The organism is Paenibacillus sp. EB106-05-06-XG162, from assembly GCF_058791655.1.
The window spans coordinates 288358-346028 of the sequence record NZ_JBYTDT010000004.1 but is presented as its reverse complement, the minus strand read 5'-3'; the positions used below and the strand labels follow the sequence as shown (position 1 = coordinate 346028).

At 47.2% G+C, this 57671-nt stretch carries 46 protein-coding genes (2 of these 46 only partly in view); 38 read left to right on the top strand and 8 right to left on the bottom strand.

Going from position 1 to position 57671, the window contains the following annotated elements; translation table 11 throughout:
- The 12 genes from AC3WU2_RS12750 to AC3WU2_RS12695 form a co-directional block, all read left to right on the top strand.
- Positions 1 to 1047 carry the 3' portion of a GntR family transcriptional regulator gene (locus AC3WU2_RS12750; protein WP_492454737.1) on the top strand. It extends 87 nt beyond the left edge of the window, so 1047 of the gene's 1134 nt are visible here — the last part of the coding sequence; its start codon lies beyond the left edge, outside the window; the stop codon is at positions 1045 to 1047.
- Positions 1048 to 1350: 303 nt separating this feature from the next.
- Positions 1351 to 2751: an ABC transporter substrate-binding protein gene (locus AC3WU2_RS12745; protein ID WP_492454570.1), complete on the top strand. Its 1401-nt coding sequence runs from the start codon at positions 1351 to 1353 to the stop codon at positions 2749 to 2751.
- A 124-nt stretch (positions 2752 to 2875) separates the two neighbouring features.
- Positions 2876 to 5824: an extracellular solute-binding protein gene (locus tag AC3WU2_RS12740; protein ID WP_492454568.1), complete on the top strand. Its 2949-nt coding sequence runs from the start codon at positions 2876 to 2878 to the stop codon at positions 5822 to 5824.
- A gap of 124 nt (positions 5825 to 5948) precedes the next feature.
- Positions 5949 to 6821, top strand: a complete 873-nt coding sequence (locus AC3WU2_RS12735) for a carbohydrate ABC transporter permease (protein WP_492454735.1) — start codon at positions 5949 to 5951, stop codon at positions 6819 to 6821.
- 4 nt (positions 6822 to 6825) lie between these two features.
- Positions 6826 to 7698 carry a carbohydrate ABC transporter permease gene (locus tag AC3WU2_RS12730; protein ID WP_018754985.1) on the top strand — a complete coding sequence of 291 codons (873 nt, stop codon included), beginning with the start codon at positions 6826 to 6828 and terminating at the stop codon, positions 7696 to 7698.
- 15 nt (positions 7699 to 7713) lie between these two features.
- Positions 7714 to 9777 (top strand): YIP1 family protein, encoded by a 2064-nt coding sequence (locus AC3WU2_RS12725; protein WP_492454565.1) that lies wholly within the window; start codon positions 7714 to 7716, stop codon positions 9775 to 9777.
- 36 nt (positions 9778 to 9813) lie between these two features.
- On the top strand, positions 9814 to 12420 hold the full coding sequence (locus AC3WU2_RS12720) for a DUF5696 domain-containing protein (RefSeq protein ID WP_492454563.1): 2607 nt from the start codon (positions 9814 to 9816) through the stop codon (positions 12418 to 12420).
- A 1-nt stretch (position 12421) separates the two neighbouring features.
- Complete coding sequence (locus AC3WU2_RS12715; protein ID WP_492454561.1) at positions 12422 to 13315, top strand: carbohydrate ABC transporter permease; 894 nt, start codon at positions 12422 to 12424, stop codon at positions 13313 to 13315.
- A 15-nt stretch (positions 13316 to 13330) separates the two neighbouring features.
- Positions 13331 to 14284, top strand: a complete 954-nt coding sequence (locus AC3WU2_RS12710) for a carbohydrate ABC transporter permease (protein ID WP_018754989.1) — start codon at positions 13331 to 13333, stop codon at positions 14282 to 14284.
- A 70-nt stretch (positions 14285 to 14354) separates the two neighbouring features.
- A complete protein-coding gene (locus AC3WU2_RS12705; protein ID WP_492454559.1) occupies positions 14355 to 17135 on the top strand; it encodes an alpha-mannosidase in 2781 nt (926 codons plus the stop codon).
- A 294-nt stretch (positions 17136 to 17429) separates the two neighbouring features.
- Entirely contained in the window at positions 17430 to 18188 is a 759-nt protein-coding gene (locus AC3WU2_RS12700; RefSeq protein WP_492454557.1) for a DUF4184 family protein, read from the top strand.
- A 19-nt stretch (positions 18189 to 18207) separates the two neighbouring features.
- Positions 18208 to 19221: a phosphotransferase gene (locus tag AC3WU2_RS12695; RefSeq protein WP_492454555.1), complete on the top strand. Its 1014-nt coding sequence runs from the start codon at positions 18208 to 18210 to the stop codon at positions 19219 to 19221.
- A 157-nt stretch (positions 19222 to 19378) separates the two neighbouring features.
- On the opposite strand, the gene AC3WU2_RS12690 is transcribed toward AC3WU2_RS12695, so the two are convergent.
- The gene (locus AC3WU2_RS12690; protein WP_492454553.1) at positions 19379 to 20092 is read right to left on the bottom strand and encodes a Crp/Fnr family transcriptional regulator; all 714 of its coding nucleotides are present in this window, start codon (positions 20090 to 20092) and stop codon (positions 19379 to 19381) included.
- 226 nt (positions 20093 to 20318) lie between these two features.
- Here AC3WU2_RS12690 and AC3WU2_RS12685 point away from each other — a divergent pair, with 226 nt between their 5' ends.
- From AC3WU2_RS12685 to AC3WU2_RS12640, 10 genes are all read left to right on the top strand, one after another.
- Positions 20319 to 22181 (top strand): bifunctional metallophosphatase/5'-nucleotidase, encoded by a 1863-nt coding sequence (locus tag AC3WU2_RS12685; RefSeq protein WP_492454733.1) that lies wholly within the window; start codon positions 20319 to 20321, stop codon positions 22179 to 22181.
- 125 nt (positions 22182 to 22306) lie between these two features.
- Positions 22307 to 23065 (top strand): TrmB family transcriptional regulator, encoded by a 759-nt coding sequence (locus tag AC3WU2_RS12680; protein ID WP_018754995.1) that lies wholly within the window; start codon positions 22307 to 22309, stop codon positions 23063 to 23065.
- A 157-nt stretch (positions 23066 to 23222) separates the two neighbouring features.
- Positions 23223 to 24404: an MFS transporter gene (locus tag AC3WU2_RS12675; RefSeq protein WP_492454550.1), complete on the top strand. Its 1182-nt coding sequence runs from the start codon at positions 23223 to 23225 to the stop codon at positions 24402 to 24404.
- A gap of 161 nt (positions 24405 to 24565) precedes the next feature.
- Positions 24566 to 25570, top strand: coding sequence for a DNA-binding transcriptional repressor DeoR (deoR, locus tag AC3WU2_RS12670; protein ID WP_492454548.1), 1005 nt, complete (start codon positions 24566 to 24568; stop codon positions 25568 to 25570).
- A gap of 40 nt (positions 25571 to 25610) precedes the next feature.
- Positions 25611 to 26321, top strand: coding sequence for a purine-nucleoside phosphorylase (deoD, locus tag AC3WU2_RS12665; protein WP_492454546.1), 711 nt, complete (start codon positions 25611 to 25613; stop codon positions 26319 to 26321).
- A gap of 265 nt (positions 26322 to 26586) precedes the next feature.
- Positions 26587 to 28824 carry a bifunctional 2',3'-cyclic-nucleotide 2'-phosphodiesterase/3'-nucleotidase gene (locus AC3WU2_RS12660; RefSeq protein ID WP_492454544.1) on the top strand — a complete coding sequence of 746 codons (2238 nt, stop codon included), beginning with the start codon at positions 26587 to 26589 and terminating at the stop codon, positions 28822 to 28824.
- Between the two features lie 189 nt (positions 28825 to 29013).
- The gene (locus AC3WU2_RS12655; protein WP_492454542.1) at positions 29014 to 30570 is read left to right on the top strand and encodes an ABC-F family ATP-binding cassette domain-containing protein; all 1557 of its coding nucleotides are present in this window, start codon (positions 29014 to 29016) and stop codon (positions 30568 to 30570) included.
- A 159-nt stretch (positions 30571 to 30729) separates the two neighbouring features.
- The gene (locus tag AC3WU2_RS12650) at positions 30730 to 31536 is read left to right on the top strand and encodes an AraC family transcriptional regulator (RefSeq protein ID WP_492454540.1); all 807 of its coding nucleotides are present in this window, start codon (positions 30730 to 30732) and stop codon (positions 31534 to 31536) included.
- Positions 31537 to 31639: 103 nt separating this feature from the next.
- A complete protein-coding gene (locus AC3WU2_RS12645) occupies positions 31640 to 32464 on the top strand; it encodes a phytanoyl-CoA dioxygenase family protein (RefSeq protein ID WP_492454538.1) in 825 nt (274 codons plus the stop codon).
- Positions 32465 to 33283 (top strand): sugar phosphate isomerase/epimerase family protein, encoded by an 819-nt coding sequence (locus AC3WU2_RS12640; RefSeq protein ID WP_492454536.1) that lies wholly within the window; start codon positions 32465 to 32467, stop codon positions 33281 to 33283.
- Positions 33284 to 33368: 85 nt separating this feature from the next.
- Here the strand turns inward: AC3WU2_RS12640 and AC3WU2_RS12635 are convergent, their stop codons facing one another.
- Entirely contained in the window at positions 33369 to 34142 is a 774-nt protein-coding gene (locus AC3WU2_RS12635; protein WP_018755004.1) for a phytanoyl-CoA dioxygenase family protein, read from the bottom strand.
- Between the two features lie 139 nt (positions 34143 to 34281).
- On the opposite strand from AC3WU2_RS12635, the gene AC3WU2_RS12630 reads away from it, so the two are divergent.
- From AC3WU2_RS12630 to AC3WU2_RS12610, 5 genes are all read left to right on the top strand, one after another.
- Positions 34282 to 35178, top strand: coding sequence for a helix-turn-helix domain-containing protein (locus AC3WU2_RS12630; RefSeq protein WP_492454534.1), 897 nt, complete (start codon positions 34282 to 34284; stop codon positions 35176 to 35178).
- An 8-nt stretch (positions 35179 to 35186) separates the two neighbouring features.
- Positions 35187 to 36617, top strand: a complete 1431-nt coding sequence (locus AC3WU2_RS12625; protein WP_492454532.1) for an AcpB/EbpR/MafR family transcriptional regulator — start codon at positions 35187 to 35189, stop codon at positions 36615 to 36617.
- Between the two features lie 123 nt (positions 36618 to 36740).
- The gene (gene deoD, locus AC3WU2_RS12620; protein WP_492454530.1) at positions 36741 to 37451 is read left to right on the top strand and encodes a purine-nucleoside phosphorylase; all 711 of its coding nucleotides are present in this window, start codon (positions 36741 to 36743) and stop codon (positions 37449 to 37451) included.
- Positions 37452 to 37514: 63 nt separating this feature from the next.
- Complete coding sequence (locus tag AC3WU2_RS12615) at positions 37515 to 38696, top strand: NupC/NupG family nucleoside CNT transporter (RefSeq protein WP_492454528.1); 1182 nt, start codon at positions 37515 to 37517, stop codon at positions 38694 to 38696.
- A 172-nt stretch (positions 38697 to 38868) separates the two neighbouring features.
- On the top strand, positions 38869 to 39714 hold the full coding sequence (locus AC3WU2_RS12610; protein ID WP_492454526.1) for a sugar phosphate isomerase/epimerase family protein: 846 nt from the start codon (positions 38869 to 38871) through the stop codon (positions 39712 to 39714).
- 44 nt (positions 39715 to 39758) lie between these two features.
- Here AC3WU2_RS12610 and AC3WU2_RS12605 read toward each other — a convergent pair whose 3' ends face one another.
- Entirely contained in the window at positions 39759 to 40952 is a 1194-nt protein-coding gene (locus AC3WU2_RS12605; protein WP_492454731.1) for an ROK family protein, read from the bottom strand.
- Positions 40953 to 41215: 263 nt separating this feature from the next.
- Between AC3WU2_RS12605 and AC3WU2_RS12600 the strand changes: the two genes are divergently transcribed.
- From AC3WU2_RS12600 to AC3WU2_RS12550, 11 genes are all read left to right on the top strand, one after another.
- Positions 41216 to 41854, top strand: coding sequence for a chromate transporter (locus AC3WU2_RS12600; protein WP_492454524.1), 639 nt, complete (start codon positions 41216 to 41218; stop codon positions 41852 to 41854).
- 14 nt (positions 41855 to 41868) lie between these two features.
- Positions 41869 to 42402, top strand: coding sequence for a chromate transporter (locus AC3WU2_RS12595; protein ID WP_492454522.1), 534 nt, complete (start codon positions 41869 to 41871; stop codon positions 42400 to 42402).
- Positions 42403 to 42538: 136 nt separating this feature from the next.
- Entirely contained in the window at positions 42539 to 43081 is a 543-nt protein-coding gene (locus AC3WU2_RS12590; RefSeq protein ID WP_492454520.1) for a DUF1697 domain-containing protein, read from the top strand.
- Between the two features lie 29 nt (positions 43082 to 43110).
- Entirely contained in the window at positions 43111 to 43695 is a 585-nt protein-coding gene (locus AC3WU2_RS12585; RefSeq protein ID WP_492454518.1) for a YdeI/OmpD-associated family protein, read from the top strand.
- 148 nt (positions 43696 to 43843) lie between these two features.
- Positions 43844 to 45049 (top strand): GTP-binding protein, encoded by a 1206-nt coding sequence (locus AC3WU2_RS12580; protein ID WP_492454516.1) that lies wholly within the window; start codon positions 43844 to 43846, stop codon positions 45047 to 45049.
- Positions 45050 to 45239: 190 nt separating this feature from the next.
- The gene (locus tag AC3WU2_RS12575) at positions 45240 to 45755 is read left to right on the top strand and encodes an AAA family ATPase (RefSeq protein WP_492454514.1); all 516 of its coding nucleotides are present in this window, start codon (positions 45240 to 45242) and stop codon (positions 45753 to 45755) included.
- 21 nt (positions 45756 to 45776) lie between these two features.
- Positions 45777 to 46157, top strand: coding sequence for a DUF2500 domain-containing protein (locus AC3WU2_RS12570; RefSeq protein ID WP_492454512.1), 381 nt, complete (start codon positions 45777 to 45779; stop codon positions 46155 to 46157).
- 535 nt (positions 46158 to 46692) lie between these two features.
- Positions 46693 to 48624, top strand: coding sequence for a heavy metal translocating P-type ATPase (locus tag AC3WU2_RS12565; protein WP_492454729.1), 1932 nt, complete (start codon positions 46693 to 46695; stop codon positions 48622 to 48624).
- Positions 48625 to 48767: 143 nt separating this feature from the next.
- A complete protein-coding gene (locus tag AC3WU2_RS12560) occupies positions 48768 to 49826 on the top strand; it encodes an ATP synthase beta subunit C-terminal domain-containing protein (RefSeq protein WP_492454510.1) in 1059 nt (352 codons plus the stop codon).
- A 179-nt stretch (positions 49827 to 50005) separates the two neighbouring features.
- Complete coding sequence (locus AC3WU2_RS12555) at positions 50006 to 50911, top strand: SDR family oxidoreductase (RefSeq protein ID WP_492454508.1); 906 nt, start codon at positions 50006 to 50008, stop codon at positions 50909 to 50911.
- Positions 50912 to 50954: 43 nt separating this feature from the next.
- Entirely contained in the window at positions 50955 to 51554 is a 600-nt protein-coding gene (locus AC3WU2_RS12550) for a TetR/AcrR family transcriptional regulator (RefSeq protein ID WP_492454506.1), read from the top strand.
- A gap of 94 nt (positions 51555 to 51648) precedes the next feature.
- Here the strand turns inward: AC3WU2_RS12550 and AC3WU2_RS12545 are convergent, their stop codons facing one another.
- From AC3WU2_RS12545 to AC3WU2_RS12525, 5 genes are all read right to left on the bottom strand, one after another.
- Positions 51649 to 53724 (bottom strand): DUF5054 domain-containing protein, encoded by a 2076-nt coding sequence (locus AC3WU2_RS12545; RefSeq protein WP_492454504.1) that lies wholly within the window; start codon positions 53722 to 53724, stop codon positions 51649 to 51651.
- A gap of 24 nt (positions 53725 to 53748) precedes the next feature.
- Entirely contained in the window at positions 53749 to 54642 is an 894-nt protein-coding gene (locus AC3WU2_RS12540) for a carbohydrate ABC transporter permease (RefSeq protein WP_018755024.1), read from the bottom strand.
- Between the two features lie 19 nt (positions 54643 to 54661).
- A complete protein-coding gene (locus AC3WU2_RS12535; protein ID WP_492454501.1) occupies positions 54662 to 55552 on the bottom strand; it encodes an ABC transporter permease in 891 nt (296 codons plus the stop codon).
- 86 nt (positions 55553 to 55638) lie between these two features.
- The gene (locus AC3WU2_RS12530) at positions 55639 to 57300 is read right to left on the bottom strand and encodes an extracellular solute-binding protein (RefSeq protein WP_492454499.1); all 1662 of its coding nucleotides are present in this window, start codon (positions 57298 to 57300) and stop codon (positions 55639 to 55641) included.
- Between the two features lie 176 nt (positions 57301 to 57476).
- Positions 57477 to 57671 carry the end of a sensor histidine kinase gene (locus AC3WU2_RS12525; protein WP_492454497.1) on the bottom strand. It continues 1458 nt past the right edge of the window, so the window shows 195 of its 1653 coding nt (coding positions 1459-1653); the start codon falls outside the window, past its right edge; it ends in the stop codon at positions 57477 to 57479.

The window sequence follows — 57671 nt, the reverse complement described above, 5'->3', positions numbered from 1 at the left end:
GAGCAGCAGCTTCCTACCGAAGTGGACCTTGCGGAGCAATACGGCGTAAGTCGGATTACGTCCAAACGTGCCTTGATCGAATTAGAGCGTGAAGGGCTCATTTACCGAAAACGCGGCAGCGGGAGCTATGTGAAGCAACCGGATGACACGAATCTATCGGGTGAGATCGGCAGTCCGGTCGCGCATCGGATAATTTCGATGGTCCTGCCCTACATGGCGACGAGTGAGCTCGATTACATCAAGGGAGCGCATGATTATCTGGATTCCAAAGGATATTTTCTTACGATTCACAACAGCAATTGGAAGAAAGATAAAGAACGTGAGATCGTAACCAAAATCCCGAAGAGCGGCCCAAGCGGGATCATTCTCTATCCGATCAGCACGATTAGCAATATCGACGTGGTGCATGCGATCTATTCGAACGATTTTCCGATCGTGACGATTGATCAATATTTCGATAGTCTGCCAATCAGCAGTGTTGTATCAGACAATTTCGAGGGCGGATATCAGACAGCGAAACGGTTAATTGAGCTGGGACACGAACGGATAGCGTTTGTCTCGAGTGTTAGTGTTGAATATCGGAGCTCGGTTAGGGACCGATATTTGGGCTATTGCAGAGCGCTGAAGGATCATCGAATTGAGATTGATACGGAGCTATTGGAAACGGATTTTTATATGGAAATGTATTCGCCGCACGCGAATGAATTCTATAACACACTCATAGATAGACTGCTGGATTTGGATGTGACCGCGATTCAAGCCGAACACGATCATCTTGCGGTGGATCTGGTCCGGAGCTGTCTTGAGAAGGGCATTCAGGTGCCGGAACAGCTTGCTATTGCTGGGTTTGACGATCATGATGTATCTAGGCAAGCAGAGGTGCCCGTGAGCTCCGTTGCCCAGAATTACTATGCGATTGGATATGAGGCTGCACGAATGATTGTTCAGCGAATTGAGCAGCCGGAGCTTGCGCCTCAGCAGGTGAAGATACCTATTCGAAGGGTTGACCGTGAATCGACGGGGCAACATTCGAATGCATCCGTGTAATTGAATGATTTGGGATTAACCACAAGGGTAAGCCTTCTCCAAGGTGCGATTCGTATCAAGGAGAAGGCTTATTTTATGCGTAATTAACGAAATTAAATATACTTAATATTATTTTTTTTAAAAAAAGGTATATCTAATGTATTTACAAAATTTGCACTCCTCCGTATAATACAGATTATGGAACACAGTTGATATAACCAAGTTGTTCCAATACCTTTAACTGGATATGTAAGCGTTTTTATTAAGGGCGCTAATTATCGGTTAGGGAGGAAGTCCAAATTTATCAGATCGTGGGGGATTCAGATGAAAGCGCTTAAATTTGCTTCGTACTTCTTAACGCTCATGTTGATCGTGAGTGTGATCGGTTGCTCCAAGGGTGCCGACGACAAGAAAGAGCCAGCACAACCAGCGGCACAGCAGGAAGACACAACCAAGACCGAGCCAGCGCAAGAAGAACCAGCAGCAGAGAAGAAATTCGATTTGAATGGACAGACCGTGAAGATTGGTGTGTGGTGGGATGATGCTGATCCTCGCACGATGAAAGAAAAAGGCCCTGCAGAAGAAGCACAGATCAAACTGATCGAAGAAGCAGAGAAGAAGTATAACGCGAAGATCGAATTTGTGAAATTCGGCGACTATGGCAAATACGTGGAGAACTTCACGGTGACTTCCCTATCTGGCGAACCGTTCGCGGATATCGTGAGATTGGAATTGTTCTGGGCATTCCCTCAGCTAGTCAACAAAGAATTCATTCAACCGCTTGATGAGTGGATCGATGTGAAGGATGCGAAGTATATCGATTGGATGAGAGCGGGCGGCAGCTACAAAGGCAAGCAATACGGCATCGTCGATTCCGCGCCATCTCCATACGGTATTTTCTACAATAAGACACTTGTTCAGAAGCTTGGTCTAGAAGATCCATATGAGCTTCAACAAAAAGGTGAATGGACTTGGGATAAGTTCCGTGAGTTCGCGAAGAAAGCAACACAAGATACGAATGGCGACGGCAAAACAGATGTATGGGGTCTATCCGGTGCTTATGGCAAGCTCAAAGCTTTCACAGAGCAAGTGGTATATACCAATAAAGGTTCTGTAGACAAGGATGAGAACGGCGAAATCAAGTTCTCTTTGAATGGTCCTAATGCAGTTGAAGCATTGCAATACGTATCAGATCTGTTCAATGTCGACAAATCGATTCAACAACCGATTCCAGACGATGCAAGCAAAGAGTTCATTGCAGGTAAAGGCGTTATGTACTCAGGCTTCAGCTGGGAGCTTGGCGGATTCGTTGAGAACATGAAAGGTCAAGATTTAGGCTATGTGTTCTTCCCGAAAGGTCCGAAAGCAGATAAATATGTATCTTACACACCGTTCGGCAACATGTGGATGGTATCGAAATATTCCAAGAATGCAGAAGCAGCACTTCATATCATCGATGAGATCAGCTTGAACGAAGCGGGAAGAAAGCTGTCTGAAGAATCCTGGCAGACTTCTTATCCGAACAAAGAGTCGATGGATACGCGTAAGCAAATGGCAGGTAGCATTGACTACATTTCCTACTATGCGATTCCAGACGGCGAGAAATTGTTCGAAGGGGTTGTGAAGGAGATTACGGAAGGAAAAGTATCTCCAGCAACAGCAATTGATAAAGCGAAACCACAATTCGAAGCGAACATCAAGAAATTGTTGGATTCAAGCAAATAACATCAAACTTTTTAAAGACCTCTAAATTAAATTCCGCTCTTGATATGATCCCCTAATCCTGTCCCAGCTCGCTGGTTCTACGGTGATTAGGGGAATTGCTTAAGAGGAGGGGGAAAATAAACGTATGCGTCGATCTCGCAAGAAAACAGTATTCATCCTTGTAACTTGTATAGCTATAGCATGCACACCTCTTTGGTGGGTAGGCGGGGAGGCGCAGCAAGTCGCATCTGCGGAAGGCAGTGGTGGCCTGGATAAGGCGCTTTTATCAACCTTAACCGGAACGAGCAAGAAAGGCAGCTATCGAGAATATGCAGCATCGTACAAACAGGCGAATCGCCCAAGTGAAGATATTGTCATTGAAGCGGATTCCTTTCTCCGTTCGCCGAATATGAATGTGACCGTATTTGATCACTATGAAGGAACGACGGGGAAGTCTGTGCTTACCTCGGACTCGGGTTCCATCGAATGGAAGTTCTCCGTCCCACAAGACGGCTTATACAACATTGGGTTGAACTACTTCACGGTTAAAGGCAAAGATTCAGATATTGAGCGGGAGCTGCGAATTGACGGGAAAATTCCTTTTACCGAAGCGAATAGTATCACGTTCCAGCGGATCTGGAAGGATGAGAGTACGACGTTTGAGCGCGACGAACGCGATAATGATCTGCTGCCATCACAAATTGAAGTACCGATGTGGCAAGACATGCTGCTCAAAGATGCGACAGGTTATGTGGAGGAACCGTATCTGTTCTATTTCACGAAAGGGGAACACGCCCTGTCCTTGACTTCGGTGAAGGAACCGCTTGTCATTCGATCGATTAAGCTGACAAATCCGCAAACAACGCCGTCTTATGAGACGATCGCGAGAACATATAAAGAGCATGGTTACAAGCCAGCACAGCAAGAAATGAAAATTCAAGCTGAACATGCATCTTACAAATCTTCGCCTACACTCCTCGCATACAATGATCATTCAAGTCCGGCGGTCGAGCCGTTCCATGTGTCCAAGCTTCGTAATAATGCGATGGGCGGTTGGGGTTGGCGGCTGCCAGGTCAATGGATCGAGTGGGAGATCGATGTTCCCGAGGATGGATTATATCAAATTGCGCTGAAAAATCATCAGAACTACCTGCGCGGCATGGCTGCACTGCGAACCTTGTACATTGATGGACAAGTGCCGTTCGAAGAAGTACGCCATGTCCCATTTCCTTACAACACGGATTGGCAGATGACGGTGCTCGGCAAGGATGCCGAGAATCCGTATGAATTCTACCTGACTAAAGGGAAGCATAGCATTCGGTTTGAAGTTACTTTAGGCGATTTGGCGCCGATCTTGACGGCGGTCGAGTCCAGCATTCTGGAACTGAACGCGATGTACCGCAAGATTATCAGCTTCACGGGTACGGTGCCGGATACATTCCGCGATTACCAGTTGGAGCAGCGGATTCCCGATATGGTCGAAGGCTTCAAGAAACAGAGCGAGCTATTGAATCGCGTTGCGAAGGCGCTAACCGGACCGGATGGCAAGAACGATGACCGAACGGCGATGCTCAATACGCTGGCTTATCAGCTGCAAGATATGGCAGATCGCCCTGAGACGGTTCCGAGCCGTGTTGATCAGTTCAAGACAAATGTCGGTTCATTGGGCGCATGGCTCTTATCTGTCAATGAACAGCCGTTAGCGATTGATTATTTGATGGTCAGTGAACCGAAGGCGAAACTGCCGAACCCGACAGCATCGACATGGTTGTCGCTGAAGTCAAGCACGATGGCGTTTGTCGCTTCGTTCTTCGAGAACTATGACGACTTCTCGGAAGACAAGAGCGATAAGGCGGTTACCGTGTGGATTACCTCGGCGCGAGATCAAGCGCAGACGGTGAAGAAGCTCATCGATGATACGTTTACACCGAAGACAGGAATTCCGATCAACATCAAGCTCGTCTCATCCGATATTCTACTGCCGTCCACGGTGGCTGGCGAAGGCCCAGATGTGGCGCTGCAAGTCGGCAATGAGCTGCCTGTCAACTATGCGACGCGGAATGCGATGCAGGATCTATCCGTCTTCCCGGATTTCGAACAAGTCAAATCCAGGTTCAATCCGAGCGCGATGGTCCCCGTATCGTATAACGGCGGGTATTATGCGCTGCCTGAGACGCAGACCTTTCCGGTTCTATTCTATCGGAAAGATATCTTGGAAGATGAGCTGCACCTGAAGGTACCTCAGTCATGGGATGATGTCTATGAGATGCTGCCCGTGCTCCAGAAGCATAACTTGGAATTCGGACTGCCCCAGAGAGGGCTGAACACGTTCGGAAATGATGCGGGAACGACAGACATTATTACGATCGGACCAAATCCGGCGCTCACCATGTTCCTCTATCAGCATGATGGTGAACTCTATCGAGATAACGGGATGCGCAGTGGACTCGATTCTGAGACAGCGGTACAGCAATTCAAGAAATGGACCGATTTCTACGTGAATTACAAGATTCCAATTCAAGCGGATTTCGCGAACCGATTCCGTACCGGGGAGATGCCGATCGGGGTTATCGACTATACGATGTATAACAAATTATCCGTTTTTGCCCCAGAGATCAAAGGACTATGGGCATTCGCACCCGTCCCGGGCACCAAAACAGCGGATGGCAAACTTCGCCGTGAAACGGGCAGTGGCGGTACCGCGACCGTCATGTTCAAGAAGACGAAGAACAAAGATGCCGCTTGGGAATTCATGAAATGGTGGACGAGTAAAGAAACACAAATCGCCTTCGGACGCCAAATGGAAATTCGTATGGGTGCTTCCGCGCGATACCCAACGGCGAACCAAGAAGCACTGTCTTCATTGCCTTGGCCGACCAAAGATTTCAGTATCCTCAAAGAGCAAATGAGCTGGGTTCGAGGTGTACCCGAGGTTCCAGGCGGTTACTTGACAGGTCGTAACATTGAGAATGCGTTCCGCCGTGTTGTTGTGCAAGGGGACGATGCGCGCGAGTCACTGGAATACTACGTTCGATACATTAATGAAGAAATTACGCTCAAGCGTCAAGAATTCAATCTTCCTACTGAGAAATGAGGGGGTCAACCTGAAGCAGACCGTCATGAATCCGAATCCGATCGGGCCTCCTGAGACAGGAAGTCCTAGCAGAGTGGCAGCTCTCCGAGCATTACCCGCTAGAATCGGTCGTTTATTTCGCGAAATGAAAAAGAATAAGCACGCTTACGCACTCATTGCGCCTTACTTTTTAATTTTCGGTACATTTACCGTGTTTCCGGTATTGATGTCACTCGCGCTTAGCTTTACGAGCTTCAATATGCTGGAGCCACCGAAATGGGTTGGATGGCATAACTATGCGAGATTGTTCGTCCAAGATGATATTTTTCTCATCGCGCTAAAGAATACATTGCTATTCGCCCTAATTACGGGACCGATAAGCTACATGGCTTGTTTCTTGTTCGCTTGGCTGATTAACGAATTGCCGCCGAAGCCGCGAGCACTACTAACGCTGATCTTATACGCTCCGTCGATCTCGGGGAATACGTACTTGATCTGGCAGACGTTGTTCGCGAGTGACTCTTACGGATACGCGAACTCCTTCTTAATGAAGTGGGGCGTCATTATGGAGCCGATTCAATGGCTGCAGGATCCGCGATTTATGCTCGGTATTCTTATTCTCGTTCAGCTCTGGCTAAGTCTTGGTACGTCCTTCCTAGCGTTCATCGCAGGATTACAGAACGTTGACCGCACACTATATGAAGCAGGAGCGATTGACGGTATTCGTAACCGGTGGCAGGAACTTTGGTTCATCACACTGCCAGCGATGCGTCCACAGTTGTTATTCGGTGCGGTCATCCAGATTACACTCGCTTTCTCCGTCGCGGAGATTTCTATCTACATGATTGGATTCCCGAGTGTCGACTATGCTGCGCATACGATTGTTACGCATTTGGTTGACTATGGTTCGATTCGGTTCGAAATGGGTTATGCATCCGCAATCGCAACAGTCTTGTTCACCATGATGCTCTGTACGAATATCCTGACACGGAAGCTGCTGGGAAAAGTGGGTGAATAATCAGATGAATATGAAATTGAAAATGACAAAGCGACTGAATCGTTCGTGGGCTGTCGATATTATGCTCTTCCTGTTGCTCGGCGGCGTGGCATTCTTCATGGCGATTCCGCTCATTTTTACCATTAGTAATGCGTTCAAACCGATCGATGAGATTTTCGTGTTCCCGCCCAAAATGCTCGTGCGTCATCCGACGCTCAAGAACTTTACGGATTTGGTCAATATTTTCTCAGACTCATGGGTGCCGTTCTCACGTTACGTCTTTAATACGTTCTTTATTGCGATCACGGGTACAGTTGGTCACGTTATTATTGCTTCCGCTGCAGCATATCCGCTCGCGAAGATCCGCTTTCCTGGGCGTAACTTCTTGTTCAGTCTCGTCGTGATGTCCCTGATGTTCACGGCTTATGTGACGCAGGTGCCGAACTATATGACGATCTCTTGGCTCCACTTGATCAATACGTATTGGGCGATTCTACTGCCATCCTTCGGGATGACACTTGGGCTGTATCTGATGAAGCAATTCATGGAACAAATTCCAGATGCCTTGCTCGAAGCGGCGAAGATCGATGGTGCGAGTGAATATCGGGTATTCTGGACCATTGTGATGCCGATCGTCAAGCCTGCTTGGTTGACATTAATTATTTTCTCCTTGCAGAGCTTATGGACGAACGGCTCGGTGACCAGCCACAAGTACATTTATAGCGAGCAGCTGAAGACCGTTGACTATGTGTTCGGACAAATTGCAAGCGGAGGTCTGGTACGCACAGGGCCGGTAGCCGCCGTTACCTTGCTGATGATGTCCGTACCGATCATCGTGTTTATTGTGACACAGAGTAACATTATGCAGACGATGTCCACATCCGGTCTGAAAGAGTAGATAGGGGGGAGCCACTTGAAAAGAATACTTGCCTTGTTGTTCGCCATGACGCTCTTCGCCGGATATGCTATTCCAGCAGCACAAGCTGCACCTGATGAAACTTACAATTATAACTATTGGGGGCAGACTGTTCCGGCGCCCAGCCCTTATGAAGAGCAGCAAGTGATGTATGGAAGAGACTGGGGCGTCAAGGATTTATCTTCTCCACAGGATGTCTATGTGGGGAGCAATCGTCACATTTATATTGCTGACACAGGCAATGACCGTATTATTGTCCTGAATGATCAATTCGAAGCTGCGCGTATCATCTCGGAATTCGAGCATGATGGAAAGAAAGATACATTCAACAAGCCTGAGGGCGTGTTCTATAACCGCTATGACGATCATTTGTTCATCGCAGATACGCAGAACAAGCGGATAGTTGAATTGAATGAGAAGGGTGAATTCATTCGCCAGATCGGTGATCCCAAATCGACCTTGATTCGGCAAGGGTTCCAATACTCTCCGATCAAAGTCATAGTCGATAAGGCGCAGCGGATCTACGTGATCAGCCGGGGTTCCTATGAAGGGATCATGGAATTTGATACGGATGGGCAATTCAACGGTTTTATTGGTACAAACCGCGTTAAATTCAGTCCGGTCGATTTGTTCTGGAAACGGATTTCAACAAAATCGCAGCGGGAGCAGATGCAGCTCTTTATTCCGCTGGAATTCAACAACATGGATATTGATGCGGATGGCTTCATCTATACGACTACGTCGGAGGAAAAGTCCGATCAACCCATTAAGCGGTTGAATGCGTCAGGTATTGATATTTTGCGGGATAAAGGCTATTTCCCACCCAAAGGGGATATCCATACGCTCGATATCGGCAGTGCGCCGGGAAGTTCGATCTTCGTCGATGTCGTATCGGATGAAGGCGGCATCTATAACGCGCTCGACTCCAAACGCGGACGTATTTTCACCTATGATAAGGACGGGAATTTACTCTATGTTTTCGGCGGATTAGGAAGCAAGCAAGGGAAATTCCGAACGCCTTCCGCGATTGCGATGCTGGACGATAAGATGCTCGTACTCGACAAGGATTACAATCGTCTATCCTTATTTCAGCCGACACAATACGGCAGCCTTATTCGAGAAGCCGTGATCTCGCTCTATAACGGGCAGGCCGAGAAGTCGACAGCCGCATGGCAGAAGGTGCTCCAGTTGAACGGGAACCTCGAAGTTGCTTATATCGGTATTGGTAAGTCGCTGCTTAAGAATGGTGACAACCATGGCGCAATGAAATATTTCGAGCTCGGGAACAACCGGGAGAACTACTCTGAAGCGTTCAAACGTTACCGGAAAGAGATCGTCTTCGATTATTTCGGCATGATCGTCCTGACCATTGCGCTTGTCATTGGCGGCAGTATCGCGGCGATGAAGTTAGCAGGTCGTCGTAAAGCTCAGCAGCATTATGTCGATGTCGGATCGGTGAAAAGTCCGTTCTACACGATGGTACATCCGTTCAACGGATTCTGGGAAATGAAGTACGAGAAGAAGGGCAAACTCAAAATCGTCTTGATTATGGTGGCCTTACTCGTCTTATTTACGATTATTAAACGGCAATATAGCGGATTCGTCGTCAATTTCAATAATCCGAATGAGCTGAACAGTATTAATGAATTGAAATTTATTGTTTTGCCTTTCATCTTGTGGTGCGTGGCCAACTGGTCCTTAACGACATTGATGGACGGCGAAGGTAAATTCAAAGATATTGTGATGGCAACAGGGTATGCCTTGATGCCGTTCATTATTATTTATTTGCCACAGACGCTCTATAGCAATCTGATTACCGGCAGTGAGAGTTCGTTCTATTATATCCTCGATGCGATTGCGTTCATTTGGTTTATATGGCTCTTATTCGTCGGAACGATGACGGTACATCAATATTCGGCTTCGAAGACGGTTGTTACGATGCTGTTAACCTTAGTCGTGATTGGCATTATGGTCTTCCTCGGCGTTCTGTTCTTCAGCATGCTGCAGCAAATGGCCAACTTTATAATCTCAATTTACCGCGAGCTGTCGTTCAGATTCTAGCTGCGCGCGATTGCAACTTAACAAGGAGGGATGAACATGTCCGGTAAGTTGAAAATATCCCTTGGCATCCTGAGCGCCGGAATGGTGATCTGTGGCCTGATCGCGCTAGGCATGCCTGAATCCGATTCGATGGATCACACAGCGCATCAAGCGGTTCAAGAAATCGGAAGCAACACCATCAAGACCAAATCTTACCAGAATGTGAAGACAGCTTCGGCATCAAGTACGGTTGGATCTGGTTCGGAGACGGTTACGGCGAACACAGCTGAAGAGCAAGCCGCGCTTCAGAAGATGAAGCTGGTGACTCAGAATGCATCATTAATGCTCTACGTGAATGAAGAGACGGCAGAGATTGCGGTCAAGGATAAGCGAGACGGATATATCTGGTTCTCCAATCCCGCAGATCGGGATCAAGATCCGATCGCTTCACCGCTTTACAAATCAGAGATGTCAGCTCAGCTGCTCGTCGCTTATTACAATAGCAAAGGGCAGATCAATACCTTCAATAGCTTCGATGACAGTGTCAATAAGAAGCAATTCAAGATCACGAACGTAGATAATGGCGTCAAAATTGCCTATCAGCTGGGGAAAATCTCGAAGTCCTTCGCGAACATCCCGCAGAAGATCAGCAAGCAGCGGTTCGATGAGATGATTCTAAGCAAGCTGCCGGATCAAGATGCTCGCGATTCGATGACGTTTAAATTCAAGCTCGATGAGCAGACCCAAATCTATGAAGTTCGTAAATTGAAAGATTTCGTCGCGGAAGAGATCTCTGCGAAGCTTACCGAAATTGGCTATACGAATGAAGAGGCTGCAAAAGACAATGCAGAGAATGGGGTCACGGAAGCAGCTGCTGATGATGGTCCTCAGTTTACGATACCACTCGAGTATGTGTTGGACGGTGATGAGCTCGTCGCTCGCGTACCAAGTAAGGAAATTCAATTTGCCAAGACGTATCCGATTGCAACCTTGCAAGTGCTCAAATACTTTGGCGCTGCAGGTAAGAACAAGCAAGGCTACATGTTCGTGCCGGATGGTTCGGGTGCACTGATTCATTTGAATAACAACAAGAAGAACACGGAAGCGTACGACATGCCTGTCTATGGGCCAGATGGTACGTTCGATGTGAAAGAGCGGATTCAGACCAATGAAGTCACACGCATGCCGGTCTTTGGGATGAAGCAGAACGATCATGCGATGATCGGTATCATTGAAGCAGGCGATGCCTTGTCTAGTATTACCGCAGATATTGGCGGACGAAATGATTCCTATAATACGGTCGCAAGCAAATTCAGCTTGGTATCAATGGATTTCTACACGTTGACATCGGGTACGAAGTCAAGTTCTGTGCCGATGTTCCAGACGAAGCCATATGCAGGCGACTATACGGTCCGTTACGGATTCTTGTCTGGCAGCCAATCCGATTATTCCGGGATGGCAGGAACGTACCGTGATTATTTGGTGAAGAAGTATGACCTGAAGAAGTTAGATGCAAAGCCGGAAGCACCGATGGTACTGGAAGTGGAAGGCGCATTCCAGAAGCAGAAGTCGTTCCTTGGCGTGCCATATCAATCAACGGAGTCTTTAACGACATTCGATGAGGCGCGTACGCTGCTAAGCACTTTGAAGGAAAAAGGCATACAGCAGGTGGACTTGCGTTATGTTGGCTGGTTCAATGGGGGCATCCGCCATACCTCACCGACTTCGGTTGGGGCTGTAGGAGCGCTAGGCGGTAATGGCGATTTCCGTAAGCTGGTCGATTATGCGAAGCAAGAGAACATCGGGCTGTATCCAGATGTTGCTTTTCAAGAGAAATATAAAGGCTCTTCGGATGCGGCGACCTTCTTAGATGGTCAGACTGCCCGGATTTATGAATACGATCCCGTGATGTACGTCAAGGACACACTCAAATTTTCGCATTATTTGTTATCGCCAGCGGTACTAGGGCAGACCGTGGATCGATTTGCTTCTAAATATGCATCGTATGATGTACCAGGCGTATCGTTACGCGATTTGGGTAATGAATTGCATTCGGATTTCGCGAAGGATCAGTCAGTGAACCGACAGGAAGCGCAGCAAATCGTCGTGGATCAAGTCGCTAAATTACAGCAGCAGACGAAAAATGTCATGGTGGATGGCGGGAACGTCTATACGCTTCCGAGTGTCAGCATGATCGTCAATGCACCGATTCGCAGCAGTCAGCTGAACATTACCGATGAAGATATTCCATTCTATCAAATGGCGCTTCACGGGTATGTGGATCTCGCAGGGGAGCCGATGAACGTACAGAATACGACAGATCCAAGAATTCCGTTGCTTCGTGCATTGGAGACAGGCTCGAATCTATTCTATCAGTGGTACGCGGCAGATGCCTCGGTCGTCAAAGACTCGGACTACAATGGGTTGTACGGTCTTCACGTTCAGGATTGGCTCGATCAAGCGGTCGCGAATTACCAAGAAGTAAAGTCGCATTTAGGTGCTGTCCGACATCAGACCATTACGGCTCACCGCAAGCTGGCGGATGGTGCGGTAGAGACTTCATATGAGAATGGAACCAAAGTGATCATTAATTATAACAACACGCCGATACAAGCCGAAGGTCATTCGATCGACGGGCTCGGCTATTGGGTAGGCGGTGAGTAACATGAAGAGAAAAAGTTTGACGTTAGAACAGAAAAAAGCTTGGTACGGCGTCTTATTCGCCTCGCCGCTCATTATCGGAATGATCATGCTCTTTTTGCTGCCGCTCATCCAGTCGTTTCGATTTAGCTTAAGCTCGATTCATATCGTAGAGAGTGGATTTGCGACGGAATATAAAGGATTCACGAACTACATCAGTTTGTTTACTTCGAATCCGGATTATCCTCGCAGCCTGACAGAATCGGTTGCCCATATGCTCGTGAACGTTCCGATCATTATTATTTTCAGCTTGTTCGCAGCAGTGCTGCTCAATCAGAAGTTCAGAGGGCGCTCTATTGCCCGGGCAATTTTCTTCCTGCCAGTTATTCTCGCTTCCAGTGCCATCGCGAATCTGGATATTAGCAGCTTCGTCGGCGGTACTGCTATGAGTGGAGGCGGGGACGGCGGGGCTAATCTGCTGCAGAACTTCGAGCTCAAGAAGATGCTGCTTGAATCTGGCATGGGACCTGCGATTGTGGACTACATTACAGGTGCAGTCGATCGGATCTACGAGATTATTAGCTCCTCGGGCGTGCAGATCCTGATCTTCCTAGCAGGTCTGCAGTCGATTTCGCCATCGCTCTATGAAGCATCGAAAATCGAGGGTGCAACAGGGTATGAGATTTTCTGGAAAGTGACTTTTCCAATGATGACGCCATTAATTCTAACGAACCTGGTCTACTCTATCATTGATTCGTTCAGCAGCAACAAGATCAATACACTGATTTCGCAGACCGCGTTTAAGACGTTTGATTTCGGGTTAAGTGCGGCGATGTCGTGGGTCTATTTTATCATCGTGGCGATCATCTTGTTCGTATCCACGGCATTGATCTCGAGGAAAGTGTTCTATTACGACTGATAAGGAGGGGCGAATATGAGAGTACAGGCGGCTCGAATGGGTGAATGGCTCAGTAGAAAAAGTCCGCAGGAAAAGGCGAAGCTTTGGACCTGGATTGCTGTTCGTACCTTATTGATCTTAGGTTTTTGTTATATTATTCTATTCCCGCTCTTCCTTCGGATTTCGGTAGCATTCCGGAGTAAGGTCGATATTTATGATCCGACCGTGTTATGGATTCCAAGGCACTTCACGCTAGAGAATTTGCAACTTGCGATTTCAGCAACCAAATATGGTTCAGCGCTGCTTAATACGTTCCTGATCTCGTCCACGACGACGATTATTCAACTCGCGACTTGCGCGTTAGCGGGTTATGCTTTTGCGCGGTTGAAATTTAAGGGCAGCGGAATCTTGTTCGCACTCGTTATATTCACGATTGTGGTTCCACCGCAGACGATTATGATTCCGCTCTACTTGACGTATCGTTACTTCGACTTATTCGGGATATTGAAATGGTTCACGGAGAAGGGGCATGTCAACCTGATTGATACATTCTGGCCGTTCCTGATCTCCTCAGGGACAGCCATGGGGCTGAAGAACGGACTATACATTTTTATCTTCCGTCAATTTTTCCGTGGGGTGCCGAAGGAGCTGGAAGAGGCATCGCTGGTGGATGGCGCAGGTATTTTCAAGACGTTCTACCGGATTATTCTGCCGAATGCTCTTCCAGCGATTGTCACAGTGCTGCTCTTCTCCTTCGTATGGCAGTGGAATGATAGCTATTATGTGTCCTTATTCCTAAGCAAGGTAAAGGTGCTCGCAACCCAATTGACAGATATGGGGCCGGCACTTGGTAAGGAACCGGATCCGGTCTATCAATCGATGCTGCTCAATACAGGCGTGCTGCTCATGATGGCGCCACTGATTGTATTATATTTGTTCGTTCAACGCTATTTCGTAGAAAGTGTGGAGCGTACGGGACTGGTAGGTTAGATAGAGAAGATGACGGGGGGGTTGACGATAAGTTAACCCTCTTAATAACGAATAGAAACGAGGACGATCGATGTCACAGTCCAAAACGGTACATATTATTTCCCATACACATTGGGATAGGGAATGGTATTTGCCCTATGAGAAGCATCATGTCCTGTTGATCAAGCTGATGGATACGTTGATGGAGACGTTAGAACGCGATGAGGATTATCGCAGTTTTCATCTGGATGGTCAGACGATCATCTTAGAGGATTATTTGCAGGTTCGACCGGAAATGAGGGAGAAGCTAGAACATTACATTCGAGAGGGACGCATTCATATTGGTCCTTGGTATATTCTGCAGGATGAATTCCTGACGAGCAGTGAAGCCAACGTTCGGAATTTGTTAATCGGGCATCGAGACGCCGCCGCTTATGGAACGATCTCGAAGCTTGGTTATTTCCCGGATTCCTTCGGCAATATGGGTCAGGCGCCTCAGATGCTGAAGCAAGCAGGTATTCACCATGCCGTGTTCGGGCGCGGGGTGAAGCCAACCGGATTTAATAATGAGGTCTCGGATGTTAGCGCATATGAATCGCCATATTCTGAGATGTGGTGGGAGTCGCCGGACGGCTCCAAGGTGCTTGGTATTTTATTCGCCAATTGGTACAGCAACGGGAATGAAGTGCCAGTGGATCCTGAAGCCGCGAAGACCTATTGGGATAAGAAAATTACGGATGTGGAGAAATATGCTTCAACGCCGCATTTGTTGTTCATGAACGGCTGTGATCATCAGCCTGTGCAAACGGATCTATCGGATGCAATGAAGACAGCAGAACAGCTGTATCCAGGCACAACCTTCTTGCATTCCAATTTCGATGACTATTTGCAAGAAGTGGAGCGAGCGCTCCCGGAGGATCTTTCAGTTATTCGCGGTGAGCTTCGCAGCCAGCATACAGACGGCTGGTCCACACTCGTGAACACCGCGTCATCGCGTATTTATATGAAGCAGAAGAACCAGGAAGGTCAGGCAGCTTTGGAAAAGGTTGCAGAGCCGCTCGCTACGATGGCGTATATGCTAGGTCATAGCTATCCGCACCATTTGTTCAATTATGCGTGGAAGACATTGATGCAGAATCATCCGCATGACAGCATCTGCGGGTGCAGTGTGGATGAAGTGCATGCTGAGATGATGACGCGCTTCGAGAAGAGCAGACATGTGGCGGAAGCGATTGCGGATGAGAGTCTTACAGCGATTTCCAGCCGTGTAGATACTTCGGCTTTTGCGGCATATGGATCGGATGTGGTTCCATTCTTAGTATCGAACACGACAGGTTGGGAACGCAGCGGCAGCTTAACAGTGGAGTTAGAAGTGAAGCGGATCTATTTCCGCAGCGGCATGGATTTTGGCAAGATGCGCCAAGAGGTAAAACAGTATAGCTTGGATGGATTCGTCTTGGTGGATTCGGAAGGTACTCAGATCCCATGTACGATCGAGGATCTGGGAATCCAATTCGGCTATGATCTACCGGAAGATCAGTTCAGACAGCCTTATTTCGCTAGGTCCGTACGCCTCACGTTCGAAGCGGTGGCGGTGCCGGCGCTTGGTTATCGAACGTATGGATTCGTACGCCAAGAAGGCACAACGCTAGGTACGGCTGCTGAATCGCTCATTACAGGATCGAATCAGATGGAAAATGACAAGCTAGTTGTTTCCGTTGCAGCAGACGGCACCTTGACGGTAACGGACAAATCTAGCGGAACAGTCTATTCCGGACTTGGTGTGTTAGAAGATACTGGGGATATCGGTAACGAATATATGTATCGGGAAGCGAATGGCGCAGCTCCGATTACAACCCGAGGATTACCTGCGGACATTCGTGTTGCAGTAGATACACCGTATCGCGCATCAATTGAAATTGTATATGAGTTGGAAATCCCCATATCTGCGGATGAAATGCTCGAGATGGAACAGCGGGAAATCGTCTGGTTCACGGGCCGTCGCGCAGGCCGTTCGAGCCGCGTGACGACGATGCGTATCGTTACGCATGTATCACTGGATCGCCATGGCGAAGGCGTCGAGGTCACTTGCTCGTTCAACAATCAGGCGAAGGATCATCGTCTGCGGATGTTGTTCCCAACAGGGCTTCAAGTTGGCAGTCATTATGCGGACTCCATCTTCGAAGTGCCGGAACGCAGCAATGCACCTGCCGAGGAATGGAAGAATCCGAGCAATTGCCATCATCAGCAAGCATTCGTAACGGTTGCAGGCGAGGAAGCGGGGCTCACGATTGCGAACCAAGGATTGAATGAATATGAAGTCATTCCAGGTGAAGCGGGAGATGACACGATTGCCGTGACATTGCTTCGCGCGGTAGGCGAGCTTGGCGATTGGGGGTATTTCCCGACACCAGAGGCCCAGTGTCTTGGTGAACATACGGTGAAGCTAAGCATTATCCCATTTGCTGGCTCCGTGACGAGTCGTACGGATGCGGATCCACGTCAAGATGCGTTTGCGTCGATTGTCCAGGCACATCAATTCCAAGTGCCATGGTCCACGCAGCAGACAGAAGTGCATGAAGGCAGCTTGCCTGCGATGCACAGCTTTGCGGTTTGGGAAGGACAGTCACTTGCATTCTCGACGATGAAAGTGGCGGAAGCGAGCGGCGATGTCATAATGCGCTGGTATAATGTATCGACGGATGTTCAAGCGTTGAATGTGACGCTTCGTACGGACGACGAAATCGTGGTCCATCGCAGTGATATTCTAGAACGTCAGCTGGAGCGATTGGTGCAAGCTGAGGATGGAGCGCTTACGGCGCCGGTTCGACCGGCTGAGATTGTGACGCTCAGCTTTGCCAAGCTGGATTAGCAGAGAGTAGTTACAACTTAGAAGGTGAGAGGATAACTTAAAGTCTCTCATCTTCTTTTTTGTTTGGGTATGGATTATTAGCTCGTCGCCCGCACGAATCGTCCGAATAACTGCTAAAAAGCAGTTAATAAGCTCGTCACACGCTCAAATCGCCCAAATAACTGCAAAAAAGCAGTTAATTAACTCGCCAATGTTTAGGAGGAAGCTTCGAGAGGTAGCAAGTTTCGTTCGGGCAGAATTGTATGATACGATAGAAGGAAATTTACCCGAAGAATGATAGAGGAAGGTGCCCTTATGCCCTTTACATTCGCTCACCCTTACTATGCCTATCCCTTAAAATATATCAAACCGAAATACTTCAGCCTAACAGGCCTTGTCCTCGGAAGCATGGCGCCCGATTTCGAATATTTCCTGATGCTGGAACCTTACAGCTGGATCGGTCATTCGATGGCCGGGCTATTCTTCGAAGCCCTCCCGTTATGTACATTACTCGCCCTGATCTTTCATTATATCGTGAAAGATGCCCTCGTGATCCATCTGCCGGCGAAATGGCAGTTAGATCAGCGAGCCTACCATATCCGAGGAGCTTGGAGCTTGCGAGGATCGCTAGCGTGGCTGATCTTCCTTGGATCGGTGGTGGTCGGTTTCATAACGCATGTCTTGATCGATGCGTTTACCCATGTTGGCGGTTATTTTGTCGTACGATATGCGATGTTGCGGGAATCGGTCATATGGAACATACCCGTCTATAAAATTCTTCAGCACAGCCTCTCGTTGCTAGGGCTAATTGTTATCGGCTATGTCATCTTGAGTAACCTATATCGGAGCAATCCGAACAATTCACGTGTAGCACCTTATGTGACGAAGAAGCAGAAGCTTCAATACTGGATCTTCGTCATTGCGATCGCTCTAGCCGTTACATGTATCAAGTTGTTGTTTACGTCAAGCCAGAACCGGCTAGGGATCCTCGTCGTTGCACCGATTTCAGGCTTTTGTGTAGGGCTAATTGTAGCATCGATAAGATCGAAGTTCACCAGACCGATCTGTCAATAAAATGAGAGGGGTTCCATATATGTCCAATGCCAACAACAACATTTCCAGACTTTACGCACCGATAACAGACGAAGAAATCATCGCAATCGCGAAGGATGCCTTGGGATCGGATTGTTGTGTACAGCATATTTCTCTCCTCAAGGGAGGGCTGTTTAATACGACGTATTTTTTTGAAACCGAAGCACCAGTGGGAAAGTGGGTTTTGCGACTCGCGCCGCAAGACCTTAAGCATTTGTACTCTTTTGAGAAGCAGATGATGGCAGTCGAGCCTCATATCTACAACCTGCTTCAGGCGGAGAACATTCCAAGCTCTCACGTTATTCGTTATGATGATTCGGGTCGCTGGATCTCAAGACCTTATTTACTAATCGAGTTTATTGATAGTATCCAGTTGAACGACCCGTCGATTACACCGGAGGAATATACTAGGCTGAAGGAAGAGCTAGGCCGATATACACGTCAAATACATGGGATTACATCAGATCGTTTTGGATGGCCACAGCGGGATGGAACGGTTCGCGGATATACGTCTTGGAGTAGGATGTTGATGGAGCTTAGCGCTGAAGTAGCTGAGAAATGCAGGGCACATCAGGTGTTTGAAGAAAAAGTCTTGAATGAATTTACATCCATTTTCAGCGCGAATTGTGAGCTTTTTGACGAGATTAAAGTGCCGTCCCTTGTACATAATGATCTATGGGATCCGAATGTTCTAGTTCGTCGGGATGAAGATGGCGAGCTGCATATTGCTGCACTGATTGATGCGGATCGGGCCGTCTATGCCGACCGTGAGTATGAATTCATCCTTTATGAAAATCACGCAAGTTTTATGAAAGGCTACGGATATGAACTTTCAATGGACCTCCGTCCTCGTGCACGGCGCACCGCCTATCAAATGATGTTATCTTTTTTATGCACTTTTGTTTATGAAGTTCAGCTTGTATTACCTGAGAGCGTCGTATGGTGCAAGCAAGATGCACTGCATCAATTAAAAGCTTTTCATGAGATCTGGGGCGAAGCAGCGATGGAGGAATGAGCTAATCCTATCGAATTCCGTTGTTGCTGAAGAGAGAGTCCATCTGTTTGTGCGATGGGCTTTTTTGGGGGATACACTAGGAGAACATGTTCCAAGTACAGGAAAAGAAGCTTGAGCGATCAGGCTTCTTTTTTCTGTCGCCGTTCCGTTCCGTCAACTATCCATGATTCCAGATCCGGAGTTCGGGAACTTCCTCGGTCTCGTAGCACATCCGCTCTAATCGTTTCATATCAAGAAGATAGATATATTTCTCGCGAATATCGATCAGCCCTTCGTTCTGGAAGTCACTGAGCGTCTTGGAGATGGATTCACGTGTATTGCCGACCATACTCGCGAGCAGGGCATGATTGAATTTCATATCAATCTTGTAAGCGCCATCGGCCTGCTTTCCGAAATTATAATAGAGATCCAGAATTAAGTTGGCGATCTTCGTACGGACATCGAGGAAAGTCAAGTAACGAATCATACGGTTCAGAACGCGGACGCGAGCGAACATTATTTGATAGGCTCTGAGCAGAACAGAAGGATAACGATGAACGATATCTAAGAAATCCTGCTTCGTGATATGCCATGCAACAACAGGCTCTAGCGCTTCGACGGAAGAGACGCGGTATGTGTCACCAGTTAATGCTTCGGCTTCTCCAATGATATCGCCAGGGAGATGAATCCCAATGACGATTTCCCTGCCGTCATGAATCCGGTAGACTTTCACTTTGCCGGTTCGGAGAATGAAGATGCCCTCGTTCTGGTCGTTCTCGAACATGAATACATGATTCTTCTTATATTTACGTTCTCGCAGCAGGGGAGCAATTTGGTGTAGTTCGTCGACGGGGACTTCGGAGAAAATGGGAACCTCTGTCATTTCAATCATTGCAGCAGATCCTTTCCGTAGGAATGTACTAAGAATACTAGAGTCGAATCGGGTTCACTATTCATTATTATAGCAGATTTCATCTTCGATTGAATGTGCAGTTCCTTCTTGACCACTTTCAGCCTGCATGTGTATACTTTGAAATGACAAATGTTCTCTATAGTATTACATTTGTTCACATTTCATCGATATTCAAAAGGGGAGAGTGATTTTTTTGAAATTGAAAATGAAAGCGAAAACAATTCTATTAACGGGGGCATTATCTACGGTATTTGCCGCATCGGCCTTCGCGGCTCCGTTGCATCCTGTCGTACATAATGATTGGATGCAGCAGAAGAAGATTATCAACGGTTTTGATCAAGGAGGACTATTGCTTGAGCGTAGTGTATCCCTTGGGGAAGCGGTTGCTCTTATCGCTAGAGGTACAGGAGCTGAGGTTGCACAGCCGCAAGGCTATTGGGCAACGAATTATTTGACTTGGGCTTATAGCAAAGGGGCTATTACGAAGGACGAGAAAGCAAATGATAGAAGCTTCCCTCCTGCAGATAGATTAACGGCAATCGCAAAAAAACTTGGTCTTGAACTGCAATTGCCAGCTGGCGAGCAAGTGACTCGCGGCGATTTCGTGCAAGCGCTTGGTGATGCGTTAACGGAACATATCACGATTGCGCATACGAATGATGTGCATGGACATATTCAAGAGAATAGCAAAGATAAAGAGTTCGGTTATGCCAAGATTGCTACGCTTGTAAAAGAATGGCGTGAAGAGAATAAGAACTTCCTCTTAATGGATGCGGGTGATACGTTCCAAGGAACAATCTACACGAACCAATTTAAAGGTGAATCGATTCTTCCGATTCTTAATTCGCTAGGTTATGGCGCGATGGCAGCGGGGAACCATGAGTTTGATTTTGGATATGAGCAATTGCTCAAGCTCCGTGATCAGCTCAAGTACCCAATGATCAATGCGAATGTATACAAAGCGGATGGTACAAATCTACTTGTCCCTACATATACAACAGAGGTCGGCGGACAGAAAATCGCATTTATCGGATTTGTAACGGAAGAGACGCCAATTGTTACACACCCGAATAATGTTATTGGCTTGACGTTCAAAGATCCTGTGGACATTGCGAAGAAACTCGTTCCTGAAATGAAAGAAAAAGCGGACCGTGTCATCATCCTCTCCCATATCGGTGTTGAGAAAGACCGCGAGATCGCGAAAAATGTATCGGGGATCGACTTAATTATTGGTGGTCACTCCCATACGCCGCTTCGCACACCTGAAGTTGTCAATGGTACGTATATCGTACAAGACTGGGAGTACGGAAAGTCGCTAGGACGCGTGGATCTATATTACTATAACAAAGATTTGGTAGGGTTCAGCGGCGGATTGGTAGAGTATGATGAGTCTGTCAAAGCAGATCCAGAAATTGATAAATTAGTTCAAGAAGTCGTGAAGAAAGTCGATACAGCGATGGGTGCTGTCATTGGGAAGACTGATGTCGACCTGCATGGTGAGCGAGGCGAAGTTCGCGCAGTAGAGACGAATCTAGGCAACTTCATTGCGGATGCCATTATAGCGAAGACGAAGACGATCAAAGGCCACGAAGCCGATGTAGCGCTTGTGAATGGCGGCGGGATCCGTGCGAGTAAGAAAGCCGGAGATCTGACGAAGAAGGATCTCTACTCGATTCTACCGTTCCCGAATACATTAACCATTGTCAAAGCAACAGGTGCGGATATCAAGGCCGCTCTTGAAGTATCGGTCAAAGGCGTGGAGAAGAAAGATGACTTACCAGGTTCGTTCTTGCAAATCGGCGGCATGTCCTATGTCTATGACGTGACGAAGCCGGTTGGCGAGCGCGTACTAGAAGTGAAAGTCGGAGGTCAACCGATTGACCCAGCGAAGACGTACACGGTAGCGACGAATGACTTCATCACATCGGGCGGAGACGGCTATTCGATGCTGAAGAAGGATGAAGTCTTGAACACAGGCTACACCTTCTACGATGTCGTAGAAGAGTATTTGCAGAATGTGAAAGTCATTAACCCTAAAGTCGAAAATCGTATTGTTGAGAAAAAATAGATGGTAGAAAAGGAACTGGCCTCGTGCCAGTTTCTTTTTTGTGAACAGGTGTTGCATGAAATAGCATTGCTAGGGGATCTATGGTACATTAATAAAAAATGTGCGATAAATCGAGTGGGGGACGTATGTTACATAAATTTGGCTTCTCACAATACGAGAGTAAGGTCTATGAAGCGCTGGTATCCAGCTTGCAGCCGATGGATGCCACAATGATCGTGAAGGTATCCGGCGTACCCAAAGCAAAAATATATGAAGTCATATCCAGATTGATTGAGAAAGGGATGGTGCTGGAATCCATCTCGGAGAAGAAAAAGCTGTATTTCGCATTAGCATTGCCGCTCGTCATCGAGAAGTTGACCGCGGAATTCCAATCGGATCTGGAGGAGCTAGAGGCACGAGCAACACCCAAAGCGTTCATCGACGACCAAGTGTGGAGTCTTAAGGCGAATTCCTCTATCGAGCCTCAGCTGGGCCAGGTGCTGCAGGAGGCAACGAAGTCCATTCGATTCTCGGCTTGGAAAGACGATATTGCGAAATACATGCCTTTACTTGAAGCGAAGGAACGGGAAGGCGTGACCGTCGAGGTGCATGTCGTTGGCGAGGTGGAGTCTAACTTGACCAATTTAGCATACTTTGTGCCGAGCAAAGAACATGTAACTTTGGAGCGCTTCCGGTTGTTGATTGTGGATGATCGTGAGATGATCTTCGCTGGCGTTGAGCAGCGGGAATGGCATGCGATTAAGACGAAGTCTCAGCCGCTCGTACGTGTGTTTACAGAATTTTTCAACCATGATGTGCTTCTTACAGTCATTACCTCCAAGTATATTAATGTGTTCATGGAGGACGAGGATATTATGAACCGATTGATGCAGTTGAAATATTAGCCAATGCCTATGTGAATACAGGAAGACGGATAGAGCGCGAATCTATCCGTCTTTTTTTGTTTCAAATTTGGGGTTGATTCGAAATAGATATTAGGTTACTATTGCGGTAGTAACTTTTTGCGTTGTTCGTGACATAAGAAGGGAGTCCTTATTACGGATGAATTTTAAAATCTATCTTTTAGCCATCGCTTGTTTTGTGACAGGAACGGTGGAGCTTATTGTGGGAGGGATCCTGGATCTAATCTCGCAGGATTTGAACATTTCGCTTAGCGCATCGGGTCAACTGATTACGATATATTCTATCGCGTTCGCCCTTGCGGGTCCGATTTTGCTCACTGCGACAGCAGCTGTGGAACGTAAGAAGCTGTATATGTACACGTTGCTCGTTTTTATAATTGGGAACCTGCTCTCTACGTTTAGTCCGAACTTTACGGTATTGCTCGCGGCTCGTGTATTGTCTGCGGCTAGCAGCTCACTCATCGTCGTCTTATCGATTACGATGGCTTCCCAGCTCGTTGAGCCCAAATATCGTGCGAGAGCGATCGGGACAATCTATATGGGGGTAAGCGGTTCGCTCGTGCTTGGTGTACCGATTGGTATGATGCTCGGGAATGCGTACGGATGGCGTGCGCCATTCATGATGATAACGGTCCTCTCATTACTCGCGATGATTGCCGTTGGACGATTTATGACGAAGGCTCAGCCTACGCCATCCGTTCCGCTGAAGCAACAATTGGCATCGCTGAAGAATGGGAAGATCGTATTTGCACATTTGTTATCGATCCTCATGTTGACAGGTCATTTGACTTTATATGCTTATCTAACACCGTTTTTGCAGGAGACGCTGCATCTTAGCGCATCTACGCTCAGTTTGTTCTATTTTATTTTCGGGATAGCGGCTGTAGCGGGTGGAGGTATTGGCGGCTGGGTTAGTGATAAATTCGGTCCGGAGAAGAGTATCCTGTTCATCGTTGTTGCCTTTGCCGTGATGATGTTCTTGATGCCGCTATCGACATTCTCGATTTATGCTTGCCTTATTGTTATGATGATCTGGAGTATGCTCAGTTGGTCCGTATCCCCTGCATTACAGAGTTATTTGATTAAGTCGGCACCCGAATCTGCAGATATTCAGCAGAGCTTGAACAGCTCAGCGCTGCACGTCGGGATCGCACTAGGATCAGCCGTAGGTGGAGTTGTGATTGAGCAAGCGTCGGTATATTATAATGCATGGGTTGGTGTGGTATTCGTACTCTTCGCGTTGGTTTGTGGAGTGGTCTCCATTCGATGGCGGCAGACAAGATCAAGTGTTGCAGTATCGATGAGTGAGTCCGTTTCGTAAATGTGGTCAGACCCTTGGGGAATCCAAGGGTCTTTATTGTTTTACAGCGTCAAAAACATCGATAGGCATATGGTCTTGTAAATGATAAGATACTGGGATAATGGTATAATATTGAATAATATGTTCGTAGCGATAAGATCATGGATAGATGGGTGGCTCAAATGGATCAAGATAAAATTAGGAAAATGATTGAGGCCGCGAAAATGTATTATTTTATGGACTACAGTCAGCAGGATATCGCCGATAAGCTAGGCGTGTCCAGGCCTACGGTATCGCGGTTCTTGCAGCAAGCCAAGGAAGAGGGATTCGTACAGATTCGAATTATGGACCCGTCGGAAGATACAGCTAAGCTGGCCTATCAATTGAAGCAGAAGTATAACCTCAAAAAAGTGATTGTCGTACCCGTTCCACATTATGAAGACGACGTAATCAAAGATTATTTGGCTGAAGATACGGCACAATATTTAGACGAGGTTGTGAAGGATGGCGATACACTTGCTGTCACGTGGGGCTCTACAATCTATCAGATTGCGAGAAAATTGAGGCATAAACATGTAAATCAGGTGAATGTCGTTCAATTAAAAGGCGGCGTCAGTCATCTTGAGACCAATACATATAACTCTGAAATTTTGCACTTATTTGGCAAAGCGTATAATACGTATCCGCATTTTCTGCCTCTTCCTGCTATCGTAGATCATTTGCTTGTGAAGCAAGCCATGGAGTCGGATCGGCATATTCGCAAAATTCTCGACATGGGCGAGCAGGCCAATATTGCATTGTTCACGGTAGGTGTTGCGGAATCGGATTCGTTATTTTTGCAAATGGGGTATTTCTCAGAGGAAGAATTGAATGTCATTTATAGTAAGGCGGTTGGTGATATTTGCTCGCGGTTCTTCGATACCAGCGGACAGATTTGCGTGCCGGATTTGAATGCACGGACAATCGGAATTGAATTGGAAGCGCTAAAACGCAAGGAGCGGTCGATTCTTGTGGCAGGAGGAGCTCGGAAGGTTGAAGCCATTTATGGCGCGCTAAGAGGCAGATATGCGAATGTGCTCATCACCGATCAATTTACCGCCAAATCATTACTGGATAAGGATCATGATGCTTCGAGCAGAATGAATCCGTCGGCTGCGTTCCCACTCTCAGGCATTCCATTGTACTAATAGGCATATTACGTGACGAAAATGGGAGGGGATTAATCGTATGAGCGTACATATAGGAGCTTCACCGAGTGATATCGCCGAATCCATTCTGCTGCCGGGGGACCCGATTCGAGCGAAATTCATTGCAGAGACCTTCTTGGAAGAGGCATATTGTTATAACGGCGTTCGCGGCATGCTGGGCTTTACGGGGATTTACAAGGGGAAACGAGTCTCCGTGCAGGGCACAGGGATGGGGGTTCCATCCATGTCCATCTATGCGCATGAATTAATACAAGAATACGGCGTGAAAAATATGATTCGTGTCGGCACCTGCGGGGCGATTCAGCATGATGTGAAGCTAAGAGATATCGTGATCGCGATGAGTGCTTCGACGTCTTCCGCGATTAATCAACGAAGGTTCAATGGGATTGATTTTGCGCCGACCGCCAACTTTCACTTTCTGAAGAAAGCTTATGATCTATCTCAAGCGAAGAAGCTGTCGGTGAAAGTCGGCAATGTGATGACAACCGATACTTTCTATATTAACAATTGGGATGAAATTCGATTATGGGCGGATTATCAGATGCTTGCGCTAGAGATGGAAACGGCAGAATTGTATACGCTTGCGACGAGGCATCGTGTTAATGCGTTGTCCATCCTTACGGTGAGCAACCTTGTGCTGACAGGGGAGATGACAACGGTCGAAGAACGTGAGAGCACCTTTACCGAAATGATCGAGCTTGCGCTCGATGTTGCTGTCACTCCAAATTAGACGACGTGGTCGTCTTTTTTTTGTGCTTGAGTAGATGATTCGAAGGAAAAAGAAACATTTTACAATAAGTCATTGCGTAAAGTATGAACAAAAGATAAAATCAAATTACGTTATGTTTACGAAATATCTGGATATAGCGATAAATACTGGAGGTGAATCGCTTTTTAAACATAAAAGTGATAAGGATTGAATGTGGAATTGAAAAAAAGTAATTTCGTAATTATCATTTGATTTAATCATGTTGTTGATCGGGAGGGAACTACCAATGAATCAGAAGAAAATGTTGAAAAGTTTGTTGGCTGCGGCAGTATTAAGCAGTGCTTTCTCAATGTCTGCCTTTGCGGACGCGAGCGACCAAGGAGCAACGTTGAAGCTTCGATTGATGGAAACGACTGATATTCATACGAACATTCTTAACCACGACTATTATCAAGATCAGTCGACCGAAGAATTTGGTCTTGCGTTAACGGCCTCATTGATCATTAAAGCGCGTCAAGAAGTAACGAACAGCATGTTGTTCGATAACGGCGACCTCATTCAGGGGAATCCATTAGGGGATTATGTGGCGAAGATCAAGCCGCTTCAAGATGGACAAGTCCATCCGGCATTTAAAGCGATGAATCTACTGGAATACGATGCAGCAGGGATCGGCAATCACGAGTTTAACTTTGGTCTCGATTTCTTGGAGCGCAGCTTGAAAGGCTCTAAATTTCCGCATGTAAATGCAAACGTTTACATAGATGACCATGATAACAACCCAAACAATGATAAGAACTATTTCACACCGTATGAGATTCTGACGAGAACGTTCAAGGATGAAAAGGGGACGCCGGTAACGCTGAAGATCGGTGTCATTGGTTTCGTTCCGCCGCAGGTTATGGAATGGGACAAAGCCAATTTGGAGGGTAAAGTCATAGCGAAGGACATTATTGAAACGGCTAACAAATTCGTGCCGAAGATGAAGCAAGAAGGTGCGGATCTTGTTATCGCGGTTCCGCATTCCGGGTTTGACAGCAGTCCGTACAAAGAGAATATGAGTGATGCAACCGTTCATTTGGCGAAAGTGCCGGGCATTGACGCGATTTTGTTCGGTCATGACCATAAGGTGTTCCCGAGTGCGGAGTTCGATAAATTGGAAGGCATAGATATTAAGAAGGGTACGATTCATGGTGTGCCTGCCGTCATGCCGGGCTTCTGGGGAGATCATCTCGGTGTCGTTGATCTCTCACTTCAGAAGATGGACGGAAAATGGAAAGTGGTAGACAGCCAAACGGAGGCTCGCCCGATCTATGATAAAGCGAACAAGAAATCGCTGGCTAAGGTGGATGAGCGAATCGTTGATGCGGTGAAGGAAGAGCATGAAGCGACCGTCAAATATGTGCGTGGGCCGATCGGTGAGACGACAGCGCCAATCAATAGCTTCTTCGCTGTTGTTCATGATGATCCTTCGGTTCAGATCGTATCAAATGCACAGAAATGGTACACGGAGAAGTACATTCAAGGCACATCGTATGAAGGAATCCCGGTATTGTCAGCAGCAGCACCATTCAAAGCCGGTGGACGTTGGGGCCCTAACTACTTCACGGATATTCCTACAGGAACGCTGGCCGTGAAGAGCGCAGCCGACTTATATGTCTATCCGAATACAGTAAATGTCGTACAATTGAATGGGGATCAAGTAAGAGAGTGGCTTGAGCACGCCGCGGGTCAGTTCAACCAGATTGATCCGAATAAGCAAGAGGAGCAACCGCTCATCAATGAAGATTTCCCTACGTATTTGTACGACGTGATTGATGGCGTAACGTATCAAATTGATGTGACAAAGCCAGCGCGTTATGAGCGCAAAGGGAAGCTTGTGAACCCGGATTCGCACCGGATTGTCAATTTACAGTTCAACGGCAAACCTGTCACCAAGGATCAGCAATTCCTCGTGGTTACGAATAATTATCGTGCAAGTGGCGGTGGGAATTTCCCGAATCTGGACGGGTCCAATATTGTGATCTCGTCTCCAGACGAAACACGTCAGGTTCTGATTGATTATATCGCGCAGAATAAGAAGATTAATCCTACAGCCGATAATAACTGGTCATTCGTTCCGGTTATAGGCGATGCGAATATAACATTTAGAACTTCGCCGAAGGCGAAAGATGCAGCGACGAAGCTTGGCGGTATGAAGTATGTTGGTGAAGAAAAAGATGGCTTTGCGAAATTTACATTGGATCTTTCGAAAGTCCAAGCGCAACAACCAGCTGGTACAACGGAACCAAGCCCTGTATCTTCCGAATTGGTTCCGGTTCGTGAGACGGCTGGTGCACAAGGCATTGCAGTAACTTATGATATGAAGACCAAGACGGTGACATTGACCCAAGGAGCTGCCCAAGCCTCATACGTCTTGAACACGGACAGTGCGAACGTTAAGGGAATCAAAGTGTCGGTCAAGGCTGAGCTCAAGAACAATAAGCTGTGGCTTCCAGAATCGATTTTCCAAGCGCTGATGAATTAGCGACTGGGATCTCCTCAGGATTCCTGCGGAAAATGATAACGCCCTCTATGTTGCCGACTTGGCAAGTGGAGGGCATTCTTGTTTTTCTTCCATAAAGTCGCCGTTTTTTTAATTTTGTTGATTGAGTTATACCCACGATACCACGTATAATAGGACGAGGAAAAAAGTCTAGAAGAAAAGGTGTCATGCATGAGCATATTAAACGTAGAACGATTAAGTCACGGCTTTGGTGATCGAGCGATCTTCAATGACGTATCTTTTCGCTTATTGAAGGGCGAGCACATTGGACTGATAGGCGCGAACGGCGAAGGTAAGTCCACTTTTATGAACATTATTACTGGCAAGCTTCAACCGGATGAAGGAAAGGTCGAATGGTCCAAGCGTATGCGCGTTGGATATTTGGATCAACATGCGGTACTTAACAAAGGGATGACGATTCGTGATGTCTTACGAGGCGCATTCCAATACTTGTTCGATATGGAACAGGAAATGAACGATATGTACGGCAGAATGGGCGACGTATCGGCGGAAGAGCTTGAGCAGCTGCTTGAGGATGTAGGAACGATTCAAGATACACTGACGAATCAGGATTTCTATATGATCGATGCGAAAATCGAGGAAACCGCACGCGGTCTCGGTATTACGGATATCGGTCTGGACAAAGATGTTCATGATCTGAGCGGGGGCCAGCGGACGAAGATTTTGCTTGCGAAGCTGTTGCTCGAGAAACCGGACATTCTACTCTTGGACGAGCCGACGAACTATCTGGATGAGCAGCATATCGAATGGCTCAAGCGTTATCTGCAAGAATATGAGAATGCATTCATTCTGATCTCACACGATATTCCGTTCCTGAATAGTGTCATTAACTTGATCTATCATATGGAGAATCAAGAATTAAACCGTTATGTGGGAGACTACGATTACTTCCTGCAAGTTCACGATATGAAGAAGCAGCAGCTTGAATCGGCGTTCAAGCGCCAACAGCAAGAAATTGCGGACTTGAAGGATTTCGTTGCCCGGAACAAAGCGAGTGTTGCAACACGCAACATGGCGATGTCCAGACAGAAGAAGCTCGATAAGATGGAAGTCATTGAGCTGGCGAAGGAAAAGCCGAAGCCACAGTTCAACTTCAAAGATTCGAGAGCTTCCGGCAAAATGGTCTTCGAGACGAAGGACCTGGTCATCGGTTATGACAGTCCATTGTCGAGACCGCTAGATCTTCGGATGGAGCGCGGTCAGAAAATTGCGCTTGTCGGTGCGAACGGTATTGGTAAAACAACATTGCTGCGCAGTATTCTAGGTGAGATTCCAGCCATTTCGGGGAACGTCCAACGTGGAGAGAACCTGGATGTCGGCTATTTCGAGCAGGAAATGAAGGATGCCAACTATAATACGTGTATCGAAGAGATCTGGAAAGAGTTCCCTGCATTCACGCAATTTGAAGTTCGTGCAGCGCTAGCGAAGTGCGGTCTAACGACGAAGCATATCGAGAGTAAAATTGCGGTATTAAGCGGTGGTGAGAAAGCGAAAGTCCGTCTCTGCAAGCTCATCAACCGCGAGACCAATCTACTTGTGCTCGATGAGCCGACGAACCATTTGGATGTCGATGCGAAGGACGAACTGAAGCGTGCGCTGAAGGCTTTCAAAGGCAGCATTCTTCTCATTTCGCATGAACCTGAATTTTATCGCGACGTCGTGACAGAAACATGGAATTGCGAATCTTGGACGACGAAAGTATTTTAATCCATAGCTTACCTATCTCTGACGTCATCGTTAGAGGTTGGTAAGCTTTTTTCATATGGCTGCCTGCACGATGCAAAAATCCTACTTTACGTATTGCTTTTCCATGGTAAACTTTGTATATCTGAGGATGAAATGAACTTCGCCAGCGGGAGGTAGACGATGACCATACATGTGAGTACAGCGATCGCATCGCATGCCAATCGGTGGAGTATGGAGACACATCATCATCCTGATTATGAAGTATCCATCGTGCTTGAAGGTTCTGCTGTGATGGAATGCCTGCGTAGCGAATATGTGATGGAGAAAGGAGCCGTTGTCCTAATCCCGCCGAATGTACCACACCGATTCTGGACCAAGGATTCCGTACGATTCGGGGTCTTACAAGTATCCTCTATCCCTCAAGAGCTCGTGCAACGATTCTATCAGTTAGCGGAGCCTGAACGTCCAAGATTGATTTATTTATCGCCGATGAATCGAGAAATCTATGAATCTCTATTTCGTAATTGGTTAAAGATCATCTCTGGGCCATTGGAAGAGCGTGATGCGGTTATCTCCACTTGGATGGATTTGTTCCTGTTAACATTGATGCAGCATACTCGAAATGAGCCGCAGCGCATGTCGATCTCGAGTGCAGCCGATTATATTCGGAACCAATTCAATCAAGAAGTCCGTGTAACGGAATTAGCTCGTATGTCAGGATTATCGGTGTCGGCTTTTCGCAAGGAGTTTACGAGAGTCTATCATGTATCACCGAAGCAATATCAACAGCTTCATAGATTATCTGAAGCAAAATGGCTCCTCCGTACTTCGGACGAACCTATTCTGCGCATCGCGGAACAGCTAGGTTTCTCGGGGATTCACCTGTTCAGTGCTTGGTTTCAACAGATGGAGGGGACTTCTCCCTCTAAATGGAGAAAAGAGCAGCAAGGGGAGAAGGGGATGGGCGAACCTTCGGAGCGATTTTAGTAAATTTCGAATTCATTTCCCTAAATACAACCTGGCCATTCCCGTTTATATTGAAGGTGATCAATCGATCGAATTTAAAATAAATCATGGGTGGTAATGGACAATGATGGTTAAAGTCGGGAGTCGTGAATTAGAACTGAATGGACCGCATCTAACAGAGTTACGAAGCTCGAATGATATTTTAGATGATGTACAAGCGCTTCGTGAACGAATGGAAGAAGACGGATATTTACTCATTCGTGGATTTCATGATCGGGAGCAGGTGCTAACAGCACGAAGAGCGATTCTAGAGAAAATGAATAAGATGGGCAAGCTGGAGCGAGACACACTCCTCGAAGAAGGCGTCATTGCCGATGGCAGCAAAGGTATTTTCATGGGTGGCACGAATGAAGACTTGCCGGAATTGCTGAACGTATTGAATGGAGATCATGTGATGCGCTTCTTCGATGAATTACTTGGCGAGCAATCGCTGACGTATCATTACAAATGGCTGCGAGCTGTAGGCTCAGGCGATTTCACTGGAGCGCATTATGATATCGTCTATATGGGACGCGGTACGCATAACGTATATACAGTGTGGTCACCGATCGGCGATATCTCTTACGAGATGGGCGGTCTTGCGATGTGTCTAGGCTCGCATCGATTCGACAGTCTCAAGAACTCCTACGGTACAAAGGATTCGGATCGAGATGGCATTGGACATTATACCGACGATCCGCTCGTGATTACTGAGAAATTCGGCGGACAATGGGCGACAACGACGTTCGAAGCGGGAGATGTGCTGATCTTCGGCATGTTCTTGATGCATTGTTCCTTGGAGAATACGACCAATCAATATCGCATTAGCGTGGACGCGCGGTATCAATCGGCTACAGAACTCGTCGATGAACGTTGGAGCGGGAAGAAACCAAGGGGGCACCATAAATAAGTGAGTAAAGGGGAGTTTAAGTTGGAATTGAAGATGTATCACGCGTTCTGGGGCATGGAAGGGACATTGCGAGAAAAGATGGAACGGGCGGCGCAGCATGGATATGACGGGGTGGAAGTGGGGCTTCCTTCACAGGATGATGAGAATGAGTTCAATGAGCTTCGCGAGGAGCTGGGGCTTGGTTACATTCCGCAGATTTATACGCATGGCAATCATGAAGAATCCTTTTTGGCTCAAGTGGAGCGTGCTGTGAAGTTTCGTCCGCAATTGATCAATTCGCATAGCGGCAAAGACTACTGGCGGGAGGACGAACAAGATCGGTTTTTTGCTAATGCTGTGCAAGTCGAGAAACAATTCGGGGTGCCGATCGGCCATGAGACGCATCGCGGTCGGACCATGTTCACGCCGAGGTCGACGGCAAGACTACTTCGCACATTTCCAGAACTCCGGATTACCGCAGATTACAGCCATTTTACGTGCGTCTGCGAATCCCTCCTCCATGATCAAGAAGAGGATATGTCTATCATTATGGAACGGACGATTCACCTGCATGCAAGGATCGGGTTCGAACAAGGGCCACAGGTCCCGCATCCAGCCGCGCCTGAATATGCCTATGCATTGGAGCGTTTCGAAGGTTGGTGGGAGACGATTCTAAATCGCAGGAAGATGGAAGGGCATCATGTCACGACGATGACCCCTGAATTCGGTCCTCCCGGATATATGCCGAGAATTCCATATACAGGGCAACCTGTAGCCGATCTGTTCGAGGTTAACCAATGGATGGCAGGTAGAGTGCGCGAGCGATTTCAGAACAGATAAAGTTCCACAACCAACATAGAACATAGAGGGGCTGTTCCACTGTAGAGAGAACCTACAGATTGGAACAGCCCCTTTTACGCGATGATTACGTAATGGTATAGTTCGGCTTCGCTTTCAAGAAATGTGGGTTCTCCCCAGCAACCATGAGTCCCATGCCCCAGTCGAAATGGACATTTTCCGTCGGAAAGTCGCTCGCATCTTTGTATTGGAACAAGACGTTTCTACGCGTTCGAGAGCTGCGGTTCGGGTCCGATCCGTGGATGGTCAAATAATTAAAGAACAATACGTCCCCTGCTTCGGCAATGCAAGGCGTTCCGTCTTTCGTTGGATATTCCTTGTGATTCAGATAATGGGAGCCGACATGGGGAAGGGATCCAGCCTTGTGAGAGCCTGGGATAACGCGCAGACAACCGTTTTCTTCATCGGCATAATCAAGATGGACACTCGCCGCTAACATCGAATGATTCGCATGCGGGAAATAGGGGTAATCTTGATGCATCGGGAATGCGGCGCCATTCTCAGGCGGTTTGACCAGCATTTTGGAATGATGCAATTGGACATTGGGACCGATGATCTGTGTAAGAACCGCCCGCATATTCGGGTGCACAACCGCACGCGTAAATGAAGCATCATGATAATGCACATCATGAAACCCTTTCAGTACGAGCTTCTTCAATTGCTCTGGCGGGAGATACTCACCTTGCCAAGCTGCGTTCCAATCAGCCTTCGACTGTGCAGCGCGTTGAATAATTCGCTCAACCGCCCCGCGCATCTCCTCGACTTCTTCAAGATTGAATACCCCCTTCACGAGTAAGTATCCATTCTCTTTATAAAATTGCACATCTACGGGTTGAATCATCTACACGCCTCCTTGGATAAGATACGAGCAATTTTGGTTGATTACACTTATAATGATAAAGATTATAATGATCTGTTGTCTTTTTTAAAAAAGGACATTTTTTTGTAAAATAAGGTCATATCAGTTAGGCGGGAATATCATGTACCTGTATAAAGAAACCAATTCCATGCTCAATGAAATCGCAACCGTATTGCAGACGAACGATGCTTGTTTTAAGGTGCACTACTGGGGCGTGAATCCACAGTTATTTGATAATCCGGTTCACAAACATTCGTTCTTCGAAGTCTGCTATGTCCTCACAGGCGAAGGAACGTATACTGATGATGGGGTGGACTATCCAATTCAGAGCGGTACACATTTTTGTTCGAGGCCAGGGGTTACTCATCAAATTCGTACACAGGAAGGGTTGTTTCTTCTCTATGTGGCCTTTGAATTGGATGAATCGTTAACTCACGGCACCATTCGCGAGGCTTTTGAAGCGCTGAGTGAATATGCTGCGGTATGTGTGCATCAGGACGATCTTCATCCAACGGCGTTATTGTGGAAGTCTTTGATGCTGAAGGATGGCATGACAGGGAATCTCCCTGCCGCGGCGATTGGCACGGTTGCCTATTCCTTGATCCTATCGTTTCTTACGTTATTTGGCGTACAGACACAAGAGGGGATGGCCAATATGCAGCGGAAGAATACGAATATGCTGCTCCAGCAAGCCAAGCTGTATATACGTGATAATTTGGCTGGCACAATCGGCCTCACGGATGTCTCTCGTTATTTAAATGTCTCAGAACGGCATTTATCGCGTCTATTCTCAGCTGGAATTGGCGAGACTTTTACAGATTTCATCCGGCATGAGCGTGTACGTCAAGCGACTCGACTCTTGCTCGGTACCGAACTGCCGATTAAGCAAATTGCTGAACTTACTGGATTTTCTTCGGTTCATTATTTCACACGGGTGTTCATGGAGGACAAGAAGCTGCCGCCAGGCCGATTCCGTGAGACGAAGAAGAACATAACATCATTGATACAGAAGGATTAGGTGCTGATATGGATAAGGATTTTATTCTGGCCAGAGGATTACTGACCTTGTTGGATACGGAGCAGCGTTGGTTTACTTTTGCAGAAATGGAGAAGGAGCTCATGGTATCCGATAAGACGATTCGCAAGCTCGTCGAGGAGTTGAGTCAGCAATTGCCGTCTGCGATGGCCATTGAAGTGTCGCGTGGAAGGGGCATGATTCTGCACCGTGACCGCCGAAGCGCGACGATCCAGGAAGTCATTGCCCAGTTGTTCAAGCAGACTTCTTATTATCGGTTGATGCATCTGTTATTCACGCAAGGGGGACGCATTCGTGCGGAGGAAATTGCGGAATCGATGTTCATGAGCACCTCATCCTTTAAGAAATTCATTGTACAGTTGAATAACCAAGAGCTGAAACCTTTTCATCTGCGGATCACATATGCGACCCCTGCGTTCAAAGGCCACGAAATTCATATTCGATACTTCTTGTGGAAAATATTCTGCGAAGCATATGCCTATACAGGATGGCCATTTGCAAATACGGATTTTGATACATTGAACCATTTCATTACCGAGATCGAAGCTGAGAACCGGATTGTGTATTTCCTGAATTCCAAGCGTAATTTAGCTTTCCTGATTGCGATTGTAATCGAACGGGTTCGACAAAGACATACGGTGCACATTGAGGAGGAGCAATATGAATGGACAGAGAGCCTATTTCATCGACCGCTCATCGAGCTATCCAAGAAGTTAGAACATACATACCAGATTTCCCTGCCAAAGGATGAAATTTTCTTCCTAACCTCGTTATTCAGCTTGAGTCAATATAACAATCAGGGCTCAGTTAACTCTGCAGCACGTACGCATTCTCGGCAGGAAGAGCTCATGATATCGATGCGTAATCAGCTTTTTCCGCTATTGATGCAATCTTTTCCTACACTGCATATGGACGAGCGGTTTATCCAGGAGATGGGTGAATTCTTCGAAAAATTGATCATCGATAATGCGATCCCGGAACTGATGGATGTCTCCCAGAATCATCTTACAACATATGTGCAGCAGTCTTGTCAGCATGTCTATGATGAGGTGCAGCGCTGTATGGCGCAGTGGAATCACTATTTTTCGCTGATCCATCTGAATGAATTCCATCTGACCAAGCTCACCTTACTCGTCAGCTCCAGTCTGCGATATAAGAGCAAGAACGCTTTTCTTATTATCGGAGAGGAGTTCTCCGTCCGCCATTACGTCGCGAATCTCATCAAGAAAGAAATTGGTGATCAACTCACCATTCATACGACCATTATGGAAGGGTTAACCGATGACATTGTGAAGCAACGGCAGATTGATTTTATTATCAGCACGTTCCCGCTATCGATCAAGAGCGTTCCTACCGTGATTATCGCGACGATTCCGACACGTCGAGATCTGGATAATATCCGCCAAGAGCTGCTGATGTGAAGGAGTTGGTCCTTTTTCTTCCGTAGCTTACGCCAACTTTTGGTCTAGTTTGTTCCTCGGATTCTTCTTATGATGTTCATGTAAGCGATTTCGATCAGCAAGATGATGAGGGGGAATAACAACATGAGTATTCATATGGAAGCACAAGTCGGTCAGGTCGCGGAGCGCGTCTTACTACCAGGCGATCCACTGCGTGCCAAATTCGTCGCGGAACAATTCTTGGACGATGTCTATTGTTATAACGAAGTGAGAGGGATGCTCGGTTATACCGGAATCTATAAAGGCGTACCTGTCTCAGTGCAAGGAACAGGGATGGGCAATGCCTCGATGAGCATTTATGCGACGGAGCTGATTAAGGACTATGGGGCAAAGAAGCTGATTCGGATCGGGACATGCGGAGCGATGCAAAAGGAGCTCCAGATTCGTGACATTGTGTTAGCGCAGTCCGTATCCTCCGATAGCAACATGACGGAAAAAATATTCCATGGCTGCAATTATGCGCCGACTGCAGATTTTCACATGTTAATGAAAGCGTATCAATTAGCTGAGTCACAGCAAGCGAAGGTACATGTCGGCAACATTTATAATTCCGATGAATTCTACCGCGAGACGTTAGATCGTCTGCATAAATTCATGGAATTCGGCGTCCTGGCGGTGGAGATGGAGAGCACAGCGTTGTATACGTTAGCAGCAAAATATGGGGTTCGAGCATTGACCATACTGACGGTCGGCAGCCAGCTCTTGACGAATGAACGTTCATCGCATAAGACGAGTGAGCAATCGTTTAACGGCATGGCAGAAATTGCGCTGAATACGATCATTGCAGATGTGTGATGCGTTTCAATCACAATTATTGTGAATGGATTCACACAATATGGAAATGGGGGAACTACTATCATGAAATATGGTATCGCGCTAATCGGGCTTGTTGTTGTTCTACTCCTGGCTTGGCTCGCAAGCAGTGACAAGAAAAAGATTAAATATCGTCCCATCCTAATCATGATCGTGCTTCAGATCGTCTTTGGTCTGCTGCTACTTAAGACAAGCATTGGGGAATATCTGGTTCGGGGGTTCGCGAATGGGTTCGCCAAACTATTAGGATATGCGAATCAAGGAACGGATTTCGTATTCGGCGGCTTGGTGAATGAAGGGATTCATTCGTTCTTCTTCCACGTGTTAATGCCGATTGTGTTCATGTCGGTGATTATCGGGATTTTGCAGCATTACAAAATCTTACCGTTCATTATCAAGTACATTGGTCTTGCGCTTAGTAAAGTGAATGGTCTTGGCAAGTTAGAATCATACAATTCGGTAGCTTCCGCCATCTTGGGACAGAACGAGGTCTTCATCTCGTTCAAGAAGCAAATTGGGTTGCTGCCTAAGAATCGATTGTATACCTTATGCGCGTCTGCAATGTCCACGGTGTCCATGTCGATCGTTGGTTCTTATATGACGATGTTGAAGCCGGAATATGTTGTGGCGGCGCTCGTACTCAATTTGTTCGGCGGATTCATTATTGCATCGATCATTAACCCTTATACGGTGGAACCGGAGGAGGATTTGCTAGAAGTCCAGCAAGAAGAGAAGCAGACCTTCTTCGAAATGCTCGGGGAATACATTCTCGATGGATTTAAGGTGGTTGTGATCGTTGGCGTCATGCTTGTCGGATTCATTGCGCTCATTGCGATGATTAACGGAATTTTCAGCGGAATCTTCGGCATCTCGTTCCAAGGAATTCTCGGTTATGTACTTGCTCCGGTTGCCTTCCTAATGGGTGTCCCTTGGAGCGAAGCGGTTCAAGCTGGAAGCATTATGGCGACGAAAATTGTAGCGAACGAGTTCGTAGCCATGCTTGATTTTGTCAAAATCCAAGGTAATTTCAGTGAGCGTACAAATGCCATCGTCTCCGTATTCCTCATTTCCTTCGCTAACTTTGGTTCGATTGGTACCATTGTTGGTGCGGTGAAAGGGCTTCATGAGAAACAAGGCAACGTGGTCGCAGGCTTCGGTCTTAAATTATTATATGGTGCAGCACTCGTTAGCTTCTTATCAGCCATTATTGTTAGTATTGTATTCTAAACGAGCAATTAGCCCCAGAAAATCATGAAACTCGGCGCACCGATGCGATGAAGGGATAGAAAGGGCGATTCCATCACCTATTAGGTCCTCCTCAGCGATGAGGGGGATTTGTCATTCGTGTACGGCTTGGATATGATGATAGAGATATTCTTATCTTGGGGAGGCGATGTCATTGTTGAAAGGGCTTACGCGTGCGGGAATCGGTGGATCCTTAAGTGACGAGCATTTGATTCAATTGGCTGCACAATATCAATTTGAGGCTGTGGATCTGGAAGCGCTTGGTTTCATTGAACGCAACGGCATGGAACAAGCGAAGGCATTATTAGCAAGGAATCGGATGCGGATCGGTTCGATTAGTCTGTCTGTACAGTGGAGAACAAGCGAAGATGCATTTCAAGAAGGTCTGAAGCGTCTGGCACAAGAAGCTGCGGCCGCGGCTACGCTAGGATGCACAAGCTGTTGTACCTATATTCTACCATCGACAGATTTGAAATCAGCGCATTTCATGGCGCTCGCGATCAGAAGACTACGGGTGTGTGCACAAATTCTAGGTGCGTATGGCGTTCGGTTAGGTCTTGAATTCGTTGGACCGCATCACTTGCGTACAGCATGGGCGAATCCGTTCATCTGGACGCTCGAAGAGACATTGGATCTGATCGATGCGATTGGCGAGCCGAATGTCGGTCTCCTGTTCGATGCCTATCATTATTATACGAATGAGCTGACCGTCGAAGACATTCTGAAACTGCGTGCGGACCAGATTGTCCATGTACATATCAATGATGCGCCGCATGTCCCGGTGGAGCAGGTGTTGGACAATGACCGGTTGTACCCAGGGGAAGGTGCGATTGACCTGGTTGGGTTTTTACAGGGATTACATAAGATTGGTTATAAGGGTGTTGTTTCCCAGGAAATCCTAACGCCAACGGCGCCAACGGATTCGCCAGAGGTATTATTAGAGCGGTCCAGACAAGGATTCGAGAAAGTGTTTGGTGCAGCAGGGTTGATCAACCGTTAACTACAGAGAAAGGCCTCACAGCGTGTTCGCTGTGAGGCCTTTTATCATTCACAGTCCCAGTCTCTTCTTACCATGACGGCTGCGCCAGCCGCAACAGCGTCTTCTCCCAGCTCACCTGGGGAGAAGTTGGGTTGATAGGCAGGAGAGTAATAAATATTTTTCTTCGCCACATGCATGATCGTGTCGTAGATGACAGGATCTGCATGAATAAGTGGTCCTCCCAGAATCACTTGCTCAGGGTGGAGAACATTGATGAGGTTCGCGACACCGATACCTAAGTAGGTTGCGGCTTGAATGAAATGCTCCTTCACGAGACGGTCTCCTTCAGCAAGTGCGTGGGTGAGCAAGTCGAAGTGGATTGCTTCCGGTTCATAGATGTGCAAGAGGGTATCCCGCCCCATTTTCACCTGTGTTCGTACTTGCTTCTCGAGGGCTTGAATGGATGCGTAAGCCTCCAGCGCGCCGTAGTTGCCGTCTTCTTGCAGACGAGGACCATCCGTCTGAATGATCATTTGTCCGAAGGAGCCTTCCAAGTCGAATGCACCACGAACAATCTGGCCATCTGACATCATGGCTGAACGGAGCCCAACTCCTGCGTGAACATAGAGCATATGCTTCATCTGCTCGGCACGCAGCGCATAATGCTCGCCGATGAGCGCCGTGTTCGCACCATTATCCAGTTGGGCAGGAATACCGAGTCGTCTCGTCATCCATTCACAGATCGGGACATGCTGCCAACCTTCCGCAGGGAAGTGAAGCGGCGTCAAAATCATTCCGTTCGATTGATCGAGCGGGCCTACAGCGCCGATGCCAATGCCGATGACAAGGCTCGGATGGATGCCGTACTGATGCAGCATTTCTTCGATTTGATCGGCGGCGCGCTCGAGCAATACTGTAGGGGTCATCTGCGCATCCATTTTCCAACGTGTATAGGATAACCGGTTCATCTGAAGATCATAGAGCGCGACGGACGAACTTATCCGAGAGATTTCAAATCCAATCATGTATCGAAAAGTTGCATGAATTCGATAGAGGATCGGTTTCCTACCGCCGGTTGAACTGCCGAATCCCGAAGCTTCAATAATGCCTTCAACAATCAACTCTTCCAATAGTCGTGTTAAGCTGCTGCTCGTGACAGCGAAGGCCTGAAGGAGATCCGCTTTGGATACGGTATCCCTCGCTGCGATATAGTCGAATATGAGTTTCTTCGTCGTTGGTATTGCGTAGTTCAAATGCATCACCGCCCATTAACCAAGTAATCAGGTAGGATATGTATATTATAATTATACCGCTAGATTGCAGAGATTTCCAGCCTATGATTTTTCAATATGAACTTAATTCCATTTCATTATAAACAACTCGGAATTAATGGTATAAGAAGTTCGTATCGAGGGTATAAACTTTCTTTAATGGTTGTTTATCACAAACTTAATGTCAGAATGGAATAAAGATAGTATACTATAAAAAGAGGAACTTGACTGCATGACTTGGAGGTGGGGATGTGCGAACAACCGCATCGAAACAATTAAAAATATATACACAAATATTTTGGACTTTCTGCCGCATCGGCCCCTCAACGTTTGGTGGCGGTTATGCCATGATCCCAGGAATTGAACGAGAAGTCGTAGAGAAGCACGGATGGATGCGAGAGGAAGAGATGAGTGATCTCGTCTCGATCGCTGGATCTGCGCCTGGCGGCGTGGGGGTGAACCTGGCAGCATTCATTGGATACCGTCTCACTGGTGTGATGGGAGCCATTCTCGCTGTTGCGGGTATTACATTGCCTACGTTTTTTATCGTGTTCGCGCTTAGCTTGGGATACTCGATGTTTCAAGATCATCCGAAAATCGAAGCGGCGCTTAAAGGGATCCAAGGGGGCGTGATTGCTCTAATTATTATTGCTGCCTACAAAATGGCCAAGACAGCCCTGTTCGATAAGACAACTGCAGCCGTTGCCATTAGTACGGTTGTTATGTTAATGATGACACCTATTCATCCGATCTATTTGATTGTCATTGGACTCGTGATTGGTCTCGTTGCGGTGCAGGTGAAGAAGCATCTAGGCATGCAAGTGTATACAGAGCAGCATGAATCCAAGCAACAGGAACCCGAGCCGATATATCCGGAGTATTACATCTAACAGGAGTGAACGGCATGTTATGGCAATTATTTCTCGTCTTCATGAAAGTAGGGCTGATCTCCTTTGGCGGCGGATACGCCGTTATTACAATTATTGAGCATGAAGTCAATTCTCGGCATTGGATGAGTGCATCCGATTTTCAAGAAATTGTTGCATTGGCGGGTATGGCACCAGGGCCGATTGCAACGAATAGTGCGACCTTAATCGGCTATCGAACGGCAGGGATTGGAGGTGCGATTAGCTCGACACTCGGCATGATCTTGCCATCATTAATTATTATCATTATTCTTGCAGCATGTTTTGGGCGGCTGCATCACAATCGATTTGTCAAATCTTCCTTTTATGGCCTCAGACCCATTGTGACAGGCCTTATCGCGTATGCAGCGATTCATTTTGGCATATTATCGAGCTCGGAGCCGGGATTAACTTGGTCGACGCTTGCGACATTGCTCATTTGCGCAGGGTGTCTATACGGTATTATTCGGTTTAAAATGCATCCAATCATGGTTATTCTGGCCTCGGCCGCAGCAGGAGTCATTCTTTTCTAATACAGTGTGCAGCTGTCTTGGGAAGGGTGACTTTTTTATTTTTCGTAAAAGGATTTGTTTATTCATAGGACTTGGTGTCGGACAAAAATTGGTATATGATGGTAGATGTGGACGTTTTGTGAAGGGAAGATGATGTATGACGACTTACATAGCGCTGCTGAGAGGGATTAATGTCAGTGGTCAAAAAATTATAAAGATGGAGCATTTACGGCAAATATTCGAAGCTCTGCCGGTGCACAACGTACGGACGTATATTCAGAGCGGCAATGTGCTCTTTGAGGCAGAAGAACAACCGACAGATTTTTTATCGGCACAGATTGAACAGACACTTCGCGATGCGCTGGTCTATGAGGTACGAACCGTCGTCCGATCATCGGAGGAGCTTTCCGAGGTAATCGCGCGAAGTCCGTATGCAGGTGAAGTGCAAGGTGAGAAGGAGAAAATATATGTGACTTTTCTGTCTGCGCTGCCATCGGAATCGAATATTGCACAGCTCATGACGTTCAAGAGTGATGTCGATGATTTTCAGGTTTCGGGGCATGAGGTCTATATTCGATGTCGCGAGAGCTATGGCAAATCAATCTATTCGAATAATTTCATGGAGAAGAAGCTAGGGGTGGCCGCAACGACACGCAACTGGGCGACCGTTAATAAATTGCTAGCACTCGCAAAGGCCTAGTAAAAAATAACGTGAAAGGAACGAAGACGATGGCGAACAAAGGAAACGAGTACACATTATTGTATGTGGCTGATCCAGAGGCATGGACGGCATGGCTTGAAGATCATCATACGACCTCGACTGGCGTGCGACTGCAGATTGCGAAGAAAGGTGCGACCCGAACGACGCCAACGTATAGCGAAGCATTGGATTGTGCGCTCTGTTACGGGTGGATCGACAGTCAAAAGGAGAGTTATGACGAAGAATTCTACATTCAGCGATTCGGCCCTCGATCATCTCGGAGTATCTGGTCCCAGGTCAACAAAGATAAGGTGACACGTCTGATCGCGGAAGGTCGAATGAAACCTGCAGGCTTGCAAGCCATTGAACAGGCGAAGGCTAATGGGCGATGGGATGCGGCATACGCCCCGCAGAGCGAGAATCAGATGCCTGAGGATCTGGAGGCAGCTCTGGATCAGAACAGTAAGGCTAAGGCATTCTTCGAGACGCTAAACCGTACGAACCGATTTGCGATCACGTTCCGGTTGCAGAACGCCAAGAAGCCGGAGACGCGGAAGAAGCGGTTGGACCAGTTCATTGCCATGCTGGAAGCTGGGGAGAAGATATATCCATAGGGATTGAATAAGGTCGGCCAGGATTCTGGCGGGCTTTTTTTGTGTTCAATAATTTATTTCTTTTTTCTTGACTTTTGGGTAGGTGATAGATATATAATGAATTCATTAATCGTAAGTATTACTATTAAGAAGTGATAAGGAGTGTACTATGACAAAAAATAGAATTCCGGTTACCGTATTAAGCGGGTATTTAGGTTCCGGTAAAACGACGGTGCTCAATCATGTGCTCAATAATCGACTAGGCTTGAAGGTTGCTGTCATCGTCAATGATATGAGTGAGGTCAATATCGACGCCGAACTCGTGAAGTCAGGCACCAATCTATCGAGGACAGATGAGAAGCTAGTCGAGATATCGAACGGCTGTATCTGCTGCACATTGCGGGATGATCTCTTGGTTGAAGTTGAACGGCTTGCAAAGGATGGGAGATACGACTATATTCTCATTGAATCGAGCGGAATTAGTGAACCGGTGCCTGTCGCACAGACGTTCAGTTACGAAGACCCGGAGTCGGGCATTAATCTTCCCGAGCTCGCGAAGTTGGACTGTCTCGTTACCGTTGTGGATGCTAATCGATTCTGGCATGATTTCTCCTCGGGTGAGACGCTGTTAGATCGTGATCAGGCTGTCGGTGAAGGGGACCATCGGGACGTCGTGGATCTGCTCATTGATCAGATTGAGACCTGTGATATCTTAATCTTGAACAAATGCGATCTTGTCGATGAAGCAGGATTAAAGACGTTAGTGGGCGTGCTGCGTAAGCTGCAGCCGAATGCTAAAATCATTCAGACGGTGAACGGTCAGGTGGATCCGAGCGAGATTTTGAATACAGGACGATTCGATTTCGAACAAGCCAGTATGTCCGCAGGCTGGATTCAAGAACTCCAAAAGGAGCATCATACACCAGAGACGGATGAGTACGGCATCAGCAGCTTCGTCTATCGTCGGAGAAGACCTTTTCATCCTAAGCGGCTCGCTGATTTTATGTCAGAATGGCCAGAAGAGGTTGTTCGGGCGAAAGGCATCGTATGGCTCGCGGCCAAAGGCGATGTCGCTGCCAACCTAAGCCAAGCCAGCTCATCGATTCAATTTGGTCCAGCAGGATATTGGGTTGCGTCGCTGCCGAAGCTTGATCAAGAATATATTCTAAGCACGGAACCCGATGTATTGAAGAAATGGGATCCCACTTGGGGGGACCGGATGAATGAGGTTGTGTTCATTGGTATAGCGATGGATCAAGCGGAAATTGAAGACCAGCTCGATCATTGTCTAGTTGATGAAGTAGAGTTATTGCAAGACTGGGCGCAATTTGAGAATCCGCTGCCTTGGCCGGTTGACACGTTGCTGCAAGAGTAAGGATAGTGTTTGTTCACCTTTTCAAATCGTAATTATTACGATTTTGTGGCGTACAGTATTAGCGAACTAGATCAATATTGGATCAGCCAATATGTGGGCTCTATGAGCAGCGTATTGGCTTTTTTCATGTTCATGCCAGGTAATAAGTGGTATTATTAGGGATTGATGGGTGATATAAGGAGGGAATAGTGTGATTGTTTGGATTAATGGCGCATTTGGCGCAGGAAAGACGGAGACGGCGAATGCACTTCATCAGAGGGTTCCGAATTCATTCGTCTATGATCCGGAGAATGCGGGGTATTACATTAGAGCAAGCTTGCCAGAGGAGCTTCAGCTGGATGATTTCCAGCATCATCCCGAGTGGCGCGAAATTAATTATACGATGTTATCCAAAATGGAACGATCGTATTCTGGATTGACCATCGTTCCTATGACTTTGGTGAATCCCGAATATTATGAAGAGATTATCGGGAGATTGCGAGCAGACGGTGTGATCGTAGAGCACTTTACACTCCGTGTGTCGAGAGAAGTATTGCTTCAGCGTCTAGCACAGCGAGGTGATGGGCCAGAATCATGGCCTGCGAAGCAAATTGAACGTTGCATGGAAGGACTCTCGTCCTCGATATTCGAACAATATATGGATACAGATGAAATAACGACAGACCAAGTCGTGAACCGAATTGTAGATTTGGCGGGTCTTGGCTAGATATAAAAGGAGGGAGTCTGAATGGACCCTTTTGGTGGACTGGGGTTTGGTGGACCGTCTATTTTTGTTCAAGTCGTAAAAACAATTGTAATATTGGGATTCATAGGTGCATTTATTTATTTCATCGTTAATGCGGTTGGTGCAGCAGGGAAGTGGTCATCGAATAATGCTTCAGATTTGGTTACAAGACCATGCAAGGTCGTCGCGAAGCGTTCCAAGGTCTGGGGCGGATCCGGTGATTTCAGCGCCAATACAGATTACTTCATTACCTTTGAGTTCGAGGATCGTTCCAGGCTCGAGCTTCAAATCCGAAATGAGCAATATGGGCTAATTGTTGAAGGTGATGTTGGAGAAGTACGTTATCAAGGGACCCGATTCAAACATTTTGAACGGAAGCTGTAAAAGTCTAAGCGATGATGGTATTCTCACTGAGAATGAATTTCAGTTTTTATGAAAAAAGGGTTGCAATCGACTACAAATCCGTTATAATGATGATAATGATTATCATTCTAAAGTAATGCGAGGTGTGGTTGACGTGGAATATTTGCTTCCGATAACATCATCATGTTTGCTGCTTCTAGGCGCTGTATGTATGTTCATTTCGATGAAGAATGATCAGCGGATGAGACAGAGCTTCAAGAAGAGCCGTAGCGTGGTTTCCTAGTCACCGCATCGATGCAGTGAGAATACATATCCCCAACAGATGGCATGAACGATTTATCGTCATGTCGATTTGTTGGGGATTTTTTTTGTTTACATCTGCTGATACCTAGATTATAATAATTATAAATAAGTTTCACGAAGTAAACTTTGTTGCGTAGTGTAAAAATGAATATCATTCTCAATCATGCTGCTTTCCTACCCAGGGAAGCAGCATGCGTCTTATTTAGGGTATTAACAACGAATCTCATTCTCAATGACAAAGGGGATAATCATGATGAATCAATCCGTAGAAATGTCTCATCTCGCGGACCAAGTGGTAGACAATAAAGCAGTGAACTCGCACTGGGAGGAATGGAAAGCGAAATATGGTGAGGGTGCAGCCGCATTGCTGAGTGGTGCGATGGCGCTTGGTGCCTGGTTCGTGACTGATCTTTGGCCTATTTTCTCAATCATCTTATATTCAGCGGCATTTATCGTTGGCGGTTACGTGAAAGCGAAGGAAGGTCTCGAGACGCTTGTGAAAGAGAAGGATCTCGATGTGAACCTGCTTATGATCGTTGCCGCATTAGGTGCTGCATCCATCGGATATTGGGCGGAGGGCGCGATGCTGATCTTCATCTTTGCCTTGAGTGGTGCCCTTGAGACCTACACGATGAACAAGAGCTCAAGAGATATCTCGGCACTGATGGACCTCAAACCTGAGAATGCCCGTGTTATTCGTAATGGTCAGGAAGTGCTCGTGTCCATTGAAGCATTGCAAATCGATGATGTGCTGCTCGTCAAACCAGGTGAGCGAGTTCCAGCCGATGGTATGGTTACCGAAGGGAGTTCCTCCATTAACCAAGCTTCTATTACGGGTGAGAGCATTCCAGTAGATAAAATGGTTGGCGATGAAGTGTTCGCAGGGACATTGAACGGCGAAGGTGTTATTTTCATCCAAGTGACGAAGACCAGTGAATCCAGCCTATTCTCCAAAATCATTCGCATGGTTCAAGAAGCACAGCAAGAAATGCCGAAGTCGCAAATCTTCGTAGAGAAATTCGAACGGATGTATGCACGGATTATCATACTCGCGACGCTGTTGTTGATTGTCGTTCCGCCGCTTGTCTTCCAGGATACTTGGAGTGCTGCGTTATATCGCGCGATGGTCTTTATCGTCGTCGCTTCTCCTTGTGCATTAGCTGCTTCGATCATGCCTGCAATGCTCTCCGCGATTTCGAATAGTGCACGTAAAGGTCTTCTGTTCAAAGGTGGAGCACATATTGAGAATTTGTCCCGTGTCAAAGCGATTGCATTCGATAAAACGGGTACACTGACGATCGGTCATCCGGTGGTTGCGGAAGTGGTCTCATATCAAGGTCTGACTTCACAGGAAGTACTAGAAATCGCGGCATCACTCGAGAGTTACTCGAATCACCCGATAGCGAAAGCCATTGTTGACCATGCTGGAAGTGATGCGCTGCAAGGACATTCCATTTCAGATTTTCAGTCGATCACAGGCTTTGGTCTTCAAGCCAACCGGAACGGAATCGCATGGAAAGTCGGTAAACCAGCTTTTATGGAATCCGATTATTTATCTGAAAATATCATGATTGATATCGAACGGATGGAGAATGAAGGGAAGACGCTCGTCGTGCTACAGAACCCATCGGGAATCGCAGGCATTATCGCACTTCAAGATCAGATTCGCCCAGATACGTCGCGTGTGATTCGAGATCTTAAGGCCATTGGCATCCATACCATCATGTTAACAGGGGATCAGCAGAAGACCGCAGAAGCGATTGGCAGACAGGCTGGAATCCAGCAGGTGTACGCCGATTTGCTGCCTGAGGATAAGCTGTCGATTATTAAGCAATTGAAGCAGTCGCACCACTATGTAGCCATGGTCGGTGATGGTGTGAACGATGCACCCGCACTCGCGACCGCTTCAGTCGGCATCGCGATGGGCGCAGGGGGAAGTGATGTCGCCCTCGAAACTGCTGATCTCGTATTGATGAATGATGACCTGAGCAAGCTGCGCGATGCGATTATTCTAGGCAGACGATCACGTAGGATTGTGAAGCAGAATCTCGTATTCTCAATTACGGTCATCGTAGCTTTAATCGCAACGAACTTTATCTCAGGCATTCCTCTTCCGCTGGGTGTCGTAGGGCATGAAGGAAGTACAATTCTGGTTATTCTGAATGGACTTCGGTTGCTACGGTAGGACATATACGAAGAAGATGAGAAAAGGCTCATTCCAGCTGGAATGAGCCTTTTTACGTGATTATTATTTATTTTAAATTTCAAAATACATATTGCGTTATGGAGTAATTACTATTACTATATAGAGTAAGGAGGTGTTAAAAAATGGATGAAGATTTACAGCTTAACGTTCCGCTATTACGAAGACGTGTTCCGAACCTAACAACTGCAGCACGGACAGCTGGTTTAAGAGCTGCGACCGTCTCTAATTTATGTACAGGCAAAATTCCAATCGGTCGGGCTGAAGTGAGAACGTTAGTAGCCCTTGCGACACTTGCAGGGTGTAGTCTGGATGAACTCATTATTCGAGGGAGTGGGATACGGATGATTGAGACGGGGATTAAGGCTTTGGATTTGCTTGCACCGGTTGTTCGCGGAGGTACGGTTGGTTTTGTGGCGCATCCGAATATGGGGCAGCTCGTATTGTTGGCTGAATTTATGCTTCGATTGAGAAAACGAGGCTTCGCAACGGTATTCTGGAACCCAGGCTCAGATGCTCCAGGAATGAATCATATTCTTGCGCACACAGAGTTCCAGCATAGTACAAGAGAAGAGATCTATGAGCGGATCGTAAGTCTTCGAGATGAGAAGGATGTCGTGTTAGGTGTGGATCGAAGTACCGTGTTATCGGGTGAATTGTTCTCCCTCCGTGAAAGTCTTAAGGAAGTTGGAGCTAGACCGATCACGATTGCACTCGTCGATATGAATTGTGAGGTTGTGAATGAGCAAGATGCCTATGGACCTCTGGATACGTTGTGGCGGTTCGATGCGGACCTTATCTCTCGTGCTATTTATCCGGCGATTGATCCAATTGCCTCCACCTCTACAGTATTAGAAGGTGCGCATTTGGACGCGATTCATCTCACAACACAGCAGCGTGCACGAAAATTGCTGCGCCGCTACCGCGAATTAAGATCACTCGTCGCTGCACATGGATTGGATAAAATATCAGAGGCCGATACACAATTGTATAAGCGTGGCGAGCGATTGGAATCTTTCCTTGCACAGCCATTTTTTGTCGCCGAACCTTATACGCAGAAACCTGGCGAGTGGTTATCGCTCTACGACACGCTAGAAGATGTGCGCCGGATAGTGGATGGTGAGATGGATGCCGTCGATCCTTCAGAGCTGTTTTTCAGAGGTCGGTTAGAGGCTAGAGCTTAAAATATAGGAATTGAAGATATGTAGAACCACAGCCGAGGGGGTTGTGGTTCTTTTGGTATGCGGCGCAAAAAGCAAAATAGTAATTGACAATGATTAACAATTTGAATATGATATACTTAAGAAATGAATGAATCGTTCATTCATAAAAAGCCGAATCTATTCAAAGGAGATCGATAAACGTGATAAAATCCAATGAGAACAAGAAGTGGACAGTAGCAGGCAAGTATGTTGTCATTACGGGGGCAACAAGCGGCATCGGCTTGGCAGCTGCGAAAGAGCTTGCAGCTCGCGGCGCTAACCTTGGGATCGTGGCACGGAGTGAGGCGAAGGCGAAGGATCTGGCGGATGAAATCCATGCCATAACAAAAGGTCGCACGACCGTGGATATTTTTATCGCGGATATGGCTTCTCTGCAATCGGTTCGTGAAGCGGCCAGCGAAATCCTAGAGAAATGTCCGAGAATTGACGTACTGGTCAATAACGCAGGCGCTTTATTTGATAAGCATCAAATGACGGTCGACGGTTTCGAGATTACTTGGGCGGTCAATCATCTGGCCCCATTCCTGCTCACGACATTGCTCATTGATCGGCTAAAAGAAAGTGGGCCTGCCCGTATCGTGACGACCGCATCCCATGGCCATAAGATGGCGAAGAAAGGCATCATTTTTGACGATTTGAACGCGATTCGCCTCTACAGCTTTCCGCAAAGATTGATGGGCGGTTCTACCTTCCGCTACGCTGAGACGAAGCTGGCGAACATCATGTTCACAGCGGAATTGGCTAGACGGCTTGCAGGTACAGGAGTAACGGCGCATTGTTTTGATCCTGGGCTCGTTGCTACGAATTTCAACCAGAATAATGGCATGATGGCTCGGATGACCATGGCGATGATGAAGAGATTTTCCCGCACCCCGGAGAAAGGGGCTGAGACGCTGGTGTGGCTCGCAGATACGGATGAGATCAACGGTCACAACGGTTGCTATTATACTGATATGGCAGTTACCGTGCCGGCTCAGCCTGCTCAGAATCAAGAAGCCGCTAAGCGATTGTGGGAAGTAAGCAGGGAACAGCTACATCACTCGTAGAATTTATAATTCATAGCATTAATAAGAAAGGTGATTATCATATATGGCAACGAAACGAAGCGATGAAAATCAACCCGAATCTCCTCTGGATGAGCGGAGGGAACAGATTAAGAAGGCGGCGCTCAAAGTTTTTGCGCAGCGGGGAATTGCCGGCACGAAGATGAGTATGATCGCAGCCGAAGCCGGCATTAGCCAAGGTTTATCCTATCGCTATTTCAGCTCAAAGGAAGAGCTCTTTGTCGTGCTCGTGCAAGATGCGCTTGAGGAGGCGCAAACGGCGATCAAACAGCTTCATCAGCTTCCGGGTTCGCCGCTTGCACAGATCAAAGCATTGACCATCCAGATGCTCGACGAAAATCATAAGCAGTATTTCCTACTGCTCCGTCAAGCGCAAACCTCCGAGGATGTGCCGCAGCAAGCGCAGCAGCTTCTTAAGCAATACTCTTCGGAAGATACGATTCGTCTGCTCGTCCCGATCTTCCAGCGAGGACAGCAGGCAGGGGAGTTCCGTGAGGGCAGTCCGGAGCAGCTGTTGTTCCTTTATTTCTCTGTCGTGACCGGTCTTATGCTACAGGATGTGAACTTACCCGAAAGGTATTGGGTGCAAGAAGTGGATCATTTCATGCGGATTTTGACCAAATAAGTCCATAGCCTCTTATATGCTGAAGGTAGGATAAAGAAGCTCGGACGGCAATCGTCTGAGCTTTTTCACAACTGTAATCAAATTTGGCTTCCTTCTACTTGCCAAACGACTGCAATACCAATTGAAAACGGAACTTCATATCGTCTTCGAACCACATTCTGAAATTTGTCCCCCACACGTTATTGTGCAGGTTGAAGTGAAACCCGCCGTTCAGAGGAGCAAACATATTATCGAATTGAAGCAGCCGTCCTTCACCTGGGCAAACGAGCGGCGCATCCAGCGTTCGGATGACGCAGCTTCCGTCCGCACCCTCGTAATACAGCCCGGAGTCTAAGGCATGCATATTGCGATTCCCATCTTTCACAACGGTTAATAGAGAGAGGAGCTGCCCCAGCTTATCCATTGTCCACATATTCGGGTTATCTACGAGCGGCACGAAGGAGAGCCAGCTTGCTTCTGGCAGTCGGCAGGCAGTTTTCCCGATCCAGTGCAGTTCAACATCGATTTGCGGCTCCTGCTTATGGAATGCATAGATCATGATTAGCTTTTGGGGTGCGCCATACTGTTCACAGACGATCGCATCCATAGCTAGCTCGATCCGTACAACATCGCGATCCGCTTGCTTCTCCAATCGAATCGTCCTTGGCGCCCCCTGATAACTTGTATGTTCCGGCCGCGGTTCCGCATATTCCATGCCCGGTTTGCCAAAATCGGGTTCTGCCCAGCTGTGATGCAGTCTTAGATCTCTAGAATATTCTTTATAAAATCGGTCGTAATTTTCTTGGCCGAAGGCCTCGTATCGATAGGCTCCTAGCCGGTGAGCATCGTTCGCCCATACTTTTCCGTTGCGGTCGACTAATTGATGAATCGATCCATCCGGAGCAAAGGCTGCGTGAAAACAACCTAATTCATAACAAGTACTCCATTCAAGCTTTTCTGCGTTGGGATCCGAAACGATGCTGTCTTCAGGAGCCAGTTGTTCAAATGCAGCCAGCGCTTCACTAATCAGCTCCTGAGGCAATGCGGATAAAGCCTGGTCGATATATTCGCGTTGTTCTTGCCACGAGCTTTCGAACAAGCTGAACGATCGGTCTGACTTTGCCATGTGCTGTAGATAAGCAAATTTATTCGTATTCGCGTCTTGGACGGCATCGTTTGCTCTGGCAGTGGCGAAATCGGCTGCAGCATAAGCGCTGTAATCGCCTAAATACACCTTCTCATCCAGACCCCAGGTATGCTCCGGTATGAGCATTAATCGATTGCAAAATAAGGAGTACGGTTCACTGCTCGGATCTATAGCCCCAGTAGAGACCCATTTGTCTCTTAAACGCAGAAGCTCCCGGTACCGAGCGATCTTCCATGGGTCGGAAGCGGCCCCGTGAATCCATGAATCGCCAATTTCCTCGCGGATGACCGGTAGGCGATCTTTCAATGCGAGCAGTTTCTCTGCAAAAGCATCTAAGGTGGATGCTATAATTTCCGCACCTGGATATTCATGCTGCAAGTAAACAAACAATTCGCGCACAGCTTCGATGCTGGAAGGTCCATGGTTATCGCCGGTATGGGCAAAATACAAAGCATCTTCCAGTCCGTCGATCTCTAACGGCTTGCCATAATCAGCGGCATAATTGACGATGATTTCCGAGCCGTCGGCGGCGCGCCACACGAATACCTCGGGAACATGCGGCTTTTTGGAAGCCGGATTGACGCCCAAATGCAAATATTTAATCCCGTTTCTTGCCAAGATTGGAACGATGCCAATGGTATGGCCTGGAACGTCCGTCATTTTCGCTGCGATCGTTGCTTTACCGAACTGACGATCAAGATCCCTGGAAAGGGACAAGCCAAATTCAAACAGCTTTGCGTCCATCAATTCGGTATGTGTCGTAAACGGCAGTCCGTGCCAAGCGATTCGGCCTTGACGGATCGCTTCTTCCATACGGTTGCGAGCGTTAGGCGGCGCCGTGCGCAAGAATTCGTGGATCAGCCACGAACCTGTCGTCCATACGAATTTCGCATTTCCTTCTTCTTCAGCCAATCGCTCGGACAAATCCAATGCCTGCGGAATAAACAGGTTCATATACCGGTTCACCACATGGTTTGCCAAATCGGTAAAACCAATGTCTAGATGTGTTTTGAAAATAACATGAACTCTTTTGTAGGCTGCCACGATTTCCCTCTCCTCATTGTTCGATTATTCTTTAACGGATCCCAATACGATGCCATGCACAAAATATCTCTGCAAGAACGGATAAATGAGCAGAATCGGGATCATGGCGACCATCAGTTTGGCCGCGTTCAAGGTCTTATTCGATGCCTTCATCAATTCGATCAGCTGCTCTGTCGTCATCTCTTTCATCAGATCCGGCGTAATATTCACGACCAATTGTTGAATGTATGTCTGCAGTGGATAATTTTGGGGCTTGCTCATATAGATTAACCCATCGAAGAAAGAATTCCAATGCCCTACGATGCTGAACAGTGTAACGGTGGCCATCGCGGGAACGGAAAGTGGAATATAGATACGCAAGAGCGAATACCATGGCCCTGCACCATCCACAACGGCCGCTTCGTCCAATTCTTTCGGTAAGCTGCGGAAGAAATTCATAATTAGAATCACATTGAAGATCGGTACGGCTCCCGGAAGAACGAGCGACCAGATCGTATTTTGCATCCCAAGCGTTGTTATGGTGATATATAAGGGGATCAAGCCTCCGGAAAACAACATGCAGAATACGAGAAGCCACATGTAAATGTTTCGGCCGGGGAACTGTTTGGCACTTCGCGACAAAGGATACGCCATAATGACGGTTAATAGAAAATTAAGGGCCCCTCCAATAAGAACCCGTTTGATAGAAACCCCGAATGCCCGAAAAAACTTCTCATCATCAAGAATAATCCGATAGGACGTCAAATTGAATCCACTTGGCCATATTGTCACTTGGCCTGCATTCGCGGCGGCTTGATCACTGAAAGAGAGAGCAATCGTGTACCACAACGGATAAAGAGAAGTTAGTGCAATGATGACCAATACTAACAAGATGATGCCATCAGCGAGCTGGCTGGATAATGTTCGAGATCTGACCATAGTCACCCTCCTTTCATGCTTAAAAAATCCGATAGTTGGCGAATTTGTAAGCCAATCGGTACGATATTGCAATCAGTAGGATCGCTACGACCGATTTGAGCAAACCAACGGCAGTAGCTAAACCGTATTGCATCTGGACAAGACCGAGGCGATAGACATACGTATCGATGATGTCTCCAGACGAGTAGACAAGCGGGTTGTACAGATTGAAGATTTGATCAAAGCCTGCGTTGAGCACATTGCCGAGACTTAATGTTGTCAACAAAATGATGGTTGGCATAATACCAGGAAGTGTAATGTATTGGAGTTTCTTCAGCCGGCTTGCTCCATCGATTTCCGCCGCTTCATACAAGGATGGATTGATCCCGGTCAATGCGGCCAGATAGACGATCGTGCCAAAGCCGAATTCTTTCCATATGTCACTCCAGACAACAATATGGCGAAACCATGTGTTGCTGGCCAGAAACATAACCGGCTCCATGCCGAACAAACCGGCAATCTGATTGACGATGCCGTCGAGCGATAAAATATTGACCATGATTCCGGCCAAAATAACCCATGACATAAAGTGGGGCAAATATACGATCGTCTGCACGGTGCGCTTGAACCAGCGAACCTGAACTTCATGCAGTAGCAGCGCGAAGACAACCGGTATGATGATGCCGGCGGCAATTTTCATCGAGGCGATCAGAACCGTATTAAGTACCACTTGCTTGATGTCTGGAATTTGCAGCATAAATGCAAAGTTGTCCCATCCGATCCATTCCTGTTTCCAAATTTTTTTCCCCGGAATGACATTTTGAAATGCCATAACGATGCCGAGCATCGGAGTGATGCTGAATACGAACAACAATAAGATGCCGGGAGACAACATCAGATGATAATGAAACAACGTTTTTTTGTCCTTCATAGGCACGCACCCCCGCAAGAAGTAGTGAAGGCGCAAGGTATTTAACACCTCGGCGCCTTCCTTGAGCTCAATACATCAACTTGCCGTTATTTCTTGGACGCTTCATCCACTTCTTTGGTAATTTGGTCGCCTCCAAGCTTCTTCCATTCCTGGACAAATGAATCGAATTTATCGACAGGCTCTTCACCGAGAATGATCTTCAGGAACGTTTCGTTCTCCATTTTTTCGAGAATGGCCCACTTGAGCTCCATTGTTTTGGTTTGCCCGAAGAAGACGTTGCGGATGATCGTAAGTTTGCTCGGATCAATTTCAGCCGATCCGTCCATTCGTGCCATAGCGTCGGACCATGCAGCTAAATCCTTTTTTGGATTTTCGGCATTTGTCTTCACGTTTTCGTACCACATTTTGAGCTCATCATTAAGTTTGGAAGGATCTTTGGCTTCCCACGCTTCCTTCAAGTTCAGATGGGACTTATAGGCGGCGTCTTCAAAATCAACCTGCAAAGTAAAAGGCCAGACGGCCCAACCTACATTCAAGCCTTTATAAATATCTTTGGATCCCGGATCCAGCTTGCGAATGCCCTGATATTCCACATTCAGCACTTTAGCGATTGCCTCCGGATGTGCGTATTCTTTGTTCACAACCAGGAACGATCCTGTCGGGTTCTGGTCATACGTATTGAACTTGCCGTCTGCATCAAGTGGAGCGGTAAACGGTTTCCATTCGGCCTTCGGGTCGTTCTTGACCGAATCCGGAAGCGGCCAATACGAAGTCCACCACGGGCCGAACACGACGCCGACCTTGTTCGCAGCAATCAATTCGGTTGAATCTTTGCGAACCGGGAATTGTTTGTCGATGATGCCCGCAGCGTACAATTCATGAAGCTTGGCTAAGGCCGTTTTCATTTCCGGTAAGATGGAGCTGTAGACAGCGTTGCCCGATTGATCTTTTAGCCATTGACTTTTATAGGCATGCAGTGCGCCGAAGATCGGATCGAATCCGCTAACGGTGTTCCATCCTGCTAAGGTAGGGATTCCCGTAAATCCGTAAGTGTCATTCTTTCCGTTGCCATCTGGGTCTTTTTCGGTGAACGCTTTGGCGACCGCGATCAGCTCATCGAGTGTTTTGGGCGGCTGCAGCCCTAATTTGTCGAGCCAGTCCTGACGAATCCAGGTGAAGCTGTGCTGTCCGCCGATTTCCGTACCAGGGAAAGCCATGAGCTTCCCGTCAAATGTCGCTCTTTTCAACACCCGATCTCCGTAAGAGTCGTAATATGTTTTGATTTGCGGGCTCGCATATTTCTCGTATACGTCTGTAAGATCGGCAATTAGGTCAGCCTCGACCAGCTGCTTCAACTGCTTCTCGTTCACAATGAAGGCATCGGGCAAATCCTGGCTTGCGATCGATACGGACAGCTTTTGCTGATAGGCTTCTTGCGTCTCGGTCTGCCATGTATGCGTTACTTTGACGTTCAGCTTTTTCTCGATAAACCGGTAGTATTCGTTGTTGTCGACGGTATCCCCATTTGGCAGATTGGTGCTTTTCGTGCTTATCGCTTTTCCCAAGGTGAGCGTAATCGGCTCATCATACTTGCCGAATGGATCTTCCTTACCGCTTTCCGGCGTCTTTTTTGGATCCTTTGTTCCTTCGGTCTGGTTTGTGTCTGGGCTTGGTTCGGTGCCGCTGCTGCAAGCCGTCGCGAGGAGCATGAACATCACGAGACATAATGCGATCCATTTCACCTTCATTTGATATCCCCCTTTTTTGCCAATAGAGTTAATTCGTCTTGCCCCTCGATTGTAATATGCGGCTTGTTCCAGCAGGGAGAGAATCCTGTCATTGACAGGGTGAAAACGATCCGAAGATTGCATCGATATGTATGATCGGCGACCGTTTTCTTACCTGTGCCGACCGAATTCCTACGTTACCCGTCCCCACGCAAGGTCATCGGAAGCTGAAGCATCATCGCTGTGCCTTGTCCGATTTGGCTTTCGATGTGAAAACGGCCTGTTTCGCCGTAATGGACATGGATCATTCTCACCACATAATTCAGCCCGATGCCAAGTCCGGCTTTTCTGGTTTCGCTTCGATGCAAGAGCAGCCGCGATACTTCCTCCTC

Bases quoted from the DNA above. Each gene is read 5' to 3' on its own strand.
- AC3WU2_RS12590 (WP_492454520.1), top strand. From the start codon at position 42,539: ATGACGACTTACATAGCGCTGCTGAGAGGGATTAATGTCAGTGGTCAA.
- AC3WU2_RS12660 (WP_492454544.1), top strand. From the start codon at position 26,587: ATGAATCAGAAGAAAATGTTGAAAAGTTTGTTGGCTGCGGCAGTATTA.
- AC3WU2_RS12585 (WP_492454518.1), top strand. From the start codon at position 43,111: ATGGCGAACAAAGGAAACGAGTACACATTATTGTATGTGGCTGATCCA.
- AC3WU2_RS12675 (WP_492454550.1), top strand. From the start codon at position 23,223: ATGAATTTTAAAATCTATCTTTTAGCCATCGCTTGTTTTGTGACAGGA.
- AC3WU2_RS12645 (WP_492454538.1), top strand. From the start codon at position 31,640: ATGATGGTTAAAGTCGGGAGTCGTGAATTAGAACTGAATGGACCGCAT.
- AC3WU2_RS12595 (WP_492454522.1), top strand. From the start codon at position 41,869: ATGTTATGGCAATTATTTCTCGTCTTCATGAAAGTAGGGCTGATCTCC.
- AC3WU2_RS12650 (WP_492454540.1), top strand. From the start codon at position 30,730: ATGACCATACATGTGAGTACAGCGATCGCATCGCATGCCAATCGGTGG.
- AC3WU2_RS12540 (WP_018755024.1), bottom strand. From the start codon at position 54,642: ATGGTCAGATCTCGAACATTATCCAGCCAGCTCGCTGATGGCATCATC.
- AC3WU2_RS12630 (WP_492454534.1), top strand. From the start codon at position 34,282: ATGTACCTGTATAAAGAAACCAATTCCATGCTCAATGAAATCGCAACC.
- AC3WU2_RS12695 (WP_492454555.1), top strand. From the start codon at position 18,208: ATGTCCAATGCCAACAACAACATTTCCAGACTTTACGCACCGATAACA.
- AC3WU2_RS12740 (WP_492454568.1), top strand. From the start codon at position 2,876: ATGCGTCGATCTCGCAAGAAAACAGTATTCATCCTTGTAACTTGTATA.
- AC3WU2_RS12705 (WP_492454559.1), top strand. From the start codon at position 14,355: ATGTCACAGTCCAAAACGGTACATATTATTTCCCATACACATTGGGAT.
- AC3WU2_RS12565 (WP_492454729.1), top strand. From the start codon at position 46,693: ATGAATCAATCCGTAGAAATGTCTCATCTCGCGGACCAAGTGGTAGAC.
- AC3WU2_RS12580 (WP_492454516.1), top strand. From the start codon at position 43,844: ATGACAAAAAATAGAATTCCGGTTACCGTATTAAGCGGGTATTTAGGT.
- AC3WU2_RS12570 (WP_492454512.1), top strand. From the start codon at position 45,777: ATGGACCCTTTTGGTGGACTGGGGTTTGGTGGACCGTCTATTTTTGTT.
- AC3WU2_RS12720 (WP_492454563.1), top strand. From the start codon at position 9,814: ATGTCCGGTAAGTTGAAAATATCCCTTGGCATCCTGAGCGCCGGAATG.
- AC3WU2_RS12550 (WP_492454506.1), top strand. From the start codon at position 50,955: ATGGCAACGAAACGAAGCGATGAAAATCAACCCGAATCTCCTCTGGAT.
- AC3WU2_RS12730 (WP_018754985.1), top strand. From the start codon at position 6,826: ATGAATATGAAATTGAAAATGACAAAGCGACTGAATCGTTCGTGGGCT.
- AC3WU2_RS12745 (WP_492454570.1), top strand. From the start codon at position 1,351: ATGAAAGCGCTTAAATTTGCTTCGTACTTCTTAACGCTCATGTTGATC.
- AC3WU2_RS12625 (WP_492454532.1), top strand. From the start codon at position 35,187: ATGGATAAGGATTTTATTCTGGCCAGAGGATTACTGACCTTGTTGGAT.
- deoD (WP_492454546.1), top strand. From the start codon at position 25,611: ATGAGCGTACATATAGGAGCTTCACCGAGTGATATCGCCGAATCCATT.
- AC3WU2_RS12655 (WP_492454542.1), top strand. From the start codon at position 29,014: ATGAGCATATTAAACGTAGAACGATTAAGTCACGGCTTTGGTGATCGA.
- AC3WU2_RS12560 (WP_492454510.1), top strand. From the start codon at position 48,768: ATGGATGAAGATTTACAGCTTAACGTTCCGCTATTACGAAGACGTGTT.
- AC3WU2_RS12715 (WP_492454561.1), top strand. From the start codon at position 12,422: ATGAAGAGAAAAAGTTTGACGTTAGAACAGAAAAAAGCTTGGTACGGC.
- AC3WU2_RS12530 (WP_492454499.1), bottom strand. From the start codon at position 57,300: ATGAAGGTGAAATGGATCGCATTATGTCTCGTGATGTTCATGCTCCTC.
- AC3WU2_RS12535 (WP_492454501.1), bottom strand. From the start codon at position 55,552: ATGAAGGACAAAAAAACGTTGTTTCATTATCATCTGATGTTGTCTCCC.
- deoD (WP_492454530.1), top strand. From the start codon at position 36,741: ATGAGTATTCATATGGAAGCACAAGTCGGTCAGGTCGCGGAGCGCGTC.
- AC3WU2_RS12700 (WP_492454557.1), top strand. From the start codon at position 17,430: ATGCCCTTTACATTCGCTCACCCTTACTATGCCTATCCCTTAAAATAT.
- AC3WU2_RS12710 (WP_018754989.1), top strand. From the start codon at position 13,331: ATGAGAGTACAGGCGGCTCGAATGGGTGAATGGCTCAGTAGAAAAAGT.
- AC3WU2_RS12690 (WP_492454553.1), bottom strand. From the start codon at position 20,092: ATGATTGAAATGACAGAGGTTCCCATTTTCTCCGAAGTCCCCGTCGAC.
- AC3WU2_RS12680 (WP_018754995.1), top strand. From the start codon at position 22,307: ATGTTACATAAATTTGGCTTCTCACAATACGAGAGTAAGGTCTATGAA.
- AC3WU2_RS12605 (WP_492454731.1), bottom strand. From the start codon at position 40,952: ATGCATTTGAACTACGCAATACCAACGACGAAGAAACTCATATTCGAC.
- AC3WU2_RS12685 (WP_492454733.1), top strand. From the start codon at position 20,319: ATGAAAGCGAAAACAATTCTATTAACGGGGGCATTATCTACGGTATTT.
- deoR (WP_492454548.1), top strand. From the start codon at position 24,566: ATGGATCAAGATAAAATTAGGAAAATGATTGAGGCCGCGAAAATGTAT.
- AC3WU2_RS12615 (WP_492454528.1), top strand. From the start codon at position 37,515: ATGAAATATGGTATCGCGCTAATCGGGCTTGTTGTTGTTCTACTCCTG.
- AC3WU2_RS12735 (WP_492454735.1), top strand. From the start codon at position 5,949: ATGAAAAAGAATAAGCACGCTTACGCACTCATTGCGCCTTACTTTTTA.
- AC3WU2_RS12635 (WP_018755004.1), bottom strand. From the start codon at position 34,142: ATGATTCAACCCGTAGATGTGCAATTTTATAAAGAGAATGGATACTTA.